Source organism: Bradyrhizobium sp. SPXBL-02 (genome assembly GCF_051853065.1).
Classification (GTDB): Bacteria; Pseudomonadota; Alphaproteobacteria; order Rhizobiales; family Xanthobacteraceae; genus Bradyrhizobium.
Genome location: NZ_CP182474.1, coordinates 6,038,277 through 6,090,720, shown reverse-complemented (window position 1 = coordinate 6,090,720; position 52,444 = coordinate 6,038,277). Strand labels below are relative to the sequence as shown.

Sequence of the window (52,444 nt, the reverse complement as noted above, 5' to 3'; positions counted from 1 at the left end):
GCCAGGAACGGGGCTGCGTCGCGCATGGCGCGGGCGGCAAGGCGACTGCCGTCCCAGCAGATGCCGATCCGGTTCGCCTTGAAGGCTCCTCGAAACGTGTAGGGCAGGAACAGCACCGGGCCGCCCGCCTGGAATAGGATCTCGCCGGGCACGTCGTTGTCGAACGCGCCTTGCGCCGGATCGGGCTGGAGCACGATGCTGAGGTCGTGCAAACGCGCGATCTCGCCGAGCGAGCCGGCTGCATCCACCGGGATCGCGCCGAGCGCGTGGCAGGTATAGGAGATGCCGGCGTTCGCCGCCTCGCTCTTGAATACCGCGAGCGCAGCCTCGGCCCGCTCCACGGCGCGCTCGCGCTCCAGCTCGAACACGGCCGCCACGGCCGCGCCACCTTCCATGACGTAGGCTGCACTGGTGGCGACATAGCCGACCGCGACCGCGTCGAGATGCGCGTTGAACTTCGCCGCGAGCGAGATCGAGCCCTCGATCGCAGGACGCATGGGACGTTCGGTGGGAATGTGGACGAGAATGTCTTTGTACATGGCGCGCCTCCGCTGAGCATCATCGGATGGTCGCAGTTTTTCACTGCGCGAAGGCGGCGCGTTGAGCTGCATCAAACCTCGGGATAGCCTGCTGCGCCCGCTCATCCATTCTTTGCCGAGATTTAATCGGACGGACGGGACGCCGTAAGGTGGCAGCGACCATGTTGAGGGCAAGGCGACACCTGCTCAACATGGATATTTCGACATGAACGATCGCGTCAATTCCGACATCACCACGTCTCGCAACATCTTGCGGCCGCGCCGGCTCGCGCTGCTCGGCACCGTGGCCGCGCTGGGCGTGGCCGCCCTGGCCATTGCGCCGGGCGCTTCGCCGTACGGCATCACCTCCTTGATTGCGCCGGCTCAGGCGGCCGAAGCCGTCGCGACGCCGCCCGGCTTCGGCGATCTCGTCAGCAAGGTCAAACCCGCAGTGATCTCGGTCCGGGTCAAAATCGACCAGGACAACGACAAGAGCGCGATGCTGCAGCAGAACCGGATGGATTCGGACGAGGACACGCCGTTCGACCAGTTCTCGCGGCAGTTCGGCTTCCGCTTCCCGGGCGGTGCGAACGGCATGCCGCGCCAGCGCCACCAGATGATCACGGGCGAAGGCTCCGGCTTCTTCATTTCCGCGGACGGCTATGCCGTGACCAACAATCACGTCGTCGATCGCGCCCAGTCCGTGCAGGTGACGATGGACGACGGCACGACCTACACCGCGAGGGTCGTCGGCACCGACCCGAAGACCGATCTCGCGCTGATCAAGGTCGAGGGCAAGAAGGACTTTCCGTTCGTCAATTTCTCCGACCAGAAGCCGCGCATCGGCGACTGGGTGGTCGCCGTCGGCAATCCCTTCGGTCTTGGCGGCACCGTGACCGCGGGCATCGTCTCGGCCAGCGGGAGGGATATCGGCAATGGTCCTTATGACGACTTCATCCAGATCGATGCGCCGATCAACAAGGGCAATTCCGGCGGCCCGGCCTTCGACATGAGCGGCAACGTGATCGGCGTGAACACTGCGATCTTCTCGCCCTCGGGCGGCTCGGTCGGCATCGGCTTCGATATCCCGGCTTCGACCGCCAAGCTCGTCGTCGCGCAGCTGAAGGACAAGGGCGCGGTGACCCGCGGCTGGCTCGGCGTGCAGGTGCAGCCGGTGACCTCGGATATGGCCGACAGCCTCGGCCTGAAGGAGACACGCGGCGCGATCGTCGACAATCCGCAAGATGGCAGCCCGGCGGCGAAGGCCGGCATCGAGGCGGGGGACGTCATCACCGCCGTCAATGGCACCGCGATCAAGGATTCCCGCGATCTCGCCCGCACCATCGCCGGCTTGGCGCCGGGCACGTCCGTGAAGCTCGATGTCTTCCGCAAGGGTGGCAGCAAGACCGTGACCCTGGCGCTCGGCGAGTTGCCGAACGAGCGGCAGGCCAAGGGCAACGAGGGCATGGGGCAGCCGGGTGCCGGCATGCCGCGCCTCGGCCTCAGCCTGGCGCCGGCAGGTGACGTTCAGGGCGCAGGCCAGAACGGCGTGGTCGTCACCGAGGTTGATCCGCAAGGCCCGGCCGCGCAACGCGGCATCCGGACCGGCGACGTCATCGTCAATGTCGGCGGCAAGGCTGTCAGCAGTGTCGGCGAGGTGCGCTCCGAGCTGGCGCAGGCCAAATCGTCGGGCAAGCGCAGCGTGCTGCTGCAGATCAGAAGCGCGGAGGCCACCCGCTTCGTCGCGGTGCCACTCGCCTGACGCGAACCTCGACCGCTACAAATCCAGAAAGGCGGCCTCGGGCCGCCTTTCGCACACGAGCTCGCCAGGTCCGATAACATTCTCGTTAACGGCAGGTAGGGTGACCGGGTGCGTCCGAAAAAGCCGTGTTCGCTGATCACACTCGCCAGGTGCCTCGGTGCTCTGCGGCAACGTCGCCGCTGAGAGGGGTTGCAAGCGTGGAACTTCGAACCTCGCGGCGATTTTTGGAACTCGCCGGTGGTTCACATGAGATCGGTGCCGACATGGATCGATTGAAGGTCTCGCTGAGGAGTGCGCTGCTGGTGGCGCCATTGGTGCTCTCAGGCGGAAACGCCCTCGGGCGCGACGACGGCCGCTACGCGGATTCCCCTCTGAAGCCATGGTTCGACAGTTTGCGCAGCCATCTCGGTCCGTGCTGCTCTGATGCGGACGGTTTCGCCGTCGCCGATCCCGACTGGGAGTCGCACAACGGGCGTTACCGTGTGCGCCTCGACGGGCAGTGGATCGATGTGCCGGATGAAGCCGTCATCACCGAGCCGAACCGGGCTGGCCGCACCATGGTGTGGCCGGTCAAGACTGCGTTCGGGATTTCGATCCGCTGCTTCATGCCTGGGAGCATGATCTGAGACCGGTCAGCGCGACCGTTTGGATGATTTGCGCTTCGATGATTTCTTGCTCGATGATTTCCTGGACGACGTCCTCGACGATTTCTTGGACGTCTTCTTGGCGCTCTTGCGCGTCGAAGCCTTCTTCGGGACCTTCTTTCCCTTCTTGCGTGCCTTCGACAATCCGATCGCGATCGCCTGCTTGCGGCTCTTGACGCGGCCGCCGCGCCCGCCACGGCCGCTCTTCGCGGTGCCCTTCTTGTAGCGCCGCATCTCGCTGGCGACATCGCTGCCCGAGCTGCTTGAGTAGCGGCGTTTCTTTGCCTTGCGTGCCATGTATGTTCTCCCTCGGCGAGGAGAACCATTCGGCACAACCATGGTTCCGGGAGCGCGGGCGGCGCAGCTAAAGGGCGATGCGATTAGGATGAATCGTCATCGCGCTTTAGGCTATTGTTCGAGCATGATCTCTTCGGAAAACCGCTGCACACTTTTCCCGATCATGCTCTAGAAGGAATTTGCCAGCTCGATCTCCGCTTCCAGCGCCTGGATGCGTCGTGCGGCCTCGCCGAAGGACAGATCCCGCGAATATTGGCCGGGCTGATAGGCCTCATCGCTCAGCCGCTTCAGCTTCAGGCCCTGCGCCCGCGTCATCTGCTCGCCAAGTACAAATCTGGCGTCGTATTTACCTTGAACCTGCATCTGGCGTCTCCGTCCTGAAATCGTGACTTGACTATATGTTCTTATTTTGTTCTAACAAGCCATGGACAACAGAATTAATGAAATTCGACGTAAAATCAGAGCCTTGAGGCTTGAGATGGCCGACGTCGAGGCGTCGGTGCGCGACCTCGTCGAGCGCGATCGCGACTGCACGGAAAGGGCCCTGGCGCAGATGGACCTGCGCCGGAAAATCAACCTCCTGATTGCCGAATGGAAGGCGGCCGGCGGCAGCGACGTTCTGCCTGACGTCCGCGACCGGGTGCGCCTTCGTCCCGTGAAGACAGGCGGCAATCCCGCGCGCGCAGCCGAGCGCCGCTGAGATCGTTGGCGCCGGATACCGCCAAGTGCCGACCCCAAGATGAGATGGAAGACAGAGGGCCCCGCAATGGCGGGGCCCTCCATGATTTGGGAGCGCCTATTTGGTGTTGGTCATGCTGCCCTTGTTCGTCATGGTGCCGCTCTGATCGGAGCCCGGGCCGGCGCCGCCTTGGCCCGTGGGGTCAGCGCCCTTGGAAGACTTGGTGTTGGCGCCGGTGGTCTGCGACGATGACGTCGAGGATCCATGCTTGGCCTTGTGCGACTTGGCCTGGGCGGCGAACGGCGTGGCGGCAAGGCCGGTTGCTAGCATGACGGCGAGAGCGAGCTTGGTCGTGTTCATGCGGGGGAACTCCCTGTGTTAAATTGACGCAGGCAGCAAACCGCGCCTCGCGGCAGGAGTTCCCGGCAAGGCATCTTCCGTACGTCACGCACGCTTCAAGTTTGCTTGTCCTCGGTCAGGATGAACACGGCGCCGGTGAGCGTCGCGCCGATCGCGAAGGTCGTCACCAAGGTGAGGGCGAAGACCGTCGCGGCCTGGCCCCCGCCGTTGTTCAGCAGGTTGGCCACGGCTGGATTGGACAGGACGAGCGTGAGGCTGAAGGTGAGGCCGAGCGCTGCGCCCATCATTGCATGCGTCATCAGCCTGATAAGGCCGCTGGCAGAGATCAGCTCGGACGACTTCTTGTTGTTGGTGCGCATGCCACGGCATCCCGAACTGCCACGCCAACGCGCTCGTGATTCCCTGGTTCCGTTCCGCTGAAGGAATTGTCATCGCCCGCTTCATCCGGCGTTCATGCCGGGCTTGCCAAGATGAGCGCCGGCAAAACGGGAACATCGACGGGGAACATCGACATGGGTAAGGTCGCCTTTCTTTACCGCTCGCTGGCCTATCGCAACGCAGCCGCGGACATCCTGCGCAAGGCGCGCAAGCTCCCGCGTGGCGCGGAGCGGAGCGCGGCTCGCCGCTACGCGAGGGCGCTGCGCGATCTCGCGCGAACGGAAGCCTGGCTCGAAGGGCGTATCGCGCGCGAACCGCGCACGGCTCAGCGCATGACGAGCGCAGCGTCCGGCTAGCCGGATGCGCGCTGCAATTCGGCAGCGCCTGCGGTGTCGAACTTGCCGGTTGCGGTCGTCGCGCTCTTGCGTGTCAACGGCACCTCCAGACGGCACAACAGGCCCTCGGCGCGCCAATCGAACTGCGCCTGTCCGCCAAGCTGGGACTCGATGCTCGCAAGCAGGCTTCGCGTGCCGAAGCCGCGCGATTTCGGGGTCTTGACCAGGGGACCGCCGGATTCCTCCCAGCTCAGCGTGAGCCGCTCGGCGTCGACCTGCCAGTCGATCGCGAGCCGCCCCGATCGGGTCGAGAGCGCGCCGTACTTGGCCGAGTTGGTGAAGAGCTCGTGCAATGCGAGCGCCAGCGTCTGGGCCGTCGCCGGCACCAGCTGAACTTCGGGCCCTGCCAATTTGATCTGGCCGCCGAGCGAATAGGGCGCAAGCTCCTCGTCGATCAGCCTGGAGAGCTCGGCGCCCTGCCAGCTCGACAGCGACAGGATGGTGTGCACGCGCGCCAGTGCATTGATGCGCCCCTCGACGGCATTGACATAGGCCTTGACCTCGTCGGCCCGGGTGAGGCGCACGATCGACTGCGCCAGCGCCAGCGCGTTCTTGGCGCGGTGATCGACTTCCCGCGCCAGCAGGTTCTGCCGCTCCTCGGCCCGCTTGCGCTCGGTGATGTCGACGGTTACGCCGCTGACCCGCACCACGCGCCCGCTCTCGTCGGTCGTCGCAGCCGCCGTGCCGACGCACCAGCGCACCTCGCCGTCGGGCCGCACGATGCGAAACTCCGTCTCGTAGGCGCGCGTGCCCTTGTTGAATTCGGCGATCGCCTTGCGCAACTGATCGACGTCGTCGGGGTGCAACAGGGCCTGAACGCTGCCCGGAGTGACCTCGAAATCCTCGGGGCTGACGCCGAAGATGCGGTATTGCCCCTCGTCCCACATCCAATCGCCGCTGATCCAGTCCCAGTCCCAGGACCCCATCTTGCCGGCCGCGATCGCCATGCTGCGCCGTTGCTCGCTCTCGCGCAGCTTCGCGGTGGAAGCCTCCAGTTCCGCGGTGCGGGCGCGGACGCGGTCCTCTAGCTCGTGGTTCAGCCGTTCGAGCTCGCGCGTCTTGCGGTAGAGCTCGGCAAACACCTTGATCTTGGCGCGAAGCACCTCCGGCACGACCGGCACCGGCACGTAATCGACCGCGCCCATCTCGTAGCCGCGCAGCCGGTCGATGTCGCTGACCTGGATGGCTGAGATGAAGATCATCGCGGTCTTCTGAAAGCGCGGATGCTCGCGGATCATCGCGGCGAGCTCGAAGCCGTCGAGCTCGGGCATGCAGACGTCGACCAGGATCACCGCGATCTCGGTCTTGAGCAGCACCTCCAGCGCCTCGCGGCCCGAGGAGGCGATCACGAGGTTCTCGCCGAGATCCTTCAGGATCACCTCATAGGCGAGCAGCTTGGCCGGCTGATCGTCGACGAGCAGGATGTTGACCTTTTCCTGGTCCATACGCGGGTCCAACTCAGCGATGCAGCCACATGCGGATCGCAAGCAGCAATTGGTCGGTGTTGACCGGCTTGGCGAGGTAATCGGACGCGCCGGCTTCGAGGCACTTCTCGCGGTCGCCCTTCATCGCCTTGGCGGTCAACGCGATGATCGGCAGACGGGAGAAGGCCGGGTTCTCGCGGATCACGCCGATGGTCTGGTAGCCATCCATCTGCGGCATCATGATGTCCATCAGCACGATCGCGATCTCCGGATTGGATTCGACCAGTGTCACCGCCTCGCTGCCCGTCGTCGCCGTCAGCACTTTCATGCCGCGTCGTTCCAGCACGCTGGACAGGGCGAAGATGTTGCGGGCGTCGTCGTCGACGAGCAGGGCGGTCTTGCCGATCAGGTCCTCGTCGGAACTGTTCAGCTTCTCCAGCATGCGCTGCTTCTCGACCGGCAGCTCCGTGATCACGCGATGCAGGAACAACGCGGTCTCGTCGAGCAGGCGCTCGGGCGATTCCACGCCCTTGACCACGATGCTGCGTGCCATGGTGTGAAGCTCGGCATCCTCCTCGGCGGAAAGCTCGCGGCCGGTGAACACCACGACGGGGATGTTCGACAGCGCCTCGTCGTTGCGGATCTGATCGAGCACCTCGAAGCCGCTCATGTCGGGCAGCCTGAGGTCGAGCACGACGCAATCGCAGGGCTGCTCGCGCAGCGTCGAGAGCGCGCCGGCCCCGGTATCCGTGGCCAGGATCTCGATGTCGTCGTGGTGCAGCAGCTCGCGGATCGAGAGCTGCTCGGCCTCGTTGTCCTCGACGATCAAGAGCCGCTTGCGCCGCGGCCGCGCATATTCCTTGATCTGCGTCAGCGCGGCCGAGACGCCCTCGGTCGTCGTCGGCTTGTTGACGAAGGAGAACGCGCCGCGCGCCAGCGCATGCTGGCGGTCCTCGTCGAGCGTGATGATCTGGACCGGGATGTGGCGGGTGAGCGGATTGTGCTTGAGCTGGCTCAGCACGGTCCAGCCGAGCATGTCGGGCAGGAAGACGTCGAGGGAGACGGCCGTCGGCTGGTACTGCTTGGCGAGCTCGAGGGCCTCGGCGCCGCGCGCGGCGACCAGGACCTTGAACCCCTTGTCGCGGGCCAGATCGACGAGTACGCGGGCATAGTGGGGGTCGTCCTCGACGATCAGGAGGATGGTGTCGCCGGGCTCGAGGTTGAGGCGGTCGTCGGGCAGCTGCTCAATGACGCGCTGCTGGTCAGGCGCGGCCGGCTGCAGCGCCGGTGGCTGGCTGTATTGCTGCGGCGCTGGCGCCCGCGGCGCGAGGGTCGGGCCGGAATATTTCAAGGGCAGATAGAGCGTGAAGGTCGAGCCCTTGCCCGGCGCGCTGCGCAGGTGGATCTCGCCGCCGAGCAGGCTGGCCAGCTCGCGGCTGATCGCAAGGCCGAGGCCGGTGCCGCCATATTTGCGGCTGGTGCCGGCGTCGGCCTGCTGGAACGCCTCGAAGATCAGCTTCTGCTTCTCCAGGGGAATGCCGATGCCGGTGTCGGACACTTCGAAGGCGATCACGGCCGGCGCGGAGTTCAGCACCGGATGATCCGTCCCCCAGCCGCCGATGGCGCCGGTGACCTGCAGGCGCACTTCGCCGTCGGCGGTGAACTTGAAGGCGTTGGAGAGCAGGTTCTTCAGAACCTGTTGCAGCCGCTTGGAGTCGGTCACGATGCTGCGCGGCAGGTTCGGATCGACGTCGATCTTGAACGACAGGTTGCGGTTGTCCGCCTCGTGCCGGAACGGCCGGCCGACGGTCTCGAGCAGGTTCGCGGTCAGGATTTCCTCGGCGTCGACCGTCACGGTGCCGGACTCGATCTTGGAGAGATCGAGAATGTCGCTGATGAGGTTCAAGAGGTCGGTACCGGCGCCGTGGATGGTGCGGGCGAATTCGACCTGCTTGGCCGAGAGGTTGCCATCGGGGTTGTCGCTGAGCTGCTGCCCGAGGATCAGGATCGAGTTCAGCGGCGTGCGCAGCTCGTGGCTCATATTGGCGAGGAATTCGGACTTGTACTTCGACGTCAGCGCGAGCTCGGTCGCCTTCTCCTCGAGCGCGCGGCGGGCCTGCTCGATCTCCTGGTTCTTGCGCTCGACTTCGACGTTGCGCTCGGCGAGCTGCTGCGCCTTCTGCTCGAGCTGGTCGTTGGTCTGCTGCAATTCGCGCTGCTGGGTCTGCAGCTCGCCGGCGAGCTGCTGCGACTGCTTGAGCAGACCTTCCGTCTGCATCGTCGCCTCGATCGAGTTGAGCACGATGCCGATGGAGTCGGTGAGCTGCTCCAGGAACGTCATCTGCGAGGTCGTGAAGGAGACGAGCGAGGCGAGCTCGATCACGGCCTTGACCTGGCCTTCGAACAGGACCGGCAGCACGACGAGGTTCTTCGGTGCGACGCGGAACAGCGCCGAGTTGATCGGGACCACGTCGGACGGAATGTCGGAGACGACGCGCGGCCGCTTGTCGAAGGCGCACTGGCCGATCAGGCCTTCGCCGAACTGCAGCACCGGCTGATAGGGGTAGACGCCGTCGCTGGCGTAGGAGGCGAGCAGCAGGAGCTGGGGATCGTTCTCGTTCTCGACCTGGTAGATCACGCCGGTGTGGGCGTTCACCAGCGGCGACAATTCGGTGAGCAGCAGCCGGCCGACGGTGGTGAGGTCGCGCTGGCCCTGGAGCATGTTAGTGAACTTGGCGAGGTTGGTCTTCAGCCAGTCCTGTTCCGTGTTCACGTCCGTCGTGAGACGGAGGTTGGTGATCATCGTGTTGATGTTGTCTTTCAGCTCCGCCACTTCGCCGCGGGCGTCGACCTGAATCGACCGCGTCAGGTCGCCCTTGGTCACCGCGGTTGCGACTTCCGCGATCGCGCGCACCTGCGAGGTCAGATTGGCCGCGAGCAGGTTGACGTTGCCGGTGAGGTCCTTCCAGGTTCCGGCGGCGCCGGGCACGTTGGCCTGGCCGCCGAGCCGGCCTTCGACGCCGACCTCGCGCGCCACCGAAGTCACCTGGTCGGCGAAGGTCGCGAGCGTCTCGGTCATGTTGTTGATGGTGTCGGCGAGCGCCGCGACTTCGCCCTTCGATTTCACGGTGAGGTTCTGCTTCAGATCGCCATTGGCGACCGCGGTCACCACCTTGACGATGCCGCGGACCTGCTCGGTCAGGTTCGCCGCCATGAAGTTGACGGTGTCGGTGAGATCCTTCCACGTGCCGGCGACGCCGGGCACCTGGGCCTGGCCGCCGAGCTTGCCCTCGGTGCCGACCTCGCGCGCGACACGCGTCACTTCGCCGGCGAAGGCGTTGAGCTGGTCCACCATGGTGTTGATGGTGTTCTTCAGCTCGAGGATTTCGCCCTTCACGTCCACTGTGATCTTGCGCGAGAGGTCGCCGCGCGCGACCGCCGTGGTGACTTCGGCGATGTTGCGGACCTGGGTGGTGAGGTTCGCAGCCAAGAGGTTGACGTTATCGGTGAGGTCCTTCCAGGTGCCGCCGACGCCGGGCACGACGGCCTGACCGCCGAGCCGGCCTTCGGTGCCGACCTCGCGCGCCACGCGCGTGACTTCGGCGGCAAAGGAGCGGAGCTGCTCGACCATGGTGTTCAGGGTGTCCTTGAGCAGCAGGATCTCGCCGCGCACGTCCACCGTGATCTTCTTCGACAGGTCGCCGCCGGCAATGGCGGTCGCGACCTCGGCGATGTTGCGGACCTGCGCCGTCAGGTTGGAGGCCATGAAGTTGACGTTGTCGGTGAGGTCCTTCCAGGTGCCGGCGACGCCGGGCACTTCGGCCTGGCCGCCGAGCTTGCCCTCGGTGCCGACCTCGCGCGCGACGCGCGTCACTTCGCCGGCAAAGCCGTTGAGCTGGTCCACCATGGTGTTGATGGTGTTTTTCAGCTCGAGGATTTCGCCCTTCACGTCGACGGTGATCTTGCGCGACAAGTCGCCACGCGCGACCGCGGTCGTCACCTCGGCGATGTTGCGGACCTGGGCCGTGAGGTTGCCCGCCATCGAGTTGACGCTGTCGGTGAGATCTTTCCAGGTGCCGGCGACGCCGGGCACGTTGGCCTGACCGCCGAGCCGGCCTTCGGTGCCGACCTCGCGCGCCACGCGCGTCACCTCGCCCGCGAAGCGGTTGAGCTGGTCGACCATCGTATTCAGCGTGTCCTTGAGCTGAAGGATCTCGCCGCGCACGTCCACGGTGATCTTGCGCGACAGGTCGCCGCCGGCGATCGCGGTCGCGACCTCGGCGATGTTGCGGACCTGGGCGGTGAGGTTGCCCGCCATCGAGTTCACGGAGTCGGTCAGGTCTTTCCAGGTGCCGGCGACGCCGGGCACGTCGGCCTGGCCGCCGAGCTTGCCGTCGGTGCCGACCTCGCGGGCGACGCGCGTGACTTCGCCGGCGAAGGCGTTGAGCTGGTCGACCATGGTGTTGAGCGTTTCCTTCAGCTGAAGGATTTCGCCCGACACGTTCACCGTGATCTTCTTGGACAAGTCGCCCTTCGCCACCGCGGTTGCGACCTCGGCGATGTTGCGGACCTGGCCGGTGAGGTTCGAGGCCATCGAGTTGACGCTGTCGGTGAGGTCCTTCCACGTGCCGCCGACGCCGCGCACCACGGCCTGGCCGCCGAGCTTGCCTTCGGTGCCGACCTCGCGCGCCACGCGCGTGACCTCTCCGGCGAAGGCGTTGAGCTGGTCCACCATGGTGTTGATGGTGTCTTTCAGCTCCAGAATTTCGCCGCGCACGTCCACGGTGATCTTCTTCGAGAGGTCGCCGCCGGCGACTGCGGTGGTCACCTCCGCGATGTTGCGGACCTGCGCGGTCAGGTTCGAGGCCATCGAGTTGACGCTCTCGGTCAGGTCCTTCCAGGTGCCGGCGACGCCGAGCACGTTGGCCTGGCCGCCGAGCCGGCCCTCGGTGCCGACCTCGCGCGCGACGCGCGTCACTTCGCCGGCGAAGGCGTTGAGCTGGTCGACCATCGTGTTGAGCGTTTCCTTCAGCTGAAGGATTTCGCCCGAGACGTTCACCGTGATCTTCTTCGAGAGATCCCCGCTCGCGATGGCGGTCGCGACGTCGGCGATGTTGCGGACCTGCGCGGTCAGGTTCGAGGCCATGAAGTTGACGTTGTCGGTGAGGTCTTTCCAGGTGCCGGCCACGCCGGGCACCTGGGCCTGACCGCCGAGCTTTCCTTCCGTGCCCACCTCGCGCGCGACGCGCGTGACTTCCGAGGCGAACGAGTTGAGCTGGTCCACCATGGTGTTGATGGTGTCCTTCAGCTCCAGGATTTCGCCGCGCACGTCGACCGTGATCTTGCGCGAGAGGTCGCCGCGCGCCACGGCGGTGGTGACGTTGGCGATGTTGCGCACCTGTGCGGTGAGGTTACCGCACATCGCGTTGACCGAGTCCGTCAAGTCCTTCCAGGTGCCGGCGACGCCCGGCACGATGGCCTGGCCGCCGAGCTTGCCGTCGGTGCCGACCTCGCGCGCAACGCGCGTCACTTCGGAGGCGAACGAGCGCAGCTGGTCAACCATCGTGTTGATGGCTTCCTTGAGCTGGAGGATCTCGCCGCGGACGTCGACCGTGATCTTCTTGGAGAGGTCGCCGTTGGCCACCGCGATCGTCACCTCGGCGATGTTGCGAACCTGGTTGGTCAGGTTGTTCGCCATCGAGTTGACGCTCTCGGTGAGGTCCTTCCAGACGCCGGTCACCTCGGGCACCTGGGCCTGGCCGCCGAGCTTGCCCTCGGTGCCGACCTCGCGCGCGACGCGCGTCACCTCGGAGGTGAACACGCCGAGCTGCTTGATCATGGTGTTGACGATGGTCGCCGACTGCAAGAACTCGCCGCCGAGCGGACGGCCGTCGACGTCGAGCTTGACGGTCTGCAGCAGGTCGCCTTGTGCCACGGCGGCGACGGCGCGCGTCACCTCGCGCGTCGGCCACAACAGGTCGTCGATCAGCGTATTGACCGAACCTTCCATGTCGGCCCAGGAGCCCGAGGCGAGGCCGAACTTCACGCGCTGGCGGGTCTTGCCTTCGCGCCCCACCACCTGGCCGACCAGCTCGAGCTGCTGTGCCATGCGCTGGTTGGCTGCGATGATTTCGTTAAGAGTGTCGGCAATTTTACCGTCAATGCCGAGATAGTCGCCGCTCATGCGGACCGAAAAGTCACCGCTGCGCATCGCCTGCAAGGCGAGTAGCAGTTCGCCCCGCGAATCCGACTCGGACGTACCGTTGATTTTTGGCTTTGGGACGCGACGACCGGAGCGTGATGCAGTTCCGGGATCGAGGTCGCTCATACTGATTCCCCCGCAGGCGTCGGCCGAATCCGAGGCAAGACGCGTTGGTCGAATAGAGCGTCAGCCAAATTCGAAATCAAGCGCCAACGTATGGCGCCGGGAAATGGAACCCGCTTTGCTCAGCCCGACCGAGCTAACGACGATGCCCCGATTTGGTTCCACACCGCTCGGAAAGAAAATGCCTCCCGGGTCCGGTCGCCCCCTGCGTCCGTCGGCGTCCATCCTTCGGAACGGAGCGCCGAGCCCGACGGTTAGCCAGCGCAGACAGGGAGAACGGATATGAAAGCAGGACTTGCCGCCATCGCCATTATCGTGCTTGCCGCGGGATCGGCCCTGGCGCAGGGCGGTGCGCCGAGCGGGCGCGGGTCCGTGACGGGCGACCCCGCCGCAAGCTCCGCCAACCCGCGGGCGGACACGCCGACCACCGGAGCGGCCACCCGCTCGAATCCAAGCGGAAGCGGCACGTCGTCGTCCGGCGGCAAGGACGACAACGGCGATGCAGGCCGCGACAAGATGCCGGAGAGTGACCGCACCGTGCGGCCGCAAAGCCAGCAACGTCCGAGCGACAAGTAGAGGCTATTTGTCCGCCATGGTGCGCTCGGCGTCCCTGACCTGCGCGCGCAGCAGCGGCAGCTGTTCGCGCGCGAACGCTGCGAGCGCCGCGTTGTCGGGCGCCACCAGGTAGCGCTCGAGCAGGCCGATGATGGAGTCATATTCGGGAATCTGCGCCGCATAGAAGCTTCTGACGTAGGCCGGGCCGTCCGACATTTCGGGCTCGACGAGGCTCGCGCTTGGAGAGGCGAGTGCTGCCTTTCCGATTTGCAGTTCCGCGCCGATGGCCTCCTGGACCTCTTTCAGCTTCTTGTCGCGCTTGACCGCTTCCTCGGCGCGCAAGGCGGCGAGATTCTTGACCTCCGCGTTGCCCTTGAGGTCGGTGTTCTCGAGAAGCCCCTGTTGAAACCGGCTGAAATTGTAGACGGCGCTGATCACCTCGATCGCGGAGGGTGGCCGTTCGCCGGGCTTTCGTTCGGCAACGCTGTCGGCAAGCGCCGAGGTGCTGATGAATGCCAGGATGATTGCGGCGACAACTCGCATCGATCTTCAATGACCAACCCCGTGCGAAAGTTCCCTGAACCATTACGATCCGGTAAGCGGGTTGCGACGCAGGAGTTCCGTCCCCACGTCTTTTATATGAAACAGTCTGACATCTTCAGAGACAATGCCGACAATTGTCTTCAGCTTGCCGAGCGTGCCGACGGACAGCCCGCCCATAAGCGCTATTCGCGCATGGCCGACGCCTGGACGGCGCTGGCCAACGAGCAGGATTGGCTCGATGGCGAAATTTCGCCCGTCCCGGCTCATGCAGCCCCAAAGCGGAACGGGTGAGCTCGGCCTCACGAACCTGCATGTGAGACCGCTCACGGAAGGCACGCAACTGATTTGGGATCATCCGGGGAACGTCGATCGCGGCGATTTCCAGTTGCAGAAGGAGGTTTGGCGATGGCTCCACGTCTGGCTCTTCTTTCCCTCATTCTCGCCTTTGGCGTCTCTGTCGCCTTCGCGACGGTGACGACGGTGCGACAGGTGCATCTCGAGAACGCATCTGCCGTTCACGCCGCGCGCAGCTGATTGCAGCAGCGGAACATTCGCGGCCGTAATGCGTAAGCGCTCCGACATATCAGGAGAAGCGAGAACGCATCATGGCCCATTCCGACCAAGGCATCGTCAAGGACAAGCGTGGGGAGGTGCAGCCACGCGACAAGGAACGTGCGCAATCCGTGCACAAGACGGATCCGCAAGGCTCGCCCTCGCGTGAAGCGACGCGCGATCCCAAGCTGAACGACAACAGCAAGACGCCAGGTTCCGGCGCCATGCCGGACGGCTCGAGCGACGCCACAGGCTAGCTCTCACCAGGAACGAATTCGCGCGGGAAGAGTCGACGGATGGCTTCCGGCAGTCTGCCCCCGGTGCGCCGGAAGCATCTCCAAGGACGGCCCTGGCACCCACCGTGCCGGGGTCGTTTGCTTGTGGAAGAGGGTAATGTGCGTCAGCCGCCGCCGCTCTCCGGATCCCCCTGAGTATGTCCGTCAGGCCCGCGGCCGAACACGCCGAAGCTGCTTGACTTCACGCCGGCAGCGGCATCGACGCCCACAGCGGCCAGTCCGAACTTGAGGAGTTCGCGGACGGCTGCCGCCCGCGTCGGCATGCGGTGTTTGAACCGGAAATCGTCGACGGCGGCCAACTCTTCCGGCGAGAGCATGACCTGAAGGCGCTCGGCGCGAAGGTCGTTCATGGCGATCACGCAAATTGAGTAGGTTGAGTAGTTTACTCAACGAACCAACTTGATGAGAGTTCCGCGAAAGCCGATAAAGCCTCCAAATGAGTAGGAAAACAAAATAAAATCAATGATTTAGAAACGCGCCACGCCGTGAGGCATTGTTCCCGGAAGGAGAGAGACCATGGCGGACGAAGTCAGGTTGCCTCGCAAGCTGTCCGAAGAGCCCGCGGCGCCCGGGCCGGTGCGGCCAAGCCAGCAGAAGATCATCGATGAGGTCGAGCGCTGGGCCAACAGCCCGGGCCTCCAGCCGCCGCAATCGCAGCCCTCGACGGGGGCGAAAGCGAACTAGGGCTTCGCGTAGCGAGAGCCCGTTGCCGACGGCGAATGGCCTGATCGGCGCGATGTGTGGGAGACAATGCGAAGCTTGCGCCTGAGCCCCCACGCCGACACGGAAACGATGGCCCAGACCGCCAGCGCGGCGATGAAAGCGAATGCGGCGCTTGCCTCGATGATGGCATAGAAGATGGCGGCGAACGCGGCGAGGCCGATGCTGCCGAGTGCGGCGCCTGCGGCGTCGAGCGCCGCGGCCTTCTGCCCGCGACGGCGCCCGCTCAGGCCGGCCTTCTCCTTGGCGTGACGCTCGTGGCTTTCGATCAGTGTCGCGCTGGCGCAGAAGACCGCCGGAAGAGCAAGAAAGAGCCCGCCGACGGCCGTGCCGAACTTCGAGCCGATAACGCCCGCGAGCACCGTGGCACCGCCGCCAAGCAGGAAGCGAATGGCGTACTCGTACCACCGCGTCTGTTTCAGCGCCGATGTCGATAGCTTCACCAGCATCAGGCCGCACCTCCCAGGCCGGCGAGCAGGCCGAAGGCGACCACGAGCCATGCGGCAAAGGCGAGGATCGTTGCTGGAAGCGCCCCGAGACGGAGCCTCATCAGGAGGTGGCAGACGACGACGCTGTAGCAGGCGAGCGCGATGGCGCCATAGATCATCGTCCAGCTCTCGGCCGCAGCATATTGCGGGCCGTGCTGGACCACTGCGATGCTGAGCGTAGCCAGCGCCACCGACGGCGCTGCACCAAGCAGCCCGGCAAAGCTCTTCGGCCGCAGCATGTCACCGAAGATCGCGAAGACGGATACGATCAGACCGCCGGCGACGAAGCGCACGAGATACTCGGTCATGGTTGTCCCTCCGAGCCCTCGCGCCGCTGCCGTGACGCCGCCAGCGTGAACGGCCTGAGCAATCGCTCGACGATGATGCCGAGCGTGAAGCCTGCCACGACGTCGCTGGCCCAGTGCGCGAGCAGCGCGAGGCGCGTCAGGGACAGCGCTACGGCAAAGGAGCGCGCCAGGCTGCGGCGAGCCGGCGGCAACAGGCCGGCGGCCGAGGCAAGGGCGCCCATATGCACGGCGTGACCTGAGGGAAATGCGTCGCGGGCCCGCCCCGAAAAGGGAACACCGCGCCAGTGGCCGCTCACCGTCAGCCGGTCGGGCCTCGTTTGATCGAACACGGATTTCAAGACATGCGGCAACACGGCCGTCACCAGCGACACGATCAGGACGTGATCGGCCAAGGGGCGCTGCTGCGGATGCCGGAGGCGGGTGTAGAGCCATCCCGCCGCCGCGAGTGCGACCAGGATATGCTCGTCGGCACCCCAGGTCATGGCCTGGGCGGCATGCTCGAGCCCCGAGTTGGTATTGTGCGCGATCTCGTTGGCGATCGCCGTATCGATCCGGGTGGGTTTGACTGTTACTAAGGCCATCGGTCCGTCGGCGAGATATCCTCCATGACGGTTTTGTAAAGCCCGGACATAAGGAAGGTTCCTAGGCGCAACCGACAGGCATCGCGCAGCGGCAGCGCGATGACGTTTCTCATCGCGCTGCCGGGAAGCACGCCGGGACGGCCGGCGTCCTGCAGCAATGCGTTACTTGGTTTGGCCGACGCTCGGCGCCCTGCCGAGGGTCTTGGCCATGTCGAGGTGGTGCTTCAACGCCGGGAGTGTCTTGCCGGCCCAATCTTTGAGCTCGGCATTGTCGCCACCCTTGGCGTAACGTTCGAACAGCGACACGGCATCTTCATGCGCGCTGACCTGATAGGAATTGTAGTCCGAGCTGAAATCCTTGCCGCTCGCATTCTTGAGCTTGTCGATCTTGCTCTGATGCGAGCTGTCGAGCGCCGTCGGCAGCGTGGCCTGCACCTTGCCATTGCCGACCAGTCCCTTGAGCTCGCTGCTCGTCTTGGTGTGATCGGTGATCATCTGCTGCGCGAAGGTCTTCTCCTCCGCGTTGCCCTTCTGCTGAGCAAGCTTGCTTGATTCGATCTCGAACATGTCGCTGATCGCGACCTGGGTCACGAAGTCGGCGGTCGCAGGCGCAACGCCGAGCACCGAATTCACGCCGGTCTTTTCGCCGAGCGACTGGGCGAGGGCCGGGCCTGCGAGAACCATGCAGGCAAGCGCGATGATTGTGCGTTTCATGGTCAAATCCTTCCGATAGGTCGCGCGGCCGCTTGCCGGCGATGTGCGCCGACCAACACGCCGCCGGGGCCGAGGTTCCTAACGGCTAATCCGCGGGATTGCGTCCGGTGCGCGGATTGATCGGATCTGTCGGCTTGCGTCGAAGCCGCTCGGGCAGGAACGGTTCGGCCGGCGCAGCGGTTGCGTCGGCCCGGACGTCAGCATGGCGCTGCGCCCGCTCGTGCGGCGTCCGATTGTCGTTGATGTGGTACTTCACGTCGACGCCATCGACGGGGTCGTTGACGCCGTGCCTGATATCGCGGAAGTCACTCATGGCTCACCTCATTGCTTTCCGGGCAGAATCGATTCCAGCACCTGCCGCGCTGCTCCCTTGATCATCCCGCTTTCGTTCGGGTCGCCCTTCATCAGGGCGAGCGAAAAGTTCTTCGCCTGCTGCAAGGTGATGTGCGGCGGCAGCGGCGGCACCTCGGGATCGGTTTTCACCTCCAGCACGACGGGCATCTCGCTCGCAAGCGCCTGCTCCCAGGCCGAGCCGAGCAGCTGTGGGCTGTCGACGAAGATGCCGCGCAGGCCGATCAGCTCGGCGAAGCGCGAATAGGAGACATCGGGAATGCGCTGCGAAGCCTCGAACTTGGGATCACCGTTGATGATGCGCTGCTCCCAGGTGACCTGATTGAGATCCTCGTTGTTGAAGACGCACACGATGAAACGCGGGTCCTTCCAGTCGCGCCAATACTTCGCCGCGGTGATCAGCTCGGCCATGTTGTTCATCTGCATGGCACCGTCGCCGACGAGTGCAATCACGGGGCGGTCGGGATGGGCGTATTTGGCCGCGAGCGCGTAAGGCACCGCAGCGCCCATCGAGGCGAGGCCGCCGGACAGCGAGGCCGTCATGCCGCGTCGCATCTTGAGGTCCCGCGCGAACCAATTGGCGCATGAGCCGGAATCGCTGGTGATGATGGCGCGGTCGGGCAGGCGCGGAGACAATTCCCAGGCGACGAGCTGCGGATTGACTGGCGCGGCGGGCTGATGCGCGCGGTCATCCAAGGTCTTCCACCATTTCGCGACGTCCTCCTGGATGCTCTGGCGCCAGGCGCCGTCGCTCCTGGTTTTCAGCCGTGGCAACAAGGCGCGCAGCGTCTCGGCGGCATCGCCGACGAGGCCGACCTCCATGGGAAAACGGATCGACATCATGCTGGCGTCGATGTCGATCTGCACGCCGCGCGCGCTGCCTTCCTTCGGCAGGAATTCGGCGTAGGGAAAGGCTGAGCCCACCATCAGCAGCGTGTCGCATTCCATCATCATGTTGTAGCTGGGCTCGGTGCCGAGCAGGCCGATCGAGCCGGTGACCCATGGCAGGTCGTCGGGCAGCGCGGCCTTGCCGAGCAATGCCTTGGCGCAGCCGGCCGACAGCCGGTCGGCGACCGCAATGACGTCGTCGGTGGCGCCAAGTGCGCCGGCGCCGACGAGCATCGCGACCTTCTTGCCGGCATTGAGGATCTCCGCGGTGCGGTCGAGATCGGCATCACGAGGGATGACTTTAGGCGCGCTGTAACCGACGCCGGAGTGCAGCGTGCCGTGCGCGCGCGGCGGGTCCTCGTAAGGCTCCTCCTGCAAGTCGTTGGGCAAGATGATGACGGTCGGAGTCCGCCGCGCCAGTGCGATCCGCACCGATCGATCAATCAGATGTCGCACTTGTGCAGGCGAGGAGGCCTGCACGACATAGGCGCCTGCGACGTCCTTGAACATCGAGAGAAGATCGAGCTCCTGCTGATAATGACCGCCAAGCGCATTGCGAGCCTGCTGGCCGACGATCGCCAGCACCGGCTGGTGATCGAGCAGCGCGTCGTACAGCCCGGTGACGAGATGCGAGGCGCCGGGGCCGGAGGTCGCAATGCAGACGCCGAGCTCGCCCGAGAATTTCGCGTAGGCGGTCGCCATGAATGCCGCCATCTCCTCGTGCCGCGCCTGCACGAAGCCGATCTTGCCGTCGGCCCGGTTCATCGCACCGAACACGCCGTTGATGCCGTCGCCGGGATAGCCAAAGATGTGGCGCACGCCCCATTGGTGCAGGCGCTGAATGATGAAGTCGGAGACGGTCTGGGACATTGCGGGCGGCTCTCTTTCTTGCGGCCTCGGTCGTCTCAGAGAACCGGTTCTTTGTGGCGATGTTCCCAAGCATTTGCGGAACACGCGCCGGAACGATCGCTCACCCCTTTCGGTTGATTCCCAAATGGCTGAGTGGAGAATGACGATGCTGAATCAGGGTGAACTGGACCGCAACGAGATGGGCCGGCTGATCGGAAGCGACAAGGTCGAGGGAACCGCCGTCTACGGCGCCGATCGTAACAAGATCGGATCGATCGAACGGGTCATGATCGACAAGATCAGCGGCAAGGTCTCTTATGCAGTGCTTGGTTTCGGCGGCTTTCTCGGCCTCGGCAATGATCACTATCCGTTGCCCTGGCAGTCGCTGAAGTACGACACCGAGCTCGGCGGTTACGTAACCGCGATTACCGCCAAGGATCTGGAAGGCGCGCCGAAATATAGTGAGAAGACCGACTGGAACTGGGGCGATGACGCCGCCGTGCGCGGCATCAACTCCTATTACGGCGTTCCCTTCGCTTGAGCTTTGTGAGGTGCGCCTCACTCATCCCAGCGCTTCCCTCCGCCCCGGGCCCGCATGCACATGCACCTGCCTGGCATGCAGCACTTCGCCGCATTCCGAACACACCATGACGGGGTCGAACAGCTTGCCGCAGCTCTTGTGCTCATGCAGCAGCGGGCGGCCGCGCTCGTCACCCATATGGGTGTCGCCCCAGTGCACCATCGCCATGATGATCGGGTAGAGGTCGAGCCCCTTTTGGGTGAGGATGTATTCGTAGCGCTTCGGCGCCTCGGAATAGGGGACGCGGCGCAGGATGCCGAAGCGGACCAGCTTCTTCAGCCGTTCCGAGAGCAGATGGCGCGTGATCTGGAGCGAGGATTGAAAGCCCTCGAAACGCCGTACGCGCAAGAAGCACTCGCGCAGGATCAGCAACGTCCAGCGGTCGCCGATCACGGCGACGGTGCGGGCGAGCGAGCAGGGCTCTTCCTCAAGCGTGTCCCATTTCATGATGCGGTTTCCTGCAGGTCGTCAGTCTGAAAAAGGAACTAAGTTGATCAGTCAGAGAGATTTATGCCGAAAGCTAGCATTCGACTGCTCAGTTTGACAGTTCTATTTTTGAACTATAGCCTCCGGCACATCAAACGCCGCACGCCCACAGTGCGGCTCACCGGAGGAGGCGATCTTGTCCAAGCGAAACGCCACTGCGGCCGTCATCGGAGCCGGCGATTTCATCGGCGCCGAGATCGCCAAGAAGTTTGCCGCCGAAGGGTTCTCGATTTTCGCCGGCCGCCGCAATGGAGATAAGCTCGCGCCGTTGGTGCAAGAGATCGAAGCCGCCGGTGGCGAGATCCACGCCCGCTCGCTCGACGCGCGGAAGGAGGATGAGGTCATCGCCTTCCTGAACGACGCCGACCAGCATGCACCGCTCGAAGTCTGCATCTTCAACGTCGGTGCCAACGTCAATTTCCCGATCCTCGACACCACCGAGCGCGTGTTTCGCAAGGTGTGGGAGATGGCCTGCTATTCCGGCTTCCTCGCGGGGCGCGAGGCGGCGCGGCTGATGCTGCCGCGCGGCGGCGGCAACATCTTCTTCACGGGTGCGACCGCAAGCTTGCGCGGCGGCAGCGGCTTTGCCGCCTTTGCCAGCGCCAAGTTCGGCCTGCGCGCGGTGGCGCAGGCGATGGCGCGCGAGCTCGGGCCGAAGAACATCCACGTCGCCCATCTCATCATCGATTCCGGCGTCGACACCGAATGGGTGCGCCAGCGCCGGCTCGAGGCGCTCGGCCCGAATGCGCTTGACGATCCCGACCTTCTGATGCCGCCGTCGTCGGTCGCGAACGCCTATTGGCAGCTTTATCAGCAGCCGAAGAGCGCCTGGACCTTCGAGATGGAGATCCGCCCCTTCGGAGAGAAATGGTGACCGCGGCGGGAAAGTCCGGCTAGACTGACTTCAACATCGAGCAAATTCCGGGAGGACCTTCAGTGAAGACCGCGATCACCGAACTGTTCGGCATCGAGCACCCGATCATCCAGGGCGGCATGCATTTCGTCGGCTTCGCCGAGCTGGCGGCGGCCGTCTCCAATGCCGGCGGGCTCGGCATCATCACCGGTCTCACGCAGAAGACGCCGGAGCTGCTCGCCAAGGAGATCGCGCGCTGCCGCGACATGACGGACAAGCCGTTCGGCGTCAATCTCACTTTCCTGCCAGCCTTCTCGGCGCCGCCTTATCCGGAATACATCGCGGCGATCGTCGAGGGCGGCATCAAGGCGGTGGAGACCGCAGGCCGCAGCCCGGAAGCCTACATGCCGGCGCTGAAGGCCGCCGGCATCAAGGTCATCCACAAATGCACCTCGGTGCGCCACTCGCTGAAGGCCGAGCGCATCGGCTGCGATGCCGTCAGTGTCGACGGCTTCGAGTGTGGCGGCCATCCCGGCGAGGACGACATCCCCAACATGATTCTGCTGCCGCGTGCGGCGGAGGAGTTGAAGATCCCGTTCGTCGCCTCCGGCGGCATGGCCGACGGTCGCAGCCTGGTCGCGGCGCTCTCGCTGGGCGCGGCGGGCATGAACATGGGCACGCGCTTCATCGCCACCAAGGAAGCGCCGGTGCACCAGAACGTCAAGGACGCGCTGGTCGCGGCCACCGAGCTCGACACCCGCCTGATCATGCGGGCGTTGCGCAATACCGAGCGCGTCCTGAAGAACGCCAATGTCGACCGCCTGCTCGAGATCGAGCGCGAGAAGGGCGCCAAGCTCACCATCGACGACATTCACGACCAGGTCGCGGGCGTCTATCCCAAGATCATGCTGGACGGCCAGATGGACGCCGGCGCCTGGAGCTGCGGCATGGTCGCAGGCCTGATCCACGACATCCCGTCTTGCAAGGAGCTGATCGATCGCATCATGGACGAAGCGGAAACCATCATCCGCAGCCGCCTGCTGGGGTTCCTGGACGGGACGGGGGCGACGCGAAAGGTCGCCTGACACCCGTCAAACTTCTTAACCACGGCGGCATTTGACCGCTGGAATTGCGCGCGGCGCCTCCTAGATAAGGGTAAATTGCCCCTTTCATAAATCGATTTCAGGAGGCATCCGTGGTCCTGAAAAGTGTTCACTTCGCAATTGCCTTTGCCCTCGTGGTCGCAGGGGCCGGTGTCGCGCGCGCCGACGACTACAAGCCCGACGAATATCTCGGCCTCGATCTCTCAAAGGCCCTGCTGTCGCCGAAACGTCTCGGGCCGGAGACGCACTTCGCCCCGGTCGCGCTCGAAGCGCGTGGCGGCAACGAGGCACAGGCGCGCGCTGAGCCCGTCGAGGTGCCGAAGAAGGTTGCCGCCGAACGCGTTCGTGTGGCCGAGCCGAAGGCCGCGCATGCGGCGAGCACACCGCCGCGCGGCGCGGCCCGTGCCAAGCTTGCGCACCGCCGGGGCAATCCGCTCGATGCGCAGGCGATGGACACCCGCATCCAGACCTGGCCATGCCGCTCCGGCGGCATCTGCAACTGGAAGCGGTAGGCGCGAGAGCCGTCGCTGTGTCTTTACCTCTCCCCGTAAGAACGGGGCGAGGGAGCAGACCGCGCTCCGCGGTTGCAACAGGCGTCATCCCCGCGTCGCAAAACCGTAGGCGCGGAGTCAAGAAACCGTAAGCTGGGAGTCAAGGAGCGCAGGCACCTTCCGTCGCGATTCGACGAAGGTCTCCTGAATGGCAACGCTCCGCGCCTCGCGCGCATGGACCCGGCGGCAGTTCCTGGTCCGCTCCGCCTCCAGTCTCGCCATCGCCTCGCTCGCGACGCCTCATTTGAGCCGCGCCGCCGACCGGCCGCAGATCGCAGGTGGCATCCAGTCCGGCGATGTCTCGGATGGCTCTGCCGTAGTCTGGGCCCGCGCCGACCGTCCCGCGCGGATGCAGGTGGAGTGCTCGACCGTTGAGAGCTTCAAGACCATCATCGCCTCGGCTTCCGGCGATGCGCTGCCCGATGCCGATCTCACGTCGAAGCTTCTGCTGGCGGATCTGCCGCCCGGACAGGACATCTTCTACCGCGTCCGCTTCGCCGACATCGCCAGCGGTCTCCTCAGTGAAGGCCGCATCGGCCATTTCCGCACCGCGCCGGCAGTGCGCCAGTCGATCTCGTTCCTGTGGTCCGGCGACACCGCAGGGCAGGGCTGGGGCATCGACGTCTCCCGCGGCGGCTATCGCAGCTATCGCACCATGCTCGACAACAATCCGGATTTCTTCATCCACTGCGGCGACCACATCTACGCGGACTGCACGATTCCTTCCGAACAGAAGCTGCCGAACGGAGAGACCTGGCGCAACCTCGTCACCGAAGAGAAATCCGAAGTTGCGCACACCCTGGCGCAGTTCCGCGGCAACTACAAATACAACCACCTCGACGAACATTTCCGCGCCTTTCATGCAGAGGTGCCGATGTTCGCGCAATGGGACGATCACGAGGTGACCAACGACTGGTCGCCGATCGGGACCCATGACGAGACCGGTTACGAGGACGACGGCACCCCGCGCCTGGTCGCGCGGGCCCGCCGGGCCTTCTTCGACTTCATGCCGATCCGCAACATCAGCGCGCAGCACGGCCGCGTCTATCGCAAGATCGCCTATGGCCCGCTGCTGGACGTCTTCATGATCGACATGCGCAGCTACCGCGACGAGAGCTGGAACAAGGGTGATGATCGCCGCGGCTGGATCCTGGGCGCCGAGCAGCTCGCCTGGCTGAAGCGCGAGCTTGCCGCCTCACGCGCGACTTGGAAGGTGATCGCGGCCGATTTGCCGATCGGCCTGGTCAGCCTGGATGCGGTCGCGCTCGGCGATGGGCCGCCCGACCGGCGCGAGCACGAGATCGCCGATCTGCTCGCCTCCATCAAGCGCGCCGGCATCCGCAACATCGTCTGGCTCACGGCCGACATGCACTACACCGCCGCGCACTATTACGATCCGAACAAGGCGCAGTTCCAGGATTTCGAGCCGTTCTGGGAGTTCGTCTCCGGCCCGCTGCATGCCGGCAGCTGGAGCCCGGGCGAGCTCGACGACACCTTCGGGCCGGTCGCGATGTACCAGCATGGCTGCAGCGCCGCGCAGGGCGACAATCTGGCGCCCTGTTTCGGCTTGCAGTTCTTCGGGCGGGTCGACATCGACGGCCGCAGCGGTGTGATGACCGTGACCCTGAAGGACGTCGACAATCGCGACCTCTGGTCGGTCGACATCGTCCCGCGGCCGCAGATGCATCCGTCGCTGGTGGCGCAGCATTCGTAGGCTGCTAACCCGATCTTGATTGGCCGCCATGCTCCTCCCGCGCTAGGGTAAGGGCTCCCACCACTTCTTTTCCGTCACCAAAGGTCTGCTCACGCGGCATCGCCGCGCGCATCCGGTGGGCTGAATATCTCGGGAGCCTGTTTCATGGACCATCTGAAAACACAGGGCATCAGCATGCCCAAGCTCGGCCTCGGCACCTTCCGCATGCAGGGCGATGCCTGCCGTGCCGCGGTCGAGAGCGCGCTGTCCATCGGCTATCGCCACATCGACACCGCCGAGATGTACGCCAACGAGGAGGCGATCGGCACGGCCATCGCCGCGTCCGGCGTGCCGCGCGGTGAGCTGCACGTCACCACGAAAGTCTGGCACGAGAACCTCAGCCCCGATGCGATCCGCCGCGCTTTCGACGCCAGCCTCAGGAAGCTCGGGCTCGACCATGTCGATCTCTATCTCGTGCACTGGCCGTCGAAGGCCGCGAACTGGGGCGCGGTGTTCGAGACCCTGATGAAGTTCAAGGAGGAGGGGCGCACGCGCGCCATCGGCGTTGCCAATTTCACCACCGCGCTGCTCAAGGTCGCGGTCGAGGAGATCAAGGCGCCGATCGCCTGCAACCAGGTCGAGTATCACGCCATGCTCGATCAATCGAAGGTGCTCGCCTATCTCCAGGCGAGGTCGATCCCGCTGGCTGCCTATTGCCCGCTCGCGCAGGGACGTTTCGCGACCGACCCGGTGCTGGCCGACATCGGCGCCAGGCACAATGCCACCGCCGCGCAGGTCGCGTTGAAATGGCTGCTCGACCAGGACGGCGTCGCCGCGATCCCGAAGGCCTCGCGTCGCGAGAGCCAGCAGGCCAATCTCGACGCGCTGAAGATCACGCTCGACGATGCCGACCGCAAGAAGATCGCCGCGCTGGCGAAGGACAGACGCTGCGTCAATCCAGGCTTCGCGCCGGCGTGGGATTAATCGATCTTCACCCTCTCCCCTTGTGGGAGAGGGTGGCTCGCCGCGAAGCGGCGAGACGGGTGAGGGGTCTCTCTCCGCGCATGAGTCTTTCACTTTCGGACTCGCTGACGCAACCCCTCATCCGGCGCTTCGCGCCACCTTCTCCCACAAGGGGAGAAGGAAAAAAGAACGCAAGAAAATGGCCCCGTCAGGGGCCATTCCTTGTCGCGTTGCGCATTAGTCCCAGTGATGGTGGCGATGGCTGCGCTTGATCACGACGACCTTGTCGCCGCGATGGCGCCAGCCATGATGCCAGCCACGGTCATGGTGCATGCGGTATTCGGCGCGAGCGCCGTACGGGCCGTGATGATGATGACCGCGCTTGATCACCACCGTCTCTGCGCTGGCCAGCGTCGGCGCCGCAATCACGATCGCGCCGAGAGCCGCAACCACATAACCAAGCTTCTTCATGCTGTCCTCCTCCAAACGAATGCACATCTAAACCGCAGATTTGCGCGAACGTTCCGGAGAAACGGCGAGAGAATTCTGAACGGATGTTCAGACGAAGGCGTGCTAGTCGCAGCGCTGCTGCGCGGGCGTCGGTGCACCTGTTGCGACGTACTTGCCGTCCCTGATCGTGTACTCGCCGCGCTCGCTGCGATTATAGATCGCGCGCAGGCGGCCGTCCTTCTGCAACAGCAGCCCGAACTCGCGCGCCTGACGCAGCAAGGGGAAGTAGACCATCACATTGAGCAGGCCCTCGGCATTGACCGTGGCGGACACGATCTCGTTCTCGTCCATGGCCTCGCCGAAATTGCGCCGGTACATCACCCGGCCGTCTTTCCGGATTTCGTAAGTCAAGAGCGCACCCTTGTCGCGGTCTGGCCGGGCAGAGCAATCGACCGCCCAGGAGCCGAGCAGGCCCCATTGCTCCACGGTCACGGCCAGCGTCTCGGCACCGGCCGTGGAGGTGAACGCGACCCACAGCACCGCAGCCGCGATCCAGCGACCCGAACACCGCATCATGTCCTGAGAAACCCCGCCTCGACGAATTCCAAAGTCTAGCATTCCGCGCGCGGTCGTCCACGGCAGTCGTCGATCGCGCGCGAATTTGATCCGCGTCAATGAGGCAGGGCGTTTCGAAGGTAAGATGGCATTTCCCGAAGGCGAACGTGGATAGAGCAATGCTGAATCAAGTCATGGATTTTGCGGGCGAAGTGCTGCCGGGGAGCTGCGCCGTGCCGCCCTATTCGGAGACCGCGTTTCTGGCCGAGCTGGGTGACCGCCTGAGGTCCTCGCGCACCCGGTGCGACCTGTCGCGCCGGGAGCTTGCCCGCCGCTCCGGGATTTCCGAGCGCTATATCGCCCAGATCGAGGCCGGCAAGGGCAACGTCTCCATCGTCCTGTTGCTGCGGCTCGCTTCCGCGATCCACGGCAGTCAGCCACAGGCGGCATGAGGAGACGCTCGACTAGGCCTCAGGCCCGCTTCTCCACATTGGCGCTACGCGCCGGCACGCCGAACTCCTTGCGGCACACTTCGGCCAGCACGGCGACGCCGTCGCGGATCTGCTGGTGCGAGGGGCTGGCAAAGCACAGCCGCAGCCGCGATGCGGAATGGCCCTTGTTGGTCGACCATTCCGGCCCCGGATTGATCGAGACGCCGGCGGCGAGCGCGGCCTGATACAGCTTCAGCGTATCGACCTGGTCGGGGAGCTTGACCCACAGGAAGATGCCGCCCTTGGGCGCCTCGAATTCGGCGGCGGTCCCGAACTGCTCGTTCAGGGCTTCCATCAGCGTGTCGAGCTTGCTGCGCAGTGCCTTGGTCAGGGCCGGCACGTGGGTGGAAAAATGCGGCTTGCAATAGCTGGCGAGCACCATCTGCTCCAGCGCACCGGAGCCCGCATCGGTCTTCAGCGCCAGCATCCGCGACATCACCTCCCAGGGAGCCACGACGAAGCCGACGCGCAGCGCCGGCGCGATCGATTTCGAGAACGAGCCGATATGAATCACGCCGCCGTTCGGGCTCATCGCGTAGATGCCCGGCGGCCGCTGCCCCGACCAGACGAGGTCGGCATAGCAATCGTCCTCGAAGATGGGCACGCCATATTCGGTCGCGAGCCGCACCAGCTCGGTGCGGCGGCTCTCGGGCATGATGCTGCCGGTCGGGTTCTGCACCGTCGGAATGGTGTAGATGTATTTCGGCCGGATGCCGCGACGCTTCAGGTCGGCCAGCGCGGAGGCCAGCAGGTCCATGCGCATGCCGTCCTTATCGAGGGGAATGCCGACGACGTTGACGCCGAGCCGCGCCAGTCGTGTCAGGGAGCCCTGATAGCTCTCCTGCTCGAAAATCACGGTGTCGCCGCGCGTCAGCAGGGTGGCGTTGACGAGGTCGAGGGCCTGGAGCGAGCCGGAGACGATCAGGAGATCGTCGACCGTGCAGCTGATTCCAGCATCGCGCCTGAGTTTCGCCACCAGGAATTCGCGCAAGGGGAGGTAGCCCTGCGGCCCATGCGCCAGCCCGTAGGTGGCGAGCGAGCGGCCCTCGTGCCGCAGCACCGTGGTGGCCGCTTCGATCAGCTCGTCGAGCGGCACCTGTTCGGAATCGTTGTTACCGCCGACGAAGCTGTATTTGGCAAGGCCCGTCCAGCGCGCAGAAGGGGCCGGCAGCCCTGCTGGAAACAGGGGCGCGAAATCGAAGCTGGACGTCATGGGAGCGTTCCTCGTTTTGTTCTTGTTGAGCGTCGGCTTTGCGCCGGCCGCCTTACTTCTTGCCGGCCGTCCTGGTCGGACGGCCTCACTTCTTTGTGGCCGTCCTGGTCGGACGGCCTTGGCTGATGAAAGCGTAATGCGCGTTGGCGATGCCGCCAACCATCAAGGCTTCGACCACCGGCTCGGCGATCTCGCCCGTGGCGGCCCAGTCAACCAGGAAATTGGCACCGGTCCCGCCACGCACGTCGTCGGTCGGAATGAAGATCGAGACGGTGGCGAGCGGCCTCAACGCCACCGGCGTCTTCAGATAGCTCTCGACCTGCTTGCCTGCGGTGTCGAAATAGGCGATGCGTTTGATGACCAGCGGCTGGGTCTCGGAGGCGTTGTGAACGCTCAGCGTCACCGAGAAGTCGACACGCAGCTTGCCCTGGCTCATCGCGACGCTGGAATAGGCGGGCACGTAGAAACCGCCGGAAACGGCGAGGTCTTCCTTCGGCAGTGGGGTGAGCGATTCGGCAAAGTTTTGTTCGATATTGACCTTGGATTGCGCGGCGGCGGGCACGGCAAAGGCGAGGGGACTGAGCAGCATGGCTGCGATGAGCCCATTCCGCATGTGACGAATTGCTCGCTTGCCGCACCGCAACCCGTCTCTAGGGTGCGGCAAAACGGACCAATTTGGCATGCACGAGCTCATTCGCGACATCACTCTCTCTATCCTGTTTGCCTGGATGCTGGGCCTGCTCGCCCATTTCGCCCGGCAACCGCTGATCCTGGCCTACCTTATCGCCGGCTTCTGCATAGGTCCATTCGGCGCCGGCTGGGTCCATTCGCAGGAATCGATCAGCGTCATCTCCGAGCTTGGCCTGATCTTCATGCTGTTCATGATCGGGCTCGAGATCGACCTGAAGAAGATCGTGCGGGCAGGGCGGGTGATTCTGTTCGCGGCGGGCAGCCAGCTGCTCGGCGGCTGCCTGCTCGGGGTTCTATTCTTCGTCGGCATCGGCCTGTCGCTGGGCGGCGGGCATTTCGATGCGGTCTATCTCTGCGTCGCCTGCGCGCTCTCCAGCACCGTCATCATCGTCAAGGTGCTCTACGAGAAGCGCGAGCTCGACACGCTGCCGGGCCGCATCACCCTCGGCGTGCTGGTGCTCCAGGACATCTTCGCCATCCTGTTCCTGGCGGTGCAGCCGAGTCTCGCCAATCTGCAGGTCAGCGTCATCCTGCTCTCGATCGGCCGCGTCGCGGTGCTGGTCGCCGCCGCGCTGCTGGTCAGCCGTTACGTGCTGCCGCGCCTGTTCCACCAGATCGCCAGGCGGCCCGAGCTGATCCTGCTCGGCGCGCTGGCCTGGTGCTTTCTCGTCGCCGAGACCGCCGAGCGACTGTCGCTGTCGCGCGAGATGGGCGCGCTGATCGCCGGCGTCTCGCTCTCGACCTTCCCTTACGCGCTCGACGTCACCGCCAAGGTCACCACGCTGCGGGACTTCTTCATCACACTGTTCTTCGTCGCGCTCGGCATGACCATTCCCGTGCCGGGCCTCTCGGTGATCGGTCTTGCCTTGATGATCGCGGCGTTCACGGTGGCAAGCCGCCTCGTCACGACGTTCACGCCGCTCTACCTGATGAAGCAGGGCCTGCGCGCCAGCCTGCTGCCGGCGCTCAACCTCGCGCAGATCTCCGAATTCTCGCTGGTGGTGATCCAGACCGGCGTCACCGACCGCCACATCGCGGCCGAGACGGCGAATGCCGCCTCCTTCGCCTTCGTGGTGCTGGCGGTGCTCTCGACCTTCGTCATGACCCGCAGCGACCAGATCACCCGCTGGGCGATCGGCCCGTTGAAGCGGATCGGCCTGCGCGATCTCGACCATGGCAACGGCCATGCCGAGGAGGGCCACGAGGGCGGCCATGGCGAAGCCCGCCGCATCGTGATCCTCGGCTTTTTCCGTGCGGCGAGCGCGCTTCTCGCCGAGATCGAGCGGCAGGCACCGGTGCTGCTCGACCAGATCACCGTCATCGACTTCAACCCCAATGTGTACAAGACCCTGCTTTCGCGCGGCCTGCATGTGATCTACGGCGACATCAGTAGCGCTGACACGTTGCTCCATGCCGGCGTCGGCAAGTCCGAGATGATCATCCTCAGCGTGCCGGATTCGCTATTGAAGGGCGCCACCAACGAGAAGCTGGTCCGCCACGTCCGCGCGCTCAATCCGACCGCCCTGATCGTCGCGACGGCCGACCTGTTGGCCGACGTCGACGCGCTCTACGAGGCCGGCGCCAGCTACGTCACCGTGACCCGGCTCAGCGATGCCCATGAGCTGTTTACCGTGATCGAAGCCGCCCAGGCCGGCCTGCTCGCGGACAAGCGCGCCGAGCTCGATCTGCGCCTCGGCGAGCGCCGCGAGGTGCTGCCCTGACGGCGTCGGGTCGTCTTCCTTGCCGCCTTCCTTGCGGGCAATCCGCGCCTATATCGCTGATATGCCCGGTGCAAGCCTGAAACCGATCGGCAGGCCCGCCCTCAGGCATATGTGGTTGCGCTGGGGAGACTAGCGCCCCGACCCAAGTCCGGCTAAGCCTCCCGGCCATAACCGATAGAGATTGGGAAATGCCCGATAGCGTTCAGGAAGTCTTGCAGGCCTTTGCCCGGGGTGAGCTCGTGGTCGTTACCGACGACGAGGACCGCGAGGGCGAGGGCGATCTGATCGTCGCCGCCTCGCTCTGCACCGCCGAGAAGATGGCCTTCATCATCCGCCATACCTCCGGCATCGTCTGCGCGCCGGTGACGACCGAGGACGCGCGCCGGCTGCGGCTCGACCCGATGGTCGCCCACAACGATTCCGCGCACACCACCGCGTTCACGGTCTCGATCGACTACAAGGCCGACGGCGGCACCGGCATCTCCGCCGATGAGCGCGCCTCGTGCTGCCGTGCGCTCGCCAATCCTAATGTCGGCGCCAGCGATTTCGCCCGGCCCGGCCACATCTTCCCGCTGATCGCCAAGGACGGCGGCGTGCTGCTTCGATCCGGCCATACCGAGGCCGCCGTCGACCTCTGCAAGCTTTCCGGCCTGCCGCCGGTCGGCGTCATCAGCGAGCTCATGAACGACGACGGCAGCGTGATGAAGGGGGAGCAGGTCGCGCAGTTCGCGGTCAGGCACAAGCTCAAGCACGTCACCATCGCGGACATGATCGCCTACCGCCAGGCGCGCGAGAAGCTGATCGAGCGGGTCTCGACCTTCGTCACCGACAGCCCGATCGGCCCCTTGCAGGGCTACGCCTACCGCTCGCCGTTCGATTCCATCGCCCACGTCGCCTTCGTCTACAACGGCGTCGGCGACGGCAAGAACGTGCTGACGCGCTTCCACAAGCCGAACATCGTCAAGGACACCTTCACCGGCCACAAGCGCATGGCCGCCGTGCTCGAGCATTTCAAGAAGACCGGCCGTGGCGTGCTGGTCTACTTGCGCGACGGCGCGGCCGGCGTGCCCGTTTCGCCGCTGCCGGACGAGACGTCGACGGAGGCCGACCGCAACCGCCAGTGGCGCGAGGTCGGCGTCGGCGCGCAGATATTGCGCGACCTCGGCGTCACCTCGATCCGGCATCTCACCTCGTCGGTGCACGACTACAAGGGTCTGTCGGGCTTCGGCATCGAGATCGTCGCCAACGAGCAGCTCGAAATCTGACCGCATCGTTTCCGGTTTGCGCCGTTGCGCGACCCGGAATGACCGAAACCAGGATGCAATTGCACTTGTTGCCGCGGCGCTTTAATTTGTCGGGCAATATTTAGACGGAACCAGACGCGAAAGGACGTTTCATGAGCGTGCGCCCTCAGGCCAAGGACAAGCCGGCTGCGGCTTCTTTCCAGTGGGACGATCCGTTCCTGCTCGACGAGCAGCTCACCGAAGACGAGCGCATGGTGCGCGACACCGCCCGTGCCTATGCCCAGGACAAGCTGTTGCCGCGCGTCTCCAAGGCCTATCTCGAGGAGAAGACCGACCGCGAGATCTTCAACGAGATGGGCGAGCTCGGCCTGATCGGCATCACGCTGCCTGAGGAATATGGCTGCGCCAATGCGAGCTACGTCGCCTATGGCCTCGTCGCTCGCGAGATCGAGCGGGTCGATTCCGGCTATCGCTCGATGAACTCGGTGCAGTCCTCGCTGGTGATGTACCCGATCTACGCCTATGGCGACGAGAACCAGCGCAAGAAGTACCTGCCCAAGCTCGCCAGCGGCGAGTGGGTCGGCTGCTTCGGCCTGACCGAGCCCGATGCCGGCTCCGATCCGGCCGGCATGAAGACCCGCGCCGAGAAGGTGTCGGACGGCTATCGCCTCACCGGCAGCAAGATGTGGATCTCGAACGCGCCGATCGCCGACGTCTTCGTGGTCTGGGCCAAGTCGGCCGCGCACGACAACCAGATCCGCGGCTTCGTGCTGGAGAAGGGCATGAAGGGCCTGTCCGCGCCGAAGATCGGCGGCAAGCTCTCGCTTCGCGCCTCCATCACCGGCGAGGTGGTGATGGACGGCGTCGTGGTTCCCGAAGACGCGCTGCTGCCCAACGTCTCCGGACTCAAGGGCCCGTTCGGCTGCCTCAACCGCGCCCGCTACGGCATCTCCTGGGGTGCGCTGGGCGCCGCCGAGGACTGCATGCATCGCGCCCGTCAATACACGCTCGACCGCAAGCAGTTCGGCAAGCCGCTCGCCGCGACCCAGCTGGTGCAGAAGAAGCTCGCGGACATGGAGACCGAGATCGCGCTCGGCCTTCAGGGCTCGCTTCGCGTCGGCCGCCTGATGGACGAGGGCAAGTTCGCGCCCGAGATGATCTCGATCATGAAGCGCAATAATTGCGGCAAGGCCCTCGACATCGCCCGCACCGCCCGCGACATGCACGGCGGCAACGGCATCTCGATCGAATATCACGTGATGCGCCACGTCCATAACCTCGAGACGGTCAACACCTACGAGGGCACCCACGACGTCCACGCCCTGATCCTGGGCCGCGCGATCACGGGCATTCAGGCGTTTTTCTAGTCATTGTGTTTTCCGCCGCGGCTAGTTGCTCCACTGTCATCGCCCGCCTTGTGCGCAGTTGCGCACTGGGGCGGGCGATCCAGTATCCCAGAGACTTCGCTTTTGTCACTGGCGCCGCGGCGTACTGGATACCCCGCCTTCGCGGGGTATGACGGCAGAGAGTGTGGCGACAGGAAGTCCCATGTCCGACAATGACGACGTCCCGTTCAACCGCAACTTTCCGCTGAAGCCCGGCATCGTCGAGGAGGTCCGCCCCGGCGTGCGGCGCGTGCTCTGCAACAATCCGAGCCCGTTCACCTTCACGGGGACGGTCAGCTACATCGTCGGCAAGGGCAATGTCGCGATCATCGATCCCGGTCCTCACGATGCGGCGCATGCGGCGGCGCTGCTCGATGCGGTGCGCGGCGAGACGGTGACGCACATCTTCGTCACCCACACCCATCGCGATCATTCGCCGAACACCGCGCGCATCAAGCAGGCGACAGCTGCGCCGGTCTATGCCGAAGGCCCGCATCGCGCCTCGCGGCCGCGTTTCGAGAGCGAGAAGCACAATCCGGAATCCGGTGCCGACCGCGATTTTGTCCCGGACGTCAGCCTCGCGCACGGCGACATCGTGGAAGGTGACGGCTGGCGGCTCGAGGCCGTCGCGACGCCAGGCCACACGGCCAATCATCTGGCATTCGCCTGGCCCGAGCGAAAATTCAATTTCGTGGGCGACCACGTCATGGGCTGGTCGACCTCGATCGTGGCGCCGCCGGACGGCTCGATGATCGACTACATGGACTCGCTCGACCGGCTCGCGGCCCGCGAGGAGGATCTCTATTTCTCGGGCCACGGCCCCGAGATTCCCGACGGCCAGCGCTTCGTGCGCTTCCTGATCCGTCACCGCAAGGCGCGCGAGGCCTCGATCCTGCACCGCCTCGCCAAGGGCGAGACCGACATCCCGACCATGGTCCGCGCGATCTATATCGGTATCGATCCGCGCCTGACGACGGCGGCGGGCTATTCCGTTCTGGCGCACCTCGAAGACCTGGTCGCGCGCGGCGTGGTGGCAACGGATGGCGATCCCGTGATCGGCGGGACCTATCGGATGGCCTGAGGGCGAATAGCGAATGGGGAGTAGCGGTTGGGCGGCTCCATTCGCTATTCGCTACTCCCCATTCGCCAATTTCACTTCTTCACCGTCTTCGCCGGCGCCTTGGGCGGTGCGACCGGGGTTTTCTTCACCGGCTTGAGCGCGTCGGCATCGGCGGCGGTGTTGAGGTCGTCGATGAATTTCTTGACGCGCGCGGCGTTGCTGCCGAGGTCGCTGTCGAAATTGCGCGACGCAGAGCGGATGTCGACGCGGGAATCATCGCCATCCGGCACGACCCTGATCGAAACGTCCTCGCGGAAACCCATGATCGGCGTGCGCGCGACCGCCTCGATGCGGCCGATGCGGCGTGGCGGCTGCGGTGCGCGCTCGTCGATCACGATCCATTTGCGCTTGTGAACGAGCTGGAGCGCGATCGCATAGGCGCGGTCGACCGGGATCTCGAGCTCGACGGGCTCGATGTCGGGATAGAAATGGCGCTGCTGCTCCGCCGAATAGAGACCGGCATAGACCGCGGTGTTGGTGCCCTCGCCGGTGCGCAGGCGCGCCAGCGCGTCGAAGCGCGGCGGATCGATCGGGTCGGTGGTGATGTCGTAGATCGACGGCAGCTTGCGATATTGAAAGGCCAAATAGGCGGGGTAGGCCAGGATCGCCCCGTCGATCAGGAAGGCGAGCAGGATGCGGGCCATGCCGCGGGAGCCGTTCTGCCAGATCGCGGCAAAGCCGGCGAGCCCGAACAGGATCGAGAGGCCGGCGATCGCGATGCCGCCGATGAACGTCGCAAGCGCCGGCTTCGGCTCCAGGAAATCGAAGCGGACGACGATGATCGACACCACCACCGCCACCACCGCGAACACGGCCAGATTGCGCGCCCAGCTCGCGAGGCTGGACACGGGCTCCGACTGGTAGGGAGCGGAAAACCTGCGGGCCATCGGGTGAAGCTCTGCCGGATGTTGGGCGCGATGCCGGCCGATCTGGCGCGACGATAGGACCGTTGAGACCACGGCGCGGGGGCAAATTCAAGGGTCGATCACCCTCCCCTGGAGGGGGAGGGTCGATCGCGCGCAGCGCGAGCGGGGTGGGGTGATCTCTCCGCACGGGCACCGCTATTGGGGAGAGACTGTCACCCCACCCCGGCTCACATCGCTGACGCGCTGCGAGCCGACCCTCCCCCTCCAGGGGAGGGTGGCACCAACGATTACGCCGCCGCGTTCGGGAAGCGATAATCCTTGAACTGGTCTCGCAGCGCCGTCTTGAGGATCTTGCCGGTGGCGGTGTGCGGAATGCCGTCGACGAAAGCGACGTCGTCGGGCATCCACCACTTGGCGATCTTGCCGTCCATGAACTTGAGGATGTCCTCGCGCGTGGCCTGCTGGCCCTGCTTGAGCTGCACGATCAGGAGCGGCCGCTCGTCCCACTTCGGGTGGAACACGCCGATCACGGCGGCTTCCGCCACGGCAGGGTGGCCGACCGCGAGGTTTTCGAGGTCGATCGAGGAGATCCACTCGCCGCCGGACTTGATCACGTCCTTGGAGCGGTCGGTGATCCGCATATAGCCGTCCTCGTCGATGGTCGAGACGTCGCCGGTGTCGAAGAAGCCGTCCTCATCGAGGATGTTGCTGTCGACGCGGTAATAGGCCTTGGCGACGGCAGGCCCGGAGACCTTGAGGCGGCCGAACGTCTTGCCGTCCCAGGGCAGCTCCTTGCCGGCATCGTCGGTGATCTTCATCTGCACGGCGAAGGGCGCATAGCCCTGCATCTGCAGCACGTCGAGCCTGGCATCGCCGGTGGCATTCTGGAACGGCGGCTTCAGCGCCGCGACGCTGCCGATCGGGCTCATCTCGGTCATGCCCCAGGCGTGACGGACGTTCGAGCCCATGTCGAGGAAGGCCTTGATCATCGAACGCGGCATCGCCGAGCCGCCGCAGATCACCATCTTCAGATCCGGCAGCTTGAGATTGTTGGCGGTCATGTGCTGGAGCAGCATCAGCCACACCGTCGGCACGCCGGCGGTGTGCGTCACCTTCTCGGTCGAGAGCAGTTCATAGACCGAGGCGCCGTCGAGCTTGGCGCCCGGCATCACCAGCTTGGTGCCCTGCGAGGGGGCGGAGAAGGCGATGCCCCAGCTGTTGGCATGGAACAGCGGAACGACCGGCAGCATTGTCTCGGACGCACTGGTGCCGAGCGCGTCGACGTTGTTGGCCATCAGCGCGTGCAACACGTTGGAGCGATGCGAATACAGCACACCCTTGGGATCGCCGGTCGTGCCGGAGGTGTAGCACATCGCCGCCGCCGTGTTCTCGTCAAAGTCCTTCCATTTGAATTTGCCGTCGGCCTGCGCAATCCAGTCCTCGTAGGCCACCGCGTTCTTCAGCGTGGTCTCCGGCATGTGCGCCTTGTCGGTGAGCACGATGTAGCGCTCCACGCTTGGCAGCTTGTCCGCGATCTTCTCCAGGATCGGAACGAAGGTGAGATCGGTCATCACGATGCGATCCTGCGCATGATTGATGATCCAGGCGATCTGTTCGGGGAAAAGGCGGGGATTGACGGTATGGCAGATGGCGCCGATCCCCATGATGCCGTACCAGACCTCGAGATGGCGCCAGGTGTTCCAGGCGATCGTTGCGACACGGTCGCCGAGCTTGATGTCGTCGCGCTCCAGCATCTGCGAGACCTTGAGCGCGCGCTGGTGGATCTCGGCGTAGGTGGTGCGATGGATCGGACCCTCGACCGAGCGTGTGACCACCTCCTGCTTGCCATGAATCCTGGCGGCGTGTTCGATGATTCGGTGGCAGAGCAGGGGCCAATCTTGCATCAAACCAAGCATTCCGACGTTCCTCCGAGAAGTCGCTGGGCGCATTGTCGCTCTCAGCGTTGGGCCAAAGAATTGACATGAGTTTTAGCCTGCCGGACTTTCGCCGCAAATGGTCTTGTCGCGGCTATATGTCCGCTGGCGCGGCAATGGTTACCGCTGCGGCGGGGCTATTGCTGCTCGCCGAAAGGGCAGAGGCGCGGAAATATCCTGCGCCGCTCGATATCTTCAACCTTGGAGCACCAAAGCCCCGCGCAACCGTTCGCCCCGCCAGGATTCCGCTGCCGAAGCCGCGTCCCGAGGATGCCCCCAAAGCGTCGGATGAGGGGGCGCCGCAGGCAGACGGCAAGCCGTCCCCCGACAAGCCAGGCGCGGACAAGCCCGCCGAGGCCGCGCCGCCGCCCGAGAAGCAGGCCTCGGCCTGCCGGCTGGCGCTGACCGAGGAGATCGCGATCGCGCCGTCCATTCCGGATATCCGCGGCCCCGGCGCCTGCGGCGGCGAGGATCTGGTGCGGCTGGAGGCTATCGTGCTGCCGGACAAGCGCAAGGTGACGGTCAAGCCGGCGGCGATCCTCCGCTGCACCATGGCGTCCGCACTCGCGGATTGGCTGCGGAAGGACATCGTGCCCCTGGCCGCCAGCCTCGGCTCGCCCATCAGCGACCTCGATAATTTCGATTCCTTCGAGTGCCGCGGCCGCAACCGCGTCGCTGGGGCGATGCTGTCCGAGCACGGCAAAGCCAATGCCATCGACATCCGCGCCATCAAGCTCGCCAATGGGCAGTCGATCGGCCTCACCGACCGCGCCACGGCGCGCGAAGTGCGCGAGCGCGTGCTGCATTCGGTCTGCGCGCGCTTTTCCACCGTGCTCGGTCCGGGCTCGGACTGGTACCACGAGGACCACATCCATCTCGATCTCGCCCAGCGGCGCAACGACTACCGGATCTGCCAGTGGAACGTCTGGGATCCGCTGCCTCAGGTCGCTCCGCTGCTGCCGGCGGAACGTCCGGAGGAAGCACCGCCGCGCGAGGTCGCGGCCAAACCCGAGGCAAAGGAGGGCGCCCACGACGGAGGGGCGGAGACACCTCCTGCGCCGGCAGACAAGCCGGCGGCGGGTGGCAACAAAGGCCGGTCGCACCAATCGGCAACAAAAAAGCGCCGGTGAAACCGGCGCTTTTGAAAAGCCTCAGGCAAGGCCTGCTTAGTAGGATGAACTGGAGCCGCCGCCCTGGAGCGCGAGGCGCGAATTGTAGGGCGAATCGCCGTGCTTCGGCTCGAGCACCACGACGAGGGTGCCGACCTTGACGCGATCATAGAGATCGATCGCGTCCTCGTTGGTCAGGCGGATACAGCCGGACGAGATCGAGGCGCCGATATATTCCGGCTGGTTTGTGCCGTGGATGCGGAACAGCGTGTCCTTGCCTCCGGAATACAGGTACAGCGCACGGGAGCCCATCGGATTGTCCGGACCCGGCGCGACATAGGTCGGCACACCCAGGCGCGAAATTTCGCTGGGGGTGGGGTGCCAGGCCGGCCACTCGGTCTTGCTTCCCACCTTGGCGATGCCCGACCAGGCCATCGCCTCTTCACCGACGGTGATGCCGTAGCGGATCGCCTTGCCGCCATCCAGCACGTAATAGAGGTAATGGTTGTCGGAATCGACCACGATCGAGCCGGGCGTTTCCTTGCGGTGGTACTGGACGATGGCGCGGCGGAACGGCTCGGCGACCGGGGTGTTTTCGTACCGGACCTTGGCGAGGAGTTCCTTGTCCTTCGGCTTGAAGGCTTTGGTGTCGGCCGCCTCATAATGAGTGGCCTGCATGCAGCCCGACAGCATCAGGCCAGCGGCCAAAATCCCAAACATAACTTTCAGCGACGACATGGTTTGGTTCCAATCAAAACAATACCGTGCGGAAGGGGCCTGAGCTTAGCGCCCAAGTTCCTCGACTCCGTTAATCCCATTATCGTTGAAATCTGCCACAATTCCAGCGCTGAAGCCGTTTTCCCGCGCTGCAAGACCCCAGCTGTGGCTTTTCTGCCGCAAATTTGGGGTTACTGCGAAGGTTTTTTGGCCAGACGCGCCAAACTGTTCCTTCCGCGCCACAGTTGAGCCCCGGCGGTGCCGCAAATGCAAACGCTCCGTTAATGTTGTTGTCATCGTGAACCTGCCAGAATCGCGCTAAGGGCTGTCGTTCTGTCGCAGGATCTCTGGAGCTTTTGATGTTTTGGGCGTTCGTTCCCTCCGAGGCCTCCCTCAAGAAGGCGGTTATCGAAGATCTCACGGCGTTGCCGGACAACGCGGTCTGGATCGACCTCGTCAACCCCACGGCCGCCGAGGACAAGGCCGTGGAGCGGCTGGCGGGCATCGCCATCCCGACCCGGGAAGACATGCAGGAGATCGAGATCTCCAGCCGGCTCTATATGGAGAACGGCGCGCGCTACATGACCGCGACGCTGATGTGCCACTCCGATACCGACATGCCCCGGACCACGGCGGTGACCTTCATCCTCGGCGACCATCGCCTGGTGACGGTGCGCTACGACCTGCCCAAGCCCTTTGCGCTGGTCGAAGCCAAGCTCGCCCGCTCCTGTACCCCGTCGATCACCGGCGAGATGGTGCTGATGGAGCTCCTGGACGCCGTGATCGACCGCTGCGCCGATATTCTGGAGCGCTGCGGTGCCGAGATCGACCAGGTCTCCCACGACATCTTCGAGCCGGAGAGCGAGCGCCACGGCCATGCCAAGCAATATTCCCAGATCCTGATCTCGATCGGCCGCAAGGGCGATTTGACCTCGAAGGTTCGCGAGAGCCTGGTGTCGATCGGCCGCGTCGTGACGTTCCTGTCGGCGGTGGTCGAGGGCGTGAAATGGTCGAAGGACATGCGCGAGCAGCTCAAGACCATGCAGCGCGACGTGGCCTCGCTGACCGACCACGCCTCCTATCTCTCCAGCAAGATCACTTTCGTGCTCGACGCCATGCTCGGCGTCGTCAATCTCGAGCAGAACAACATCATCAAGCTGTTTTCGGTCATGGCTGTTGTCCTGATGCCGCCGACGCTGATCGCATCGGTCTACGGCATGAACTTCAAGGTGATGCCGGAACTCGAATGGGTGCACGGCTACCCGATGGCGCTGGTGATGATGCTGATCGCTGCCATCGTTCCGTACTGGATCTTCAAGTTCAAGAAGTGGCTGTAGGAATCACGCTCCAGCAAAGATACCTACCGAGACCTTACGCTGCTCGCATAGACACGGTGGATCGTGTCGCAGAATAGATCGGCATTGCGGCGACGCGGTGATGTGTGTGTCATGCCGCAATTCCTCCGGTAAAATTTGAGCGGTGGGCTGAACGTTTGCGCGAAACTTGTCTGCGATAAGCATGGCGTAGCCGCGAGGAACAGCCATGGTTGAAAAACACATAACGACGCCCCGCAACGTCATCGAGCTGGCGCACTATCGTCAGGCGGTGACGAGCGGCAAGGCGCCGTCGATGTCGGCACGCCTGTGCCGGCACTGTGGTGCTCCGCTGCTCGATGGTGAGAACGACGACGACTGCTCGACTGCATTCAGCACGGCCGCTCCGCGTCCGCGCGAGAGGTCTCGTCGGATTCGACTCGATTGAGGAACGGAAGGTAAGGGCGATCCAGGTCTTGCGGCGGCGTTGTCTGGATCGCCTTGCTTCCCTAAGCGCTGAATTTCGTCATTGCGAGGAGCCACCCGGTCCCGCCTCCGGCGGGCCGGATGACAGGCTCCGCGACGAAGCAATCCAGACTGTCTCCGCGGAGGCAGTCTGGATTGCTTCGCTGCGCTCGCAATGACAGTAGGATGGCGGATTGCCTACACGTGCTGGCCGCCGTTGATATGGATCTCGGCGCCGTTGACGTAAGAAGAGGTGTCCGTGCACAGCACGTAGATGATCTTGGCCACTTCGTCGGGCGTGCCGAGGCGGTGCATCGGGATCTGCTGCTCGACGATCTTCTCGGTGCCGGGCGACAGGATCGAGGTGTCGATCTCGCCCGGGGCGATCGCGTTGACGCGCACGCCGATGCGGCCGAAGTCGGAAGCCATCTCGCGCGTCAGCGCGGCGAGCGCCGCTTTCGAGGTGGCATAGGCGGCGCCGGCGAAGGGGTGCACGCGCGAGCCCGCGATCGAGGTGACGTTCACGACCGAGCCCTTGGCCGCCTTCAATTCCTCGATCAGCCCGCGCGCCATCATGATCGGCGCGAAGAAGTTGACATGGAAGACGTGCGTCCAGGTGTCGAGGTCGGTGTCGACCGAGCCCAGGCGGGAGCCGCCGGGGCCCTTCGGCGAGATCGCGGCGTTGTTGACCAGCGCATGCAGCGTGCCGCCTTCGAGCCGGCTGCGGATCTCGGAGATCGCGCGCGCGGTGTCCTCGGGGTTGCCGAGGTCGACCTGGATGTGGTCCTCAGGGCCGGCATCCCAGGGGCAGTCCTCCGGGAAAGGATGCCGCGAGCAGGTGATGACGCGCCAGCCCGCCGAAGAAAAACGGATCACGGTGGCGTGGCCGATGCCGCGGCTGGCTCCGGTCAGGAGCAGCGTACGGCGCGGCGCATTGGACGAATGCGGCATGGACATCTTTCAGGTCGGCCCGAAGCTTACGGGTACATCCGCGTCTTGGACCATGGTTGGCCGGCGGCGTCACGGCGAAATTCGATGCGGTCGTGCAGGCGGAACGGGCGGTCGTGCCAGAACTCGATCCGGAGCGGCGTGATGCGCCAGCCGCTCCAGCCCGGCGGCCGCGGCACTTCGCCGATGACGTATTTGGCCGCGACCTTGGCGATGGCCTGCTCGAACGCGAAGCGGCTCTCCAGCTCTTGCGATTGCTTGCTCGCCCAGGCGCCGATCTGGGCCTGCTTCGGTCGCGTCGCGAAATAGGCGTCGGCCTCCGCGTCGGTCACCGGCGTCACGTTGCCGCGGATGCGGACCTGACGGCGCAGCGACTTCCAGTGAAAAAGTAAGGCTGCCTTAGGATTTGCGGCGAGTTCGCGGCCCTTTTGGCTCGCGATGTGGCTGTAGAAGACGAAACCCTCGGTATCGAAGCCCTTCATCAGCACCATGCGCACGTCAGGCAAGCCGTCGGAATCGACGGTTGCGAGCGCCATGGCGTTGGGATCGTTCGGCTCGCTCTTGATTGCCTCGTTCAGCCAGGCCTCGAACAACGCAAATGGCTCGTCGGCGGCGGTGAAATCACCGGATGTTAAGGGTGTCTGGTGTTTCATCGAGGTCGTGTCGGTCATGTCCGGAGTCCGAGTTGCGTCCCGCGGCCCAAAACGCGTTGTTGTCCGCTACCGCCCTATATAGGGCATGGGGACGCGTTGGCCTATCGGCGATCCGGCCGTCCGGCTTCGTCATGACGATGATTCTGATCGGGCTCGGCGCCGGCGGCTGCAGCTTTTCCCGCAACGACAGCACCGCCTATGCCAAGGGCGACGACAGCGACCTCACCGGCTCGATCGCGCGGCCGGCAAAGGACGCTCCCCCGACCGAGACCGATCTCGCCTTCACCCGCAACGCCGCCTCCGACGTGCTCAGCAAGGGCGACAAGGATTCCAGCCAGCATTGGGAGAATCCGGAGACCGGGGCGCGCGGCTCGGTGACGCCCATCGCCCAGTCCTACGCCGCCGAGGACGGGCGCAAATGCCGCGACTTCCTGGCGAGCTACGTCAACGGCAACACCGAAAGCTGGCTCCAGGGCGCCGGCTGCCAAAGCAGCCGTGGCCGTTGGGAGATTCATACGCTAAAGCCGTGGCGGAGCTGAGCACGATCCGGAAAAAGCGGGAACCGGTTTTCCGATAAGGCCATGCTCCAAACATAGAGCTTCAGCTCGCGTTCCTAGTTGCAAAAATGCCACTCTCTTCCCACATGACCGGCAGGTGGGGCGGGGAGCCCTTTGAACAATTCGATTTCTTGAAGGAGACGTGACGAATGCGCGACCCCTATGAGGTCTTGGGGGTGCCGCGGAGCGCCAGCGCTGCCGCGATCAAGAGCGCCTATCGCAAGCTGGCCAAGAAGCACCATCCGGACAGCAACAAGGGTGATCCGAAGGCGGCCGAACGCTTCGCCGAGCTCAACTCGGCCAACGAGATCCTCGGCGACGAGGACAAGCGCAAGCAGTTTGACCGCGGCGAGATCGACGCCGATGGCAAGCCGCGCTTCCAGGGTTTTCCGGGCGGTGGCGGCCCTCGTGGCCGCGCCGGCCCTGGCGGGTTCGAAAGCTATACGTTCCGAAGCGGCGGTGCGGGCGGCCCGGGCGGCGGCGCGTTCGAGGACATCCTCAACAGCATGTTCGGCGGCGGAATGCGCGGCGCGCGGCCCGGAGCCGGCGGCGGTGCCCAGTTCGAGTTCGACACCGGCGGTGTCGGGCTCGATCTCGACGTCAACGTCGCCATGAGCGTCTCGCTGGAAGAGGCGGTCAAGGGCGGCGAGAAGCGGGTCCGGCTGCCGACGGGCAAGGAGCTCAACGTCAAGATTCCGGCCGGAGTCACCGAGGGCCAACAGATCCGGCTCCGGGGGCAGGGCGAAAGCGCGCAGGGCCATCCGCCCGGCGATCTCCTGATCACCATCAACATCGCGCCGCACCCGTTCTTCAAGGTCGAGGGCGCCGACCTCAGGATCGACCTGCCTGTCACGCTTTACGAGGCGGTGCTCGGCGGCAAGGTCCGCGTGCCCACCCTCGGCAATGCCGTGGAGCTCTCGGTCCCCAAAAACACCTCCAGCGGCCGGACTTTCCGCCTCAAGGGCAAGGGCCTGCCGAAATCTGGCGGGACCGGGGATCTCTTCGTCACCATCAGGATTATGCTACCGGACGGGAACGACGCCGAGCTTGAAGCATTGATGGAGAAGTGGCGGGACCAACACCCCTACAATCCACGTAGCGGGATTGGCTAAGCATGATCCAGACCCGGAGGGCCGCGTTAGCGCAAAGTGCGTCGCGGTTTTCCGCAAAGATCATGCGCAAACAAAGAGCAAAAGCGCGAGTCATCGCGCTTTAGGGCGCGATCGAACTGAAGGGGTTCTCCTAAAGGACCACGGCGTCATCCGGAGATGATGCTCATCATATGCCTGAGGCGTGGGTCACGCTTCATGGTTTCGACGTGTCGGCTGTCCGGCGGGGCAGCCGATGAAAAGGTGCGGCCTCGAGAGGGGGACCAGCGCGGTACCAAAAACCCCAATCGAGGCCGCCCGCGTCGATCGGCGGATCGAACGCCACTCATAATCGCGTGAACACCCGGTGCGATAATGAGACGCGTCGATGTCCTGATTCCAAATTTTCGATGACGGAATCTGGGCACCGCGCCTGTGCAGTTGTCTAGGTGCCGTTTTTCTCTGCTTGGTCGTAGACGGCCTGCGCCACCCTGGTCAGCCGCTCGCGATCACTGCTGCCGCTGACGACGTAGCCGACGCCGCGCTCGGACCAGAACAACGCGCCGTCCTTGTCCGTCTTGGCGTAGCGCATTTGCGTTGCACCATTCTCGGTCTTGGCAGAGTAGATCGTGTACCGCTCGCCCGAGGCGCCCTCGTACATCAGGAACGACGCCGGGCCGTTCGGTCCCGGCAGAAGTCGGCCGCCCACCAGCTTCAGCCCGCTCGCCTCCAGGTTCGGCGCGAACACGGTCCAGCCGCAGCGCCGGGTCAGCCAGGCCTGCAAGTGATCGCGCTCGTTGCCGCCGACCTCCACGGGATGGCGGACCTCCACGACATAGAGGCGGTGCGCACCGAGCGCGTCCGCCGTAAAGCTCTGGAAGGTCGAGGGTGCGTTGGCGGCGCCATGCGCCACCCAGCCGACGGTGCCGCCGGCGACGAAGGCAACCAGCACGGCCGCGGCGGCGCCATAGAGCCATTGCCGCGGGCGGCGCTCCAGCCGCTCGAGCTCGAGCCGCGCGGGCACCGGCTCATGGACGACCGAATCGTAACGGGCGTGCAGCATCTCGGCCATGGTCCGCCAGGACTGCACCCGCTCGGCGTCGTCGGGGTGGGCGGCAAGAAAGGCCTCGACGTCGGCGCGTCGCTCAGCCGGCAGCTCGCCGTCGACATAGGCGTGCAGTTCGTCCTCGGTCACTGGGATGTTGCGGTCGTTCATATCGGTCTCTGCGGCCCAAAATATCTTCTGCAAGTCAGTTTCGCGCAGCTCATCATTTCACCCGCCTGAGCGCCGTCCGCTCACCCTCGAGCGAGGCTTTGACGTGGGCCCTGGCGCGTGCCAGGCGCGACATCACGGTGCCGATCGGCACGCCCTGGATGTCGGCAACCTCGCGGTAGCTCATGCCTTCCAGCATCACCAGGAGCAGCACCGAACGCTGCTCCTCGACGAGAGTAGTCAGCGCCTTCTCGATGTCGCGTCCCTCGGCCTCGGTCCCGCTGGCATCCGGGTTGTTATCCGTCAGCGGCATGAATTGCGGCCGCCTTGCCAGGGAACGCCGCCGATTTTTGTTGAGGTTGGTCAGGATCGTATAGAGCCAGCTCCTGACGTCGCCTCCGAGAAACAGCCGCTCCGAACGCAGCGCGCGGACCAACGTATCCTGGACCAGATCGTCGGCCGCATCCGCATCGCGCGTGAGCGCGCGGGCATAGCGGCGCAACGCCGGGATCATGGCTTCCACACTCTGGCGAAACGCATTCATTGCAGTCTTGACGTCCCTGGCGTTAGGCGCGCGCCTATAGCGATCATAACACCCGAGCGGAACGGCTATTCCGGTCCTCGAAACAGCGTTAACGCCGCGGATTTGGGCTGTACCGCGGGGGAGGGCTGGTGTACCTCCAGACCTCAACGAGAGTTCGACGGGACGTGCAAAAATGGCGCAGAATTCGGGTCTGATGCAAGGAAAGCGCGGGGTCATCCTCGGCGTCGCCAACAACCGCTCGATCGCCTGGGGCATCGCCAAGGCATGCCACGCCGCGGGTGCCGAGCTCGCCTTCACCTATCAGGGCGATGCGCTGAAGAAGCGCGTCGAGCCGCTCGCCGCCGAGATCGGCGGCCTCGTGCTCGGCCATTGCGACGTCACGGATGCCGCGACCATCGATGCCGCGTTCGCGGTGCTGAAGGAGAAGTGGGGCAAGATCGACTTCCTGGTGCATGCGATCGCCTATGGCGAGCAGCTCGACGGCCGCTACGTCGACACCACGCAGGAGAATTTTTCGAAATCGATGCTGATCTCCTGCTATTCGTTCACGGCGGTGGCGCAGCGCGCCGAGAAGCTGATGACGGATGGCGGTTCGCTGATCACGCTCTCCTATTACGGCGCCGAGAAGTGGATGCCGCATTACAACGTGATGGGCGTGGCCAAGGCGGCGCTGGAAGCCAGCGTGCGCTATCTCGCCGCCGATCTCGGCGAGAAGAACATCCGCGTCAACGCGATCTCGGCAGGCCCCATCAAGACGCTGGCGGCGTCCGGCATCGGCGACTTCCGCTATATCCTGAAGTGGAACGAGACCAATGCGCCGATGCGGCGCAACGTCTCCACCGAAGACGTCGGCGGCAGCGCGCTGTATTTCCTCTCCGACCTCTCGCGCGGCGTTACCGGCGAGGTGCACCACGTCGATTCCGGCTATCACGTGCTCGGCATGAAGCGGCCGGATGCGCCTGATATCTCGCTTGGCGGGAAGGACTAGCCACTAGCTCAAATGCCCGGGCCTACGATCTACTATCTTCGCCACGGCGAGACCGAGTGGAATGCGCTCGGCAGGCTTCAGGGCACCAGGGACGTTCCGCTGAACGCACGCGGCCGCAGCCAGGCCGTGCACGCCGGCGCCGTTCTGGCCGAACTGTTCAAACGCGACGGACGCGACAAGGCCGCGCTGCCCTACGTGTCGAGCCCGCTTGGCCGTGCGCGCCAGACCATGGAGCTCGCGCGCGGCAAGCTCGAATTGCCGCCTGCCGATTACGCGCTCGACGATCGTCTGCGCGAGATCGGCTACGGCACCTGGGAGGGGCTGACGCTGGCTGAGAGCGAGGCGAAGGATCCGGACATTTACGCAAGGCGCCTCGCCGACAAATGGACCGTGGGACCTGCGGGCGGGGAGACCTACGCCGACGTGCAGGTCCGCGTGCGCGCCTGGTACGACCAGCTCCGGACCGACACCGTCGCGGTGGCCCATGGCGGGACCTGCCGGGCTCTGATGGTGTCCCTGGGGCTCGAGACACCCGCCAGCGCCGCCGAGCTCTATATAGAGCAGGGCGCCGTCTACGTGTTCCGCGACGGGCGGCTGGAGAAGTTTAGTTAAGCCGCTCCCCCGTCATTCCGGGGCGGCGCAACGCGCCGAGCCCGGAATCCCGAGATTCCGGGTCTGGTCCTTCGGACCATCCCGGAATGACGGAGTAACTGGTTTGACCCTCGGCCCACCGGGCGCTACCACAAGTGAGAACTGACTTACGAGCCAGAGACGAATGTCCTTCAACACCTTCGGCCACATGTTCCGCGTCACCACCTTCGGCGAGAGCCATGGGGTGGCGATCGGCTGCGTGGTCGACGGCTGCCCGCCGATGATCCCGCTCACCGAGGCCGACATCCAGCGGGATCTCGACCGCCGGCGTCCCGGCCAGTCGCGCTTCACCACCCAGCGCCAGGAGCCGGACCAGGTCAAAATTCTCTCCGGCGTGATGGCGCATCCGGAGACCGGCGTGCAGGTGACGACGGGCACGCCGATCGGCCTTCTGATCGAGAACACGGACCAGCGCTCGAAGGACTATTCCGAGATCAAGGACAAGTTTCGTCCCGGTCACGCCGACTTCACCTATGAGGCGAAGTACGGCCTGCGCGATTATCGCGGCGGCGGGCGCTCCTCGGCGCGTGAGACCGCGATGCGCGTTGCCGCCGGCGCCATCGCGCGGAAAGTGCTGCCCGACGTGAAGGTGCGGGGCGCCTTGGTGCAGATCGGTCCGCACAAGATCGATCGCGACAAGTGGGATTGGGACGAGATCGCGAAAAATCCGTTCTTCTGTCCCGACAAGGACAAGGCCGCGTTCTTCGAGACCTATCTCGACGGCATCCGCAAGAGCGGCTCCTCGATCGGCGCGGTGATCGAGGTCGTCGCCGAAGGCGTGCCGGCAGGTCTTGGTGCTCCGATCTACGCCAAGCTCGATTCCGATCTGGCGGGTGCGATGATGACCATCAACGCGGTGAAGGGCGTCGAGATTGGCGCCGGTTTTGGCGCGGCAGAACTGACCGGTGAGGAGAACGCCGACGAGATGCGCTCCGGCAATGACGGCACGCGCTTCCTGTCCAACCACGCCGGCGGCGTGCTGGGCGGCATCTCCACCGGACAGCCCGTGGTGGTGCGTTTCGCGGTGAAGCCGACCTCGTCGATCCTGCAGCCGCGTCTCACCGTCGATAGGCAAGGCACCGAGACCGAGATCTTCACCAAGGGCCGCCATGACCCCTGCGTCGGCATCCGTGCCGTCCCCGTCGGCGAGGCCATGATGGCCTGCGTGCTGGCCGATCACTTCCTGCGCGATCGCGGGCAGGTAGGACGTTGACGCCCTTCCACCTCTTTCCCGCTTGGGAGAGGTGAAGACACCTCGGTGACAATGTCGCGGTACTAGCCCACCGTGCAGCTTGACGACCCCGCAACTTCGTCCGCAAATGCAGCCATGAACAGCTCCGAGCTTCAGCGCGTCTGCAACTGGCTGATCGACGGCGTCTGGTCGGCTCAGGAGCCGGCCGAGATGATCGCCGATTTCTGCGAACGTCTGGTCGCCGCCGGCTTGCCGCTGTCGCGTTTCGGCATCTTCATTCGCACGCTGCATCCCGAAGTCTTCGGCCGCAACTTCATCTGGCGGCACGGCCAGGATGTCGAAATCGGCAGCGTCGATTTCGAGGTCCTGGACACACCGCAATTCGCCCGCAGCCCGCTTCGCGTCGTGTTCGAGCAGGGCATCGAGGTCAGGGGCCGCGCAAGCGATCCCGACAGCAGGCGATTTCCGTTCCTCGAAGAGATGCATGCCGAAGGCGCGACCGACTATATCGCGGTGCCGTTGCGCTTTCTCGACGGCTCCGTCCACGCAACGAGCTGGATCACGCAGCATCCCGATGGCTTCAGCGACGACGACATCGCGGCCATTCGAGCCGTCATAGCCCCGCTCGCGCGCGTCAGCGAGATCATCAGCCTGCGCCGCACCGCCGAGATGCTGCTCGACACCTATGTCGGCAATCGCGCCGGCGCGCGCATCCTCGGCGGCCAGATCCGACGCGGTCACAACGACACCATGCAGGCGGCGATCTGGCTGTCGGACCTGCGCGGCTTCACCGCGCTGTCGGACCGGCTGCCGGCCGAGACGGTGGTCGAGATCCTCAACCAATATTTCGACTGCCAGGTCGCCGCGATCCGCGGCCATGGCGGCGAGGTGTTGAAATTCATGGGCGATGGCCTGCTCGCCGTGTTTCCGATCGACGAATATGTCGGCGATGCCGCCCATGTCTGCGCGCGCGTATTGGAGGCCGCGCGCGAGTCCCGCGCCAGCGTCGAGGCGCTCGCCGTTCCGGTCGGCGACGTCGTCGAGCGCTTCCGCTTCGGCGTCGCGCTGCATGTCGGCAACATCCTTTACGGCAATATCGGCGGCGGCAACCGCCTCGACTTCACCTGCATCGGCCCGGCGGTCAATCTCGCCGCAAGGCTGGAGAAGATCACGGGACGCCTGGGGCGGACCGTCGTGGCCTCGGAAGGTTTTGCCAATGTCTGCCGCCATGATTGGCACCAGCTCGGCGAGTTTCCGATCGCGGGATTTTCCAAGGCGCAGCGCGTGTACGGGCTGGCGGAGGAGACGCCGGTGGTGATGGCCTAGCGGCGCCGACGACGGCCTCAGCCGCCACGAACATGAGACTGTTTCAGGCCGAAGGTCAGCACCCTCAAGGTGATCCACAGCCGCAGCATGGCGAAGCTGAAGATGAAGACGAAATAGATCAGGTTCTTGGTGAACTGCGTTGCCGACGAGGTTTGCCAGAAGTTCCAGATCGCGGTCCGCACCGCTTCCTGTCCATAGGCGAGGGCGACGTTGATGAGGCCGAGGATGATGACGGCGGCGCCGAGCCACAGCCCACGCCGTGCGAATTCGCCGATCGCGGCAAACAGGGCGACCTTGCCGTCATCGCGCTCGGCACGGATGATCATGAGCAGGACGATGGCCGCGATCCATGCGCTCCAGAATCGCCCGGGATGGGTGAACTGGTCGAACGCCATGCCGTCCAGGCCCGCCAAGAGATGGTACGAAGCCTCAAAGCCGGTCGCTTTGGCACTCAGCGCCGCCGCGATCATCACGAGCATGATCCGCCACAGGATCGAGAAGGAGAGCTTGAACTGCTCGCCCAGTGTCAGCGTACCCAGCGAGGATTGACCGCCCGCCGCCTCGATCGATTGTTGTGCCGTCGCAAAGAAGGCCAGCAGCACCGAAATGTTGGAAATGATGATTGCGGGCAGCGCCACGGCGCCGCCGCCGAACGCGATCACGCGCATCGCAGCCGCCAGGATCAACCAGGGCAGGGCATGCAGGAGCTTGAAAGGACCGAACGAGGTCTCCTGGCGGGCCGGCTTGAGTTCGAGCTGTTTGCGCAGTGCGACTGTCATCGCATTGTGCTGGCACAGGAGATTAAATCTGCGGTAGCACGGATCGCTAAAATTGACCCGAAGCAGGCACGCGGCGCCTATTCCTCCGGCTCTGTGGTGAACAATAGCGGATAGCCCTTGGCGCGGCCGGCGTCGGTGGCGCGCGTTGCCTTGGTTTCGGCGACGTCCTTGGTGAAGACGGCGACTACGCAGGCGCCCAGCTTGTGCGCGGTGATCATCACCTTGTAGGCCTGATCCTCGGTCATGCGGAATTCGGCCTTCAGCACCATGGTGACGAATTCACGCGGCGTGTAGTCGTCGTTGATCAGGATGACCTTGTGCAGCTTCGGCCGCTCGACCTTGGTCTTCGTCCTGGTTTTCGGCTTGGTGACGGTGTCGTTCATTCCGCCTCCTGGACACGGCGGGCTCGGGTTCCGGCCGGAAGCGATTAGCTCGCGGCCTTCGCACCATATTGCAGGACCTGCACCTTCTCCAAGGTGATCAGACCGCTCGACATCATGCCGTCCAGGATGGGCAGGAATGCGTTGATGTTGTCCTCGCTGTCGACGATCTCGATCAGCAGCGGCAGGTCTTCCGACAGCCGCAGGATCTTCGACGTGTGCAGCCGGCTGGACTTGCCGAAGCCCATCGGACCGCGCAGCACGGTGGCGCCGGCCAGATGTCGCTCGCGCGCAGTCATCACGATCGCCTCATAGAGCGGCTTGCCGTCATAATGGTCGCTCTCCCCGATGAAGATCCGGAGCGAAACTGCCTGATCGGGGATTTGCATGGTCAGCTCCTTGCCAGGCGATTGTAGCGGCTCGCCATCATATGCCCTGCCCACACCGACACCAGCCAGCAGATCACGGACGCTGCGACATAGGCGAGCGCGGTGTACTTCATGCCGCCGTGGAGCAGGCGGAAGGTCTCCAGGCTGAAGGCCGAGAAGGTGGTGTAGCCGCCGCAAAACCCGGTCATGACGAATTGTCGGTGCTCGGGCCGCGCCAGCACGCGGCCGTCCGGGCCGGTCAGCGTCGCGTAGAAGCCGATGATCAGGGAGCCTGTCGCGTTGATGAACAACGTCGCGACAGGAAAGCCCGATCCGGTGTCGAGCACAAGCCCGACCAGGTAGCGCGTCAGCCCGCCGACGATGCTGCCGGCGGCAACCCAGGCGTAGAGCACAAAGCTGCGCCAGCGTTCGGCAAAAGGTGAGCTCATCAGCCTCTAGCCTCCCAGACGATCCGCAAGCAGGAAGCCGCAGCTGACGGCGGCGAGGCACAGCCCGACCGAGCAGGCGACATTGCCGAGCGCCGAGAGCGGCTCGCCGCCACGCGCGAGCGTCAGCGTTTGCAGGCTGAACGAGGACACCGTGGTGTAGCAGCCGAGAAACCCGGTCA

At 64.8% G+C, this 52,444-nt stretch carries 61 protein-coding genes (2 of these 61 only partly in view); 29 read left to right on the top strand and 32 right to left on the bottom strand.

Annotated elements, in window-relative coordinates; genetic code table 11:
• Positions 1-539, bottom strand: partial view of a universal stress protein gene (locus ACNJYD_RS28460; protein ID WP_439363966.1) — the 5' portion only. Its footprint begins 298 nt before the window's first position; 539 of the gene's 837 nt are visible here — the first part of the coding sequence; the start codon lies at positions 537-539; the stop codon falls past the left edge of the window.
• Between the two features lie 205 nt (positions 540-744).
• On the opposite strand from ACNJYD_RS28460, the gene ACNJYD_RS28455 reads away from it, so the two are divergent.
• Together ACNJYD_RS28455 and ACNJYD_RS28450 are read left to right on the top strand one after the other, a co-directional pair.
• Positions 745-2,280 (top strand): Do family serine endopeptidase, encoded by a 1,536-nt coding sequence (locus ACNJYD_RS28455; protein ID WP_439363964.1) that lies wholly within the window; start codon positions 745-747, stop codon positions 2,278-2,280.
• Between the two features lie 263 nt (positions 2,281-2,543).
• Positions 2,544-2,906: a hypothetical protein gene (locus ACNJYD_RS28450; RefSeq protein ID WP_172787308.1), complete on the top strand. Its 363-nt coding sequence runs from the start codon at positions 2,544-2,546 to the stop codon at positions 2,904-2,906.
• Positions 2,907-2,912: 6 nt separating this feature from the next.
• On the opposite strand, the gene ACNJYD_RS28445 is transcribed toward ACNJYD_RS28450, so the two are convergent.
• Complete coding sequence (locus ACNJYD_RS28445; protein WP_439363962.1) at positions 2,913-3,221, bottom strand: DUF6496 domain-containing protein; 309 nt, start codon at positions 3,219-3,221, stop codon at positions 2,913-2,915.
• Positions 3,222-3,389: 168 nt separating this feature from the next.
• Entirely contained in the window at positions 3,390-3,584 is a 195-nt protein-coding gene (locus tag ACNJYD_RS28440) for a DUF3072 domain-containing protein (RefSeq protein WP_439363961.1), read from the bottom strand.
• 115 nt (positions 3,585-3,699) lie between these two features.
• Between ACNJYD_RS28440 and ACNJYD_RS28435 the strand changes: the two genes are divergently transcribed.
• Positions 3,700-3,921: a hypothetical protein gene (locus ACNJYD_RS28435; protein WP_172787311.1), complete on the top strand. Its 222-nt coding sequence runs from the start codon at positions 3,700-3,702 to the stop codon at positions 3,919-3,921.
• Positions 3,922-4,017: 96 nt separating this feature from the next.
• Here ACNJYD_RS28435 and ACNJYD_RS28430 read toward each other — a convergent pair whose 3' ends face one another.
• Together ACNJYD_RS28430 and ACNJYD_RS28425 are read right to left on the bottom strand one after the other, a co-directional pair.
• Positions 4,018-4,260 (bottom strand): hypothetical protein, encoded by a 243-nt coding sequence (locus ACNJYD_RS28430; RefSeq protein ID WP_439363960.1) that lies wholly within the window; start codon positions 4,258-4,260, stop codon positions 4,018-4,020.
• A gap of 95 nt (positions 4,261-4,355) precedes the next feature.
• Positions 4,356-4,619, bottom strand: coding sequence for a hypothetical protein (locus ACNJYD_RS28425; protein ID WP_439363958.1), 264 nt, complete (start codon positions 4,617-4,619; stop codon positions 4,356-4,358).
• Positions 4,620-4,772: 153 nt separating this feature from the next.
• Here ACNJYD_RS28425 and ACNJYD_RS28420 point away from each other — a divergent pair, with 153 nt between their 5' ends.
• Positions 4,773-4,994 (top strand): hypothetical protein, encoded by a 222-nt coding sequence (locus ACNJYD_RS28420; RefSeq protein WP_439363957.1) that lies wholly within the window; start codon positions 4,773-4,775, stop codon positions 4,992-4,994.
• Here the strand turns inward: ACNJYD_RS28420 and ACNJYD_RS28415 are convergent.
• Both ACNJYD_RS28415 and ACNJYD_RS28410 read right to left on the bottom strand, forming a co-directional pair.
• Positions 4,991-6,478: an HWE histidine kinase domain-containing protein gene (locus ACNJYD_RS28415; RefSeq protein ID WP_439363956.1), complete on the bottom strand. Its 1,488-nt coding sequence runs from the start codon at positions 6,476-6,478 to the stop codon at positions 4,991-4,993. The genes ACNJYD_RS28420 and ACNJYD_RS28415 overlap by 4 nt on opposite strands.
• 13 nt (positions 6,479-6,491) lie before the next feature.
• Positions 6,492-12,785 (bottom strand): HAMP domain-containing protein, encoded by a 6,294-nt coding sequence (locus ACNJYD_RS28410; protein WP_260382654.1) that lies wholly within the window; start codon positions 12,783-12,785, stop codon positions 6,492-6,494.
• A 279-nt stretch (positions 12,786-13,064) separates the two neighbouring features.
• Between ACNJYD_RS28410 and ACNJYD_RS28405 the strand changes: the two genes are divergently transcribed.
• A complete protein-coding gene (locus ACNJYD_RS28405) occupies positions 13,065-13,358 on the top strand; it encodes a hypothetical protein (RefSeq protein ID WP_172787317.1) in 294 nt (97 codons plus the stop codon).
• 3 nt (positions 13,359-13,361) lie between these two features.
• Here ACNJYD_RS28405 and ACNJYD_RS28400 read toward each other — a convergent pair whose 3' ends face one another.
• Positions 13,362-13,880 carry a DUF4142 domain-containing protein gene (locus ACNJYD_RS28400; protein WP_439363955.1) on the bottom strand — a complete coding sequence of 173 codons (519 nt, stop codon included), beginning with the start codon at positions 13,878-13,880 and terminating at the stop codon, positions 13,362-13,364.
• Between the two features lie 96 nt (positions 13,881-13,976).
• Between ACNJYD_RS28400 and ACNJYD_RS28395 the strand changes: the two genes are divergently transcribed.
• The 3 genes from ACNJYD_RS28395 to ACNJYD_RS28385 all read left to right on the top strand — a co-directional run bounded on the left by ACNJYD_RS28395 (position 13,977) and on the right by ACNJYD_RS28385 (position 14,689).
• Entirely contained in the window at positions 13,977-14,171 is a 195-nt protein-coding gene (locus tag ACNJYD_RS28395) for a hypothetical protein (protein WP_172787378.1), read from the top strand.
• Between the two features lie 114 nt (positions 14,172-14,285).
• Entirely contained in the window at positions 14,286-14,414 is a 129-nt protein-coding gene (locus ACNJYD_RS28390; RefSeq protein WP_257187568.1) for a hypothetical protein, read from the top strand.
• Positions 14,415-14,485: 71 nt separating this feature from the next.
• Positions 14,486-14,689 (top strand): hypothetical protein, encoded by a 204-nt coding sequence (locus ACNJYD_RS28385; protein WP_439363954.1) that lies wholly within the window; start codon positions 14,486-14,488, stop codon positions 14,687-14,689.
• A gap of 143 nt (positions 14,690-14,832) precedes the next feature.
• On the opposite strand, the gene ACNJYD_RS28380 is transcribed toward ACNJYD_RS28385, so the two are convergent.
• A complete protein-coding gene (locus ACNJYD_RS28380) occupies positions 14,833-15,078 on the bottom strand; it encodes a hypothetical protein (protein ID WP_172787320.1) in 246 nt (81 codons plus the stop codon).
• 166 nt (positions 15,079-15,244) lie between these two features.
• Between ACNJYD_RS28380 and ACNJYD_RS28375 the strand changes: the two genes are divergently transcribed.
• The gene (locus ACNJYD_RS28375; RefSeq protein ID WP_172787321.1) at positions 15,245-15,412 is read left to right on the top strand and encodes a hypothetical protein; all 168 of its coding nucleotides are present in this window, start codon (positions 15,245-15,247) and stop codon (positions 15,410-15,412) included.
• Here the strand turns inward: ACNJYD_RS28375 and ACNJYD_RS28370 are convergent.
• The 6 genes from ACNJYD_RS28370 to ACNJYD_RS28345 form a co-directional block, all read right to left on the bottom strand.
• Positions 15,409-15,897: a DUF3147 family protein gene (locus ACNJYD_RS28370; protein ID WP_439363952.1), complete on the bottom strand. Its 489-nt coding sequence runs from the start codon at positions 15,895-15,897 to the stop codon at positions 15,409-15,411. The genes ACNJYD_RS28375 and ACNJYD_RS28370 overlap by 4 nt on opposite strands.
• Positions 15,897-16,244, bottom strand: coding sequence for a DUF3147 family protein (locus ACNJYD_RS28365; protein ID WP_439363950.1), 348 nt, complete (start codon positions 16,242-16,244; stop codon positions 15,897-15,899). The genes ACNJYD_RS28370 and ACNJYD_RS28365 overlap by 1 nt, the downstream gene beginning before the upstream one ends.
• Positions 16,241-16,825 (bottom strand): phosphatase PAP2 family protein, encoded by a 585-nt coding sequence (locus tag ACNJYD_RS28360; protein ID WP_439363949.1) that lies wholly within the window; start codon positions 16,823-16,825, stop codon positions 16,241-16,243. The genes ACNJYD_RS28365 and ACNJYD_RS28360 overlap by 4 nt, the downstream gene beginning before the upstream one ends.
• A 162-nt stretch (positions 16,826-16,987) precedes the next feature.
• Positions 16,988-17,539, bottom strand: coding sequence for a DUF4142 domain-containing protein (locus tag ACNJYD_RS28355; RefSeq protein WP_260382659.1), 552 nt, complete (start codon positions 17,537-17,539; stop codon positions 16,988-16,990).
• 85 nt (positions 17,540-17,624) lie between these two features.
• Positions 17,625-17,852: a hypothetical protein gene (locus ACNJYD_RS28350; RefSeq protein WP_172787326.1), complete on the bottom strand. Its 228-nt coding sequence runs from the start codon at positions 17,850-17,852 to the stop codon at positions 17,625-17,627.
• Between the two features lie 8 nt (positions 17,853-17,860).
• Positions 17,861-19,648 (bottom strand): thiamine pyrophosphate-requiring protein, encoded by a 1,788-nt coding sequence (locus tag ACNJYD_RS28345; protein ID WP_439363948.1) that lies wholly within the window; start codon positions 19,646-19,648, stop codon positions 17,861-17,863.
• Between the two features lie 145 nt (positions 19,649-19,793).
• Here ACNJYD_RS28345 and ACNJYD_RS28340 point away from each other — a divergent pair, with 145 nt between their 5' ends.
• Positions 19,794-20,168, top strand: coding sequence for a PRC-barrel domain-containing protein (locus ACNJYD_RS28340; RefSeq protein WP_172787328.1), 375 nt, complete (start codon positions 19,794-19,796; stop codon positions 20,166-20,168).
• Between the two features lie 21 nt (positions 20,169-20,189).
• On the opposite strand, the gene ACNJYD_RS28335 is transcribed toward ACNJYD_RS28340, so the two are convergent.
• Positions 20,190-20,654: a winged helix-turn-helix transcriptional regulator gene (locus ACNJYD_RS28335; RefSeq protein WP_212254664.1), complete on the bottom strand. Its 465-nt coding sequence runs from the start codon at positions 20,652-20,654 to the stop codon at positions 20,190-20,192.
• Positions 20,655-20,829: 175 nt separating this feature from the next.
• Here ACNJYD_RS28335 and ACNJYD_RS28330 point away from each other — a divergent pair, with 175 nt between their 5' ends.
• The 5 genes from ACNJYD_RS28330 to ACNJYD_RS28310 all read left to right on the top strand — a co-directional run bounded on the left by ACNJYD_RS28330 (position 20,830) and on the right by ACNJYD_RS28310 (position 25,877).
• Positions 20,830-21,567, top strand: coding sequence for an SDR family oxidoreductase (locus ACNJYD_RS28330; protein ID WP_439363947.1), 738 nt, complete (start codon positions 20,830-20,832; stop codon positions 21,565-21,567).
• 62 nt (positions 21,568-21,629) lie between these two features.
• Positions 21,630-22,631, top strand: coding sequence for an NAD(P)H-dependent flavin oxidoreductase (locus ACNJYD_RS28325; RefSeq protein ID WP_172787331.1), 1,002 nt, complete (start codon positions 21,630-21,632; stop codon positions 22,629-22,631).
• Between the two features lie 110 nt (positions 22,632-22,741).
• Positions 22,742-23,161, top strand: coding sequence for a hypothetical protein (locus ACNJYD_RS28320; protein WP_260382663.1), 420 nt, complete (start codon positions 22,742-22,744; stop codon positions 23,159-23,161).
• A gap of 187 nt (positions 23,162-23,348) precedes the next feature.
• Positions 23,349-24,914 carry an alkaline phosphatase D family protein gene (locus ACNJYD_RS28315; protein WP_439363946.1) on the top strand — a complete coding sequence of 522 codons (1,566 nt, stop codon included), beginning with the start codon at positions 23,349-23,351 and terminating at the stop codon, positions 24,912-24,914.
• A gap of 144 nt (positions 24,915-25,058) precedes the next feature.
• Positions 25,059-25,877, top strand: coding sequence for an aldo/keto reductase (locus tag ACNJYD_RS28310; protein WP_439363945.1), 819 nt, complete (start codon positions 25,059-25,061; stop codon positions 25,875-25,877).
• A 216-nt stretch (positions 25,878-26,093) separates the two neighbouring features.
• On the opposite strand, the gene ACNJYD_RS28305 is transcribed toward ACNJYD_RS28310, so the two are convergent.
• Together ACNJYD_RS28305 and ACNJYD_RS28300 are read right to left on the bottom strand one after the other, a co-directional pair.
• Positions 26,094-26,327: a hypothetical protein gene (locus tag ACNJYD_RS28305; RefSeq protein ID WP_212254669.1), complete on the bottom strand. Its 234-nt coding sequence runs from the start codon at positions 26,325-26,327 to the stop codon at positions 26,094-26,096.
• A 102-nt stretch (positions 26,328-26,429) separates the two neighbouring features.
• Positions 26,430-26,882, bottom strand: coding sequence for a hypothetical protein (locus tag ACNJYD_RS28300; RefSeq protein ID WP_439363944.1), 453 nt, complete (start codon positions 26,880-26,882; stop codon positions 26,430-26,432).
• A 158-nt stretch (positions 26,883-27,040) separates the two neighbouring features.
• On the opposite strand from ACNJYD_RS28300, the gene ACNJYD_RS28295 reads away from it, so the two are divergent.
• Positions 27,041-27,313, top strand: coding sequence for a helix-turn-helix domain-containing protein (locus ACNJYD_RS28295; protein ID WP_172787337.1), 273 nt, complete (start codon positions 27,041-27,043; stop codon positions 27,311-27,313).
• Positions 27,314-27,332: 19 nt separating this feature from the next.
• Here the strand turns inward: ACNJYD_RS28295 and ACNJYD_RS28290 are convergent, their stop codons facing one another.
• The gene (locus ACNJYD_RS28290) at positions 27,333-28,565 is read right to left on the bottom strand and encodes a PLP-dependent aminotransferase family protein (RefSeq protein WP_439363943.1); all 1,233 of its coding nucleotides are present in this window, start codon (positions 28,563-28,565) and stop codon (positions 27,333-27,335) included.
• 85 nt (positions 28,566-28,650) lie between these two features.
• On the bottom strand, positions 28,651-29,178 hold the full coding sequence (locus tag ACNJYD_RS28285; protein WP_439363942.1) for a DUF3124 domain-containing protein: 528 nt from the start codon (positions 29,176-29,178) through the stop codon (positions 28,651-28,653).
• A gap of 67 nt (positions 29,179-29,245) precedes the next feature.
• Here ACNJYD_RS28285 and ACNJYD_RS28280 point away from each other — a divergent pair, with 67 nt between their 5' ends.
• The 4 genes from ACNJYD_RS28280 (at position 29,246) to ACNJYD_RS28265 (ending at position 34,686) form a co-directional block, all read left to right on the top strand.
• Complete coding sequence (locus ACNJYD_RS28280; RefSeq protein ID WP_212254672.1) at positions 29,246-30,976, top strand: cation:proton antiporter; 1,731 nt, start codon at positions 29,246-29,248, stop codon at positions 30,974-30,976.
• A gap of 188 nt (positions 30,977-31,164) precedes the next feature.
• Positions 31,165-32,241 carry a 3,4-dihydroxy-2-butanone-4-phosphate synthase gene (gene ribB, locus ACNJYD_RS28275; RefSeq protein ID WP_439363941.1) on the top strand — a complete coding sequence of 359 codons (1,077 nt, stop codon included), beginning with the start codon at positions 31,165-31,167 and terminating at the stop codon, positions 32,239-32,241.
• A 131-nt stretch (positions 32,242-32,372) separates the two neighbouring features.
• Positions 32,373-33,587: an acyl-CoA dehydrogenase gene (locus ACNJYD_RS28270; RefSeq protein WP_036004014.1), complete on the top strand. Its 1,215-nt coding sequence runs from the start codon at positions 32,373-32,375 to the stop codon at positions 33,585-33,587.
• Positions 33,588-33,768: 181 nt separating this feature from the next.
• Positions 33,769-34,686, top strand: coding sequence for an MBL fold metallo-hydrolase (locus ACNJYD_RS28265; protein ID WP_439363940.1), 918 nt, complete (start codon positions 33,769-33,771; stop codon positions 34,684-34,686).
• Positions 34,687-34,757: 71 nt separating this feature from the next.
• Here ACNJYD_RS28265 and ACNJYD_RS28260 read toward each other — a convergent pair whose 3' ends face one another.
• Positions 34,758-35,612, bottom strand: coding sequence for a DUF1499 domain-containing protein (locus ACNJYD_RS28260; protein WP_172787343.1), 855 nt, complete (start codon positions 35,610-35,612; stop codon positions 34,758-34,760).
• A gap of 266 nt (positions 35,613-35,878) precedes the next feature.
• Entirely contained in the window at positions 35,879-37,507 is a 1,629-nt protein-coding gene (locus tag ACNJYD_RS28255) for a fatty-acid--CoA ligase (RefSeq protein ID WP_172787344.1), read from the bottom strand.
• Positions 37,508-37,572: 65 nt separating this feature from the next.
• Here ACNJYD_RS28255 and ACNJYD_RS28250 point away from each other — a divergent pair, with 65 nt between their 5' ends.
• Positions 37,573-38,655, top strand: a complete 1,083-nt coding sequence (locus ACNJYD_RS28250) for an extensin family protein (RefSeq protein WP_172787345.1) — start codon at positions 37,573-37,575, stop codon at positions 38,653-38,655.
• Between the two features lie 36 nt (positions 38,656-38,691).
• Here the strand turns inward: ACNJYD_RS28250 and ACNJYD_RS28245 are convergent, their stop codons facing one another.
• Complete coding sequence (locus tag ACNJYD_RS28245; protein ID WP_172787346.1) at positions 38,692-39,372, bottom strand: L,D-transpeptidase; 681 nt, start codon at positions 39,370-39,372, stop codon at positions 38,692-38,694.
• 338 nt (positions 39,373-39,710) lie between these two features.
• Here ACNJYD_RS28245 and ACNJYD_RS28240 point away from each other — a divergent pair, with 338 nt between their 5' ends.
• Together ACNJYD_RS28240 and ACNJYD_RS28235 are read left to right on the top strand one after the other, a co-directional pair.
• Entirely contained in the window at positions 39,711-40,688 is a 978-nt protein-coding gene (locus tag ACNJYD_RS28240; RefSeq protein ID WP_172787347.1) for a magnesium transporter CorA family protein, read from the top strand.
• 205 nt (positions 40,689-40,893) lie between these two features.
• A complete protein-coding gene (locus ACNJYD_RS28235; RefSeq protein WP_172787348.1) occupies positions 40,894-41,112 on the top strand; it encodes a hypothetical protein in 219 nt (72 codons plus the stop codon).
• Positions 41,113-41,327: 215 nt separating this feature from the next.
• On the opposite strand, the gene ACNJYD_RS28230 is transcribed toward ACNJYD_RS28235, so the two are convergent.
• Positions 41,328-42,080: an SDR family NAD(P)-dependent oxidoreductase gene (locus tag ACNJYD_RS28230; protein ID WP_172787349.1), complete on the bottom strand. Its 753-nt coding sequence runs from the start codon at positions 42,078-42,080 to the stop codon at positions 41,328-41,330.
• A gap of 26 nt (positions 42,081-42,106) precedes the next feature.
• Complete coding sequence (gene pdxH, locus ACNJYD_RS28225) at positions 42,107-42,748, bottom strand: pyridoxamine 5'-phosphate oxidase (protein WP_172787350.1); 642 nt, start codon at positions 42,746-42,748, stop codon at positions 42,107-42,109.
• A 113-nt stretch (positions 42,749-42,861) separates the two neighbouring features.
• Here pdxH and ACNJYD_RS28220 point away from each other — a divergent pair, with 113 nt between their 5' ends.
• Together ACNJYD_RS28220 and ACNJYD_RS28215 are read left to right on the top strand one after the other, a co-directional pair.
• Positions 42,862-43,269, top strand: coding sequence for an RT0821/Lpp0805 family surface protein (locus ACNJYD_RS28220; protein ID WP_172787351.1), 408 nt, complete (start codon positions 42,862-42,864; stop codon positions 43,267-43,269).
• Between the two features lie 167 nt (positions 43,270-43,436).
• Positions 43,437-44,399 (top strand): DnaJ C-terminal domain-containing protein, encoded by a 963-nt coding sequence (locus ACNJYD_RS28215; RefSeq protein ID WP_439363939.1) that lies wholly within the window; start codon positions 43,437-43,439, stop codon positions 44,397-44,399.
• 421 nt (positions 44,400-44,820) lie between these two features.
• On the opposite strand, the gene ACNJYD_RS28210 is transcribed toward ACNJYD_RS28215, so the two are convergent.
• Both ACNJYD_RS28210 and ACNJYD_RS28205 read right to left on the bottom strand, forming a co-directional pair.
• Positions 44,821-45,591 carry an anti-sigma factor family protein gene (locus tag ACNJYD_RS28210; protein ID WP_172787353.1) on the bottom strand — a complete coding sequence of 257 codons (771 nt, stop codon included), beginning with the start codon at positions 45,589-45,591 and terminating at the stop codon, positions 44,821-44,823.
• A 52-nt stretch (positions 45,592-45,643) separates the two neighbouring features.
• The gene (locus ACNJYD_RS28205) at positions 45,644-46,132 is read right to left on the bottom strand and encodes an RNA polymerase sigma factor (protein ID WP_212254679.1); all 489 of its coding nucleotides are present in this window, start codon (positions 46,130-46,132) and stop codon (positions 45,644-45,646) included.
• A 172-nt stretch (positions 46,133-46,304) separates the two neighbouring features.
• Here ACNJYD_RS28205 and fabI point away from each other — a divergent pair, with 172 nt between their 5' ends.
• The 4 genes from fabI (at position 46,305) to ACNJYD_RS28185 (ending at position 50,289) form a co-directional block, all read left to right on the top strand.
• Complete coding sequence (gene fabI / locus ACNJYD_RS28200) at positions 46,305-47,120, top strand: enoyl-ACP reductase FabI (RefSeq protein WP_080135587.1); 816 nt, start codon at positions 46,305-46,307, stop codon at positions 47,118-47,120.
• Positions 47,121-47,132: 12 nt separating this feature from the next.
• The gene (locus ACNJYD_RS28195; protein WP_439363938.1) at positions 47,133-47,732 is read left to right on the top strand and encodes a histidine phosphatase family protein; all 600 of its coding nucleotides are present in this window, start codon (positions 47,133-47,135) and stop codon (positions 47,730-47,732) included.
• 163 nt (positions 47,733-47,895) lie between these two features.
• The gene (gene aroC / locus ACNJYD_RS28190) at positions 47,896-48,984 is read left to right on the top strand and encodes a chorismate synthase (protein ID WP_439363937.1); all 1,089 of its coding nucleotides are present in this window, start codon (positions 47,896-47,898) and stop codon (positions 48,982-48,984) included.
• A gap of 114 nt (positions 48,985-49,098) precedes the next feature.
• Positions 49,099-50,289 (top strand): adenylate/guanylate cyclase domain-containing protein, encoded by a 1,191-nt coding sequence (locus tag ACNJYD_RS28185; RefSeq protein WP_172787356.1) that lies wholly within the window; start codon positions 49,099-49,101, stop codon positions 50,287-50,289.
• A 17-nt stretch (positions 50,290-50,306) separates the two neighbouring features.
• Here ACNJYD_RS28185 and ACNJYD_RS28180 read toward each other — a convergent pair whose 3' ends face one another.
• The 5 genes from ACNJYD_RS28180 to crcB (ACNJYD_RS28160) all read right to left on the bottom strand — a co-directional run.
• Positions 50,307-51,068, bottom strand: a complete 762-nt coding sequence (locus ACNJYD_RS28180; RefSeq protein ID WP_439363936.1) for a hypothetical protein — start codon at positions 51,066-51,068, stop codon at positions 50,307-50,309.
• A gap of 77 nt (positions 51,069-51,145) precedes the next feature.
• Positions 51,146-51,451: an ATP-dependent Clp protease adapter ClpS gene (clpS, locus tag ACNJYD_RS28175; protein ID WP_025034645.1), complete on the bottom strand. Its 306-nt coding sequence runs from the start codon at positions 51,449-51,451 to the stop codon at positions 51,146-51,148.
• A 44-nt stretch (positions 51,452-51,495) separates the two neighbouring features.
• On the bottom strand, positions 51,496-51,837 hold the full coding sequence (locus ACNJYD_RS28170; RefSeq protein WP_172787358.1) for a DUF190 domain-containing protein: 342 nt from the start codon (positions 51,835-51,837) through the stop codon (positions 51,496-51,498).
• Positions 51,838-51,839: 2 nt separating this feature from the next.
• The gene (crcB, locus tag ACNJYD_RS28165; RefSeq protein ID WP_260382676.1) at positions 51,840-52,265 is read right to left on the bottom strand and encodes a fluoride efflux transporter CrcB; all 426 of its coding nucleotides are present in this window, start codon (positions 52,263-52,265) and stop codon (positions 51,840-51,842) included.
• A gap of 6 nt (positions 52,266-52,271) precedes the next feature.
• On the bottom strand, positions 52,272-52,444 hold the 3' portion of the coding sequence (crcB, locus tag ACNJYD_RS28160) for a fluoride efflux transporter CrcB (protein ID WP_042336065.1). Its footprint extends 217 nt past the window's final position; the window shows 173 of its 390 coding nt (coding positions 218-390); its start codon lies off the right edge, out of view; the stop codon is at positions 52,272-52,274.

Excerpts from the sequence above, each read along its gene's own strand:
- ACNJYD_RS28455 (WP_439363964.1), top strand. The coding sequence starts at position 745 with ATGAACGATCGCGTCAATTCCGACATCACCACGTCTCGCAACATCTTG.
- ACNJYD_RS28450 (WP_172787308.1), top strand. The coding sequence starts at position 2,544 with ATGGATCGATTGAAGGTCTCGCTGAGGAGTGCGCTGCTGGTGGCGCCA.
- ACNJYD_RS28445 (WP_439363962.1), bottom strand. The coding sequence starts at position 3,221 with ATGGCACGCAAGGCAAAGAAACGCCGCTACTCAAGCAGCTCGGGCAGC.
- ACNJYD_RS28440 (WP_439363961.1), bottom strand. The coding sequence starts at position 3,584 with ATGCAGGTTCAAGGTAAATACGACGCCAGATTTGTACTTGGCGAGCAG.
- ACNJYD_RS28435 (WP_172787311.1), top strand. The coding sequence starts at position 3,700 with ATGGCCGACGTCGAGGCGTCGGTGCGCGACCTCGTCGAGCGCGATCGC.
- ACNJYD_RS28430 (WP_439363960.1), bottom strand. The coding sequence starts at position 4,260 with ATGAACACGACCAAGCTCGCTCTCGCCGTCATGCTAGCAACCGGCCTT.
- ACNJYD_RS28425 (WP_439363958.1), bottom strand. The coding sequence starts at position 4,619 with ATGCGCACCAACAACAAGAAGTCGTCCGAGCTGATCTCTGCCAGCGGC.
- ACNJYD_RS28420 (WP_439363957.1), top strand. The coding sequence starts at position 4,773 with ATGGGTAAGGTCGCCTTTCTTTACCGCTCGCTGGCCTATCGCAACGCA.
- ACNJYD_RS28415 (WP_439363956.1), bottom strand. The coding sequence starts at position 6,478 with ATGGACCAGGAAAAGGTCAACATCCTGCTCGTCGACGATCAGCCGGCC.
- ACNJYD_RS28410 (WP_260382654.1), bottom strand. The coding sequence starts at position 12,785 with ATGAGCGACCTCGATCCCGGAACTGCATCACGCTCCGGTCGTCGCGTC.
- ACNJYD_RS28405 (WP_172787317.1), top strand. The coding sequence starts at position 13,065 with ATGAAAGCAGGACTTGCCGCCATCGCCATTATCGTGCTTGCCGCGGGA.
- ACNJYD_RS28400 (WP_439363955.1), bottom strand. The coding sequence starts at position 13,880 with ATGCGAGTTGTCGCCGCAATCATCCTGGCATTCATCAGCACCTCGGCG.
- ACNJYD_RS28395 (WP_172787378.1), top strand. The coding sequence starts at position 13,977 with ATGAAACAGTCTGACATCTTCAGAGACAATGCCGACAATTGTCTTCAG.
- ACNJYD_RS28390 (WP_257187568.1), top strand. The coding sequence starts at position 14,286 with ATGGCTCCACGTCTGGCTCTTCTTTCCCTCATTCTCGCCTTTGGCGTC.
- ACNJYD_RS28385 (WP_439363954.1), top strand. The coding sequence starts at position 14,486 with ATGGCCCATTCCGACCAAGGCATCGTCAAGGACAAGCGTGGGGAGGTG.
- ACNJYD_RS28380 (WP_172787320.1), bottom strand. The coding sequence starts at position 15,078 with ATGAACGACCTTCGCGCCGAGCGCCTTCAGGTCATGCTCTCGCCGGAA.
- ACNJYD_RS28375 (WP_172787321.1), top strand. The coding sequence starts at position 15,245 with ATGGCGGACGAAGTCAGGTTGCCTCGCAAGCTGTCCGAAGAGCCCGCG.
- ACNJYD_RS28370 (WP_439363952.1), bottom strand. The coding sequence starts at position 15,897 with ATGCTGGTGAAGCTATCGACATCGGCGCTGAAACAGACGCGGTGGTAC.
- ACNJYD_RS28365 (WP_439363950.1), bottom strand. The coding sequence starts at position 16,244 with ATGACCGAGTATCTCGTGCGCTTCGTCGCCGGCGGTCTGATCGTATCC.
- ACNJYD_RS28360 (WP_439363949.1), bottom strand. The coding sequence starts at position 16,825 with ATGGCCTTAGTAACAGTCAAACCCACCCGGATCGATACGGCGATCGCC.
- ACNJYD_RS28355 (WP_260382659.1), bottom strand. The coding sequence starts at position 17,539 with ATGAAACGCACAATCATCGCGCTTGCCTGCATGGTTCTCGCAGGCCCG.
- ACNJYD_RS28350 (WP_172787326.1), bottom strand. The coding sequence starts at position 17,852 with ATGAGTGACTTCCGCGATATCAGGCACGGCGTCAACGACCCCGTCGAT.
- ACNJYD_RS28345 (WP_439363948.1), bottom strand. The coding sequence starts at position 19,648 with ATGTCCCAGACCGTCTCCGACTTCATCATTCAGCGCCTGCACCAATGG.
- ACNJYD_RS28340 (WP_172787328.1), top strand. The coding sequence starts at position 19,794 with ATGCTGAATCAGGGTGAACTGGACCGCAACGAGATGGGCCGGCTGATC.
- ACNJYD_RS28335 (WP_212254664.1), bottom strand. The coding sequence starts at position 20,654 with ATGAAATGGGACACGCTTGAGGAAGAGCCCTGCTCGCTCGCCCGCACC.
- ACNJYD_RS28315 (WP_439363946.1), top strand. The coding sequence starts at position 23,349 with ATGGCAACGCTCCGCGCCTCGCGCGCATGGACCCGGCGGCAGTTCCTG.
- ACNJYD_RS28310 (WP_439363945.1), top strand. The coding sequence starts at position 25,059 with ATGGACCATCTGAAAACACAGGGCATCAGCATGCCCAAGCTCGGCCTC.
- ACNJYD_RS28305 (WP_212254669.1), bottom strand. The coding sequence starts at position 26,327 with ATGAAGAAGCTTGGTTATGTGGTTGCGGCTCTCGGCGCGATCGTGATT.
- ACNJYD_RS28300 (WP_439363944.1), bottom strand. The coding sequence starts at position 26,882 with ATGATGCGGTGTTCGGGTCGCTGGATCGCGGCTGCGGTGCTGTGGGTC.
- ACNJYD_RS28295 (WP_172787337.1), top strand. The coding sequence starts at position 27,041 with ATGCTGAATCAAGTCATGGATTTTGCGGGCGAAGTGCTGCCGGGGAGC.
- ACNJYD_RS28290 (WP_439363943.1), bottom strand. The coding sequence starts at position 28,565 with ATGACGTCCAGCTTCGATTTCGCGCCCCTGTTTCCAGCAGGGCTGCCG.
- ACNJYD_RS28285 (WP_439363942.1), bottom strand. The coding sequence starts at position 29,178 with ATGCGGAATGGGCTCATCGCAGCCATGCTGCTCAGTCCCCTCGCCTTT.
- ACNJYD_RS28280 (WP_212254672.1), top strand. The coding sequence starts at position 29,246 with ATGCACGAGCTCATTCGCGACATCACTCTCTCTATCCTGTTTGCCTGG.
- ribB (WP_439363941.1), top strand. The coding sequence starts at position 31,165 with ATGCCCGATAGCGTTCAGGAAGTCTTGCAGGCCTTTGCCCGGGGTGAG.
- ACNJYD_RS28270 (WP_036004014.1), top strand. The coding sequence starts at position 32,373 with ATGAGCGTGCGCCCTCAGGCCAAGGACAAGCCGGCTGCGGCTTCTTTC.
- ACNJYD_RS28265 (WP_439363940.1), top strand. The coding sequence starts at position 33,769 with ATGTCCGACAATGACGACGTCCCGTTCAACCGCAACTTTCCGCTGAAG.
- ACNJYD_RS28260 (WP_172787343.1), bottom strand. The coding sequence starts at position 35,612 with ATGGCCCGCAGGTTTTCCGCTCCCTACCAGTCGGAGCCCGTGTCCAGC.
- ACNJYD_RS28255 (WP_172787344.1), bottom strand. The coding sequence starts at position 37,507 with ATGCTTGGTTTGATGCAAGATTGGCCCCTGCTCTGCCACCGAATCATC.
- ACNJYD_RS28250 (WP_172787345.1), top strand. The coding sequence starts at position 37,573 with ATGAGTTTTAGCCTGCCGGACTTTCGCCGCAAATGGTCTTGTCGCGGC.
- ACNJYD_RS28245 (WP_172787346.1), bottom strand. The coding sequence starts at position 39,372 with ATGTCGTCGCTGAAAGTTATGTTTGGGATTTTGGCCGCTGGCCTGATG.
- ACNJYD_RS28240 (WP_172787347.1), top strand. The coding sequence starts at position 39,711 with ATGTTTTGGGCGTTCGTTCCCTCCGAGGCCTCCCTCAAGAAGGCGGTT.
- ACNJYD_RS28235 (WP_172787348.1), top strand. The coding sequence starts at position 40,894 with ATGGTTGAAAAACACATAACGACGCCCCGCAACGTCATCGAGCTGGCG.
- ACNJYD_RS28230 (WP_172787349.1), bottom strand. The coding sequence starts at position 42,080 with ATGCCGCATTCGTCCAATGCGCCGCGCCGTACGCTGCTCCTGACCGGA.
- pdxH (WP_172787350.1), bottom strand. The coding sequence starts at position 42,748 with ATGACCGACACGACCTCGATGAAACACCAGACACCCTTAACATCCGGT.
- ACNJYD_RS28220 (WP_172787351.1), top strand. The coding sequence starts at position 42,862 with ATGACGATGATTCTGATCGGGCTCGGCGCCGGCGGCTGCAGCTTTTCC.
- ACNJYD_RS28215 (WP_439363939.1), top strand. The coding sequence starts at position 43,437 with ATGCGCGACCCCTATGAGGTCTTGGGGGTGCCGCGGAGCGCCAGCGCT.
- ACNJYD_RS28210 (WP_172787353.1), bottom strand. The coding sequence starts at position 45,591 with ATGAACGACCGCAACATCCCAGTGACCGAGGACGAACTGCACGCCTAT.
- ACNJYD_RS28205 (WP_212254679.1), bottom strand. The coding sequence starts at position 46,132 with ATGAATGCGTTTCGCCAGAGTGTGGAAGCCATGATCCCGGCGTTGCGC.
- fabI (WP_080135587.1), top strand. The coding sequence starts at position 46,305 with ATGGCGCAGAATTCGGGTCTGATGCAAGGAAAGCGCGGGGTCATCCTC.
- ACNJYD_RS28195 (WP_439363938.1), top strand. The coding sequence starts at position 47,133 with ATGCCCGGGCCTACGATCTACTATCTTCGCCACGGCGAGACCGAGTGG.
- aroC (WP_439363937.1), top strand. The coding sequence starts at position 47,896 with ATGTCCTTCAACACCTTCGGCCACATGTTCCGCGTCACCACCTTCGGC.
- ACNJYD_RS28185 (WP_172787356.1), top strand. The coding sequence starts at position 49,099 with ATGAACAGCTCCGAGCTTCAGCGCGTCTGCAACTGGCTGATCGACGGC.
- ACNJYD_RS28180 (WP_439363936.1), bottom strand. The coding sequence starts at position 51,068 with ATGACAGTCGCACTGCGCAAACAGCTCGAACTCAAGCCGGCCCGCCAG.
- clpS (WP_025034645.1), bottom strand. The coding sequence starts at position 51,451 with ATGAACGACACCGTCACCAAGCCGAAAACCAGGACGAAGACCAAGGTC.
- ACNJYD_RS28170 (WP_172787358.1), bottom strand. The coding sequence starts at position 51,837 with ATGCAAATCCCCGATCAGGCAGTTTCGCTCCGGATCTTCATCGGGGAG.
- crcB (WP_260382676.1), bottom strand. The coding sequence starts at position 52,265 with ATGAGCTCACCTTTTGCCGAACGCTGGCGCAGCTTTGTGCTCTACGCC.